We start from the raw sequence: 56,325 nt of genomic DNA on the forward strand, positions 1-56,325 counted from the left end.
ATTGGAGTTGGCTCAAAATGTTCTGCTGCCCAGACTCCTAGCAATGAAATTATCTCCCACTTTCAAGATCGCCCGCATGCGCCTGGCCATCGCTGCGGCCCTCGGCACCCTGCTGGTGGCACCTACCGCCTGGGCCCAGGCGAACGGCTACCCCAACAAGCCCGTCAAGCTGATCGTGCCGTTTCCGCCCGGTGGCTTTGCCGACCTGGTGGGCCGTTCACTGGCACAGGCACTCAACCAGGCCTGGGGCCAACCAGTGATCATCGACAACCGACCCGGTGGCGCCGGCATCCTGGCCAGCGAACTGGCAGCCAAGGCCGTGCCCGACGGCTACACGCTGTACCTGGCCACTGACGGCCCGTTCGTCATTAACCCCTACCTCTACAAGACCCTGCCCTACCACCCCATCAACGACTTCATGAACGCCGCGCTGGTGGCCTACACGCCGCTGGCCCTGGTGGTCAACCCGCAGAAGGCCGACGTCAAGACCGTGGGCGAGTTCGTGGCACTGGCCAAGACACGCGAGATGGAAAAGCGGCCGATGGAGTACGCCTCGGGCGGTTCTGGCGGCCCGCATCACCTGTCGATGGAAGCGCTGCGCATGCTGGCCGGAGTGGACCTCACACACATCCCTTACAAGGGCGGCTCACCAGCGTTGGTTGATGTGGTGGGCGGCCAGGTGACGACCATGTTCTCGGCGATCTCGACGGCTGTGCCGTTCGCCAAGGCGGGCAAAATACGCATCCTGGCCACGGGTGGCGCCAGGCGCTCGCCGATGGCGCCTGAGGTGCCGACTTTCGCCGAAGCCGGCTTCCCCGGCTTCGAGGTCGGCGCCTGGGCCGGCGTGGTCACCCCCAAGGGCACGCCGCAGGCCATCGTTGACAAGATCGAGGCTGACGTGCTGAAGATCGTGCGCGACCCGCAGTTCCAGCAGAAGTTGCCGGGCGTCGGTGCCGAGCCCTACCCTGGCACAGCAGCCGAGTTCCGCAAACTCATCGTCAAGGATCAGGCACGCTACAGCAAGCTCATCCGCGACCTCAACATCAAGGGCGACTGAGAGCCGCCGCCGAAAGAGGCAGGACCTGTGACTAAGACACAGAACCAGCCCACCTTGCCGTCGCTGATGTGGATGAACGCCGGAATCGAGCCAGGTCCAGCAGCGTATGCGGCTTGATGGCCGGCCTGCGAACGGCCGCCGCACTGGCCTCGGGAAGCGCATTCTTGTTAACCTGATACCTCGCTTTCACTAACCTACAACAATCGGAGACAAGCCATGAAGACATCCCTCAATTTCAAAGCCGCGCGCACGCGCCTGGCCATTGCTGCCGCCATCGGCGGCATGCTGCTCGCGCCTACCGCCTGGGCCCAGGCGAACGGCTACCCCAACAAGCCCGTCAAGCTGATCGTGCCGTTTTCGGCCGGTGGTTCTGTGGATGCGGCGGCCCGAATTGTTGGTCAGGGCCTGGCTCAGCAACTCGGTCAGCCAGTCATCATCGACAACAAGCCTGGAGCTGATGGCGCAATCGCGACGAACGAGGTGATCAAGTCGCGACCCGACGGGCACACGCTGCTATTTGCGACAAACACCGCCATTCTTGCGGTACCCACTTTGCGGCTCAAGCCCCCTTATGACCCGCTGTCAGCGCTAACACCGGTAGGCTTTTGGAGTCGTCAATCAGCGTTCTTTCTTTTCATGCACCCCAGCGTACCAGCGAATAATCTCAAAGAATTAATTGGTTTTGCGAAGGCCAACCCAGGCAAGCTGAATTACGCCACTGGCAACTTAACTGGGGAGTTAGCATTTGTACAAATGAGGCGCCTTGCTGCTATGCAGGTGACCAAGATCCCGTACAAAGGGGAAGCGCCTGCAGTGCCGGATCTGCTTTCTGGTCGCGTCCAGATCATGCTGGCCTCGACCATCAGCCTCCTGACCATGGCGAAGGAAGGCAAATTAAAGGTGCTGGCGGTCATAGGCGACAAGCGCAACGCATTGGCTCCTGAGGTGCCTACGTTTGCCGAGGCTGGCTTTAGCGGGATCACGGTAATTCCGTGGGGCGGAGTCTTTGCACCGACGGGAACTCCGCGCGACGTAATAGACCGCCTTTCAAGAGAGATGAGTGTGATCCTGCGACGTCCAGAGGTTGTTAAGCAACTGGAACAACAGGGAGTGTCTGTGCAAGATTCGTATCCTGACCCTGACGAAATGAAAAGTTTCGTGAGCTCGCAACTTGATATCTGGAGGCGCCTGGTGGCTGACGAAGGTATCGAACGCGAGTAACTCATCCCGAGTAAGAACTCAATCCTAAATCCGTGACCGCCAAACCAAGCACCGAATATTCATTGAATATCTCCTAGCGCAAAGCCGCCAAGGTACTTGCGAGCTTGCAGCACGTACACGATGGCCTCGAAGACCATGGGTGGGGGGCTTGGCCGGTCGTGACCCGCTTCCAAAATTCATCCTTCACCGCCCACGAGTCCCCGTGCCTGTTGGACATCCATCGCTTCTACCGCATCGATCTGACAGAGTCCACGCAATTTCAACGAGTTGCTGGAACTCACCGCTCGACAGGTTTATCCATGAAACGCATCGAAAAATCAACCGCAGTGATGTCTTTAATCAACGCACCAACAGATATGCGATCAACCCCTGTCTCCGCATAAGTTCTGAGATTTTCAAAGGTCACTCCGCCTGAAATCTCCAGACTACAAAGCCCTCGCGCAAGGTCAACCGCTCTTCGGATTTGATCCAGCGGCATATTGTCCAGTAACACCATGGCGACACCAGCTTCAAGAGCTTCCTCCAATTGGCTGAGCGTTTCGACTTCGACCTGTATGAATTTCGACTGAGCCGACATCCGTTGTGCGGCCTTGAAAGCAGCCGTCAAGCCACCGGCGGCAGCAATGTGGTTTTCCTTGATCAGGATGGCGTCGTAGAGGCCCATGCGGTGGTTCTTGCCGCCACCGCAACGCACTGCGTACTTTTCGGCCACCCGCAGTCCGGGAATGGTCTTACGCGTGTCCAGGATGGCGGCTTGCGTGCCTTCCACTGCCTTAACGTACTTAGCCGTCTTCGTGGCCACCGCGCTGAGGGTCTGCATGAAGTTCAGACAGGTGCGCTCGGCGGTCAACAAATCACGTGCGGGGCCGACGATTTCCACAACTTTTTGATTCGACCCACACCACTGACGGTCCTCGATCATCCACGTGGCAAGCGATGTGGGTGCGACTTGCTTGAGCACCTCCGTCACCCAAGGCTGACCACAGATGACCGCAGACTCACGGCACAAAATGGTCGCCTGCGCCATCTGCTCCGGCGGCACCAGCGCAGCGGTGAGGTCTCCGCTGCCTACGTCTTCTTGCAGCGCGCGGCGAACGTCTTCTTCAACTTGAACGTGAAATTTCTCTGAGTTCATTTTCGATTCGACTTCAGAAGTTATTCCGTTTTCAGATGAGATGCAGTCATGAGGCCCAAGTCGCGACGCAACACCACCGGTTTGCCACCCAGGCGCTGCTTGCAAATCCAGTGCGCCAGCGCCGAATCGAGGTAATCGGCGTGGCCGGGGAACCAGCGCGCCAACTCGTCGGCCAAGCGCCGGCATTCGGCAATGTTGCCCTGGGCCAGCAGTTGCCGCACCTGCTCCACAGAGGCCATCACGGCGGCGTGCTCTTCGATGTGGCATGCGCGCGCCGGGAAGTCGGTCTCGACCATCCAGAGGTCCTCGGTCTCGAAGTGCGAACGGGCGTGCGCGACGAGCGCCTCTAGGCAGCGTGGTAGATCCGCGTCCTGCGCGGTCTGCAACGCCTGCACGGTGTCGACGAATTCGCGGTGCACCGCGTCCATTGGGCCATAGCCGAGCAGCAGGGCATCGCTCCACTGCAGCGGTGCGACCGTTGAAGAATCCAAGTAAGTTTTCGTTTCCATATGCCTATTTCTTTTCTATTTACACACCAAGAGCAGTGCCAGCAACGTCAGAAAGGCCCGTAACAGAGGGCCAAGCGTGAGCAACCAATCGATTTTCAGATCGGCGGCCTTGCCGGCCTTGGACATCAGCGCGCGCGCGATCACCTTGCCGTATTCGGCCGGGGCCCGCGCCCACCGGATCGATCACGGTAGTGTGGAATGTCTTGATGACTTCGGGCATCTTGACCACTTCGGCGATGGCCGGAATGTCGGGCGCCTGGGTGAAGCGGGTGGGTGCGTTGCTGACCAGCACCTTGAACTGACCGCTCTTCACGAAACCTGAAATGGATGGCAGCGCCGCGACCGAGAACTCGACCTGACCACCCACCAACGCGGGGGTGGACTGACCGGAACTGCGGAAAGGCATGTGGCGCACATCCAGGCTCAACGCCGACTTCAAGGCTGCCATGGTTAGGTGGTGGGTGCTGCCAATGCCCGACGAGCCGTAAGTGAACTCACCCGGTTTCTTCTTGAGAAGCGACACGAACGCCTGCAGGGTGTTCACGCCGGTCTTGGGGTGGACCACGATGAAGCGCTGCGCGCGCGCGATCAGCGACACGGGGAGGATGTCTTTGCTCGATCGGTAGTTGGCGCTCGCTTTGAAATAACTTGAGCAATTCAGAGAAAATTTCACAGCGAAATACCTTTGTAAATTGAACAAATTATTTGTTATTGTTAACAATCCTTTGACGGCCTTGTTGATCTGCGGTGTGTGGACAGCATGGAGCCGTCCGAGACGATGAATGCATGCCCATCGGATGGATTGCTCTTCAGCAGTGCCTGGCAGGCAACCACGCCGTTGCCACCGGACTTGTTGTTCACTACCGCGGCCTGTCCCCGCCGATCCGTCAGGCATTGTGCCACCACGGGGGCCACCGTATCGGGAAGGTCGCCAACAGCGTAGGGCGCGATGAACTTGACAGCCTTTTTGGGGTAGGCGCCCTGGGCCATTGCAGCCAAAGGCGCCAATCCGATTACGAGGGCCATGGCGGCTAGGGTTCTGCGTTGCATGTATTGTCTCCATTCACAAAGGATCGAACCCGGTCGGTCGAGGAAAAGCCCATGGTGCGGGTTGCCCGCCACATGCTACAGAAAGCACGGACTGCGACTTACTGCACAACATGATGACTTGATTTTTTCTTAGCCATCTAAGATAATAATTGTCTCAGACCGCTTAATGCTTGTCAAGGTTGAAAACTCTTGGCCCTGATAATTACTTTTCACATCCACCTGGAGACATCCCCATGTCCACCGATACCGCCATGCTGCGCTTGCAGGTCGTCCGTGCTGAACCCGCCGCGCGCGGCATTCAGTTGTTCGAGTTTCGTCACCCAGCCGGCGAGAAACTGCCGGCCTTCACTGCGGGCGCCCACATCAAGCTCAGGACCCCCAGCGGCGCCACTCGCCAGTATTCCCTGAGCAACGACCCGGCCGAGCGCGACCGCTACGTGATTGCGGTCAAGCGCGAGGGCAACGGCCGTGGCGGCTCGCTGAGCCTGGTCGAGGGCGTGAAGGCGGGCGCAACACTGGAAGTGGGCGCGCCCGAGAACCTGTTCGAGCTCGACACCAAGGCCAGCAGCTTCGTGCTGATTGCGGGTGGTATCGGCATCACGCCCATGATAGCCATGGCGCGTTCGCTCCTGACCGAGGGCACACGCCGCTTCAAACTCTATTACCTGACCCGTGATGCCGAAGGCACGGCCTTCCTGGACGAACTGCGCGCTCCCGAATTTGCGTCGCACGTGGTGCTACACCATGACCAAGGTGACCCGGCGCGTGGCTTTGATCTGTGGCCTGTCCTCGAAAAACCCGGCAGCGCCACCGGCCAGCATGTTTACTGCTGCGGCCCCAAACCGCTGATGGATGCAGTGCGCGACATGACCGGCCACTGGCCCAGCAGCGCTGTTCACTTCGAGAGCTTCGGCGGCGACACCGCGCCCCACGCCGACGACCAGCCGTTTGATGTGCGCCTGGCGCACAGCGGCCTGACCCTCACCGTGCCGGTCGGCAAGTCCATTCTTGATATCGTGCGGGAACACGGCGTGAACGTTCCCAGCTCGTGCGAGAGCGGTACCTGCGGTTCGTGCAAGACACGCTTGATCGAGGGAGAGGCCGATCACCGCGACCTGGTGCTTCTGGATGAGGAAAAGACGGACCACATCATGGTCTGTGTCTCGCGCGCCAAGTCGTCCTGTCTGGTGCTCGATCTATGAGCCCCAGCGCCAATCCCGTTCGCCTGGGCGTGCTGGGCCTGGGCCGCGCCTTCACGCTGATGCTGCCCACATTCATGGCCGATTCGCGCGTAAAATTGGTGGCCGCATTCGATCCACGCCCGGACGCGCGCACCGCATTCGCGCAAACTTTTGGCGGGCGAGTCCACGAATCGGCCGAAGCCGTGTGCGCCGACCCCGATGTGGAGTGGGTTTATGTGGCCACGCCGCACCAGATGCATGCCGAGCAGGTGCAACTGGCTGCACGACACGGCAAACACGTTCTGGTGGAAAAACCCATGGCATTGAGCTTGGCCGACTGCGCCAAAATGATCGATGTCTGCGAAGTCGCCGGTACGCAACTGATCGTGGGTCACAGCCACAGCTTCAATGCACCCGTGCTGCTGGCGCGCCAGCTGATAGACAGCGGCGCGTTCGGCCGGGTCTGCATGGTGCACGCCATGCAATACACTGACTTCCTCTACCGCCCGCGCCGACCTGAGGAGTTGGATACTGCGCAAGGGGGCGGCGTGGTCTTCAGCCAGGCCGCGCACCAAGTGGACATCGTGCGCCTGCTGGCCGGCGGCGAGGTGTCCAGCGTGCGCGCACTCACCGGTCGCTGGGACCCGACCCGGCCCACCGAGGGCGCCTACAGCGCGCTGCTCACGTTTGCCAACGGCGCATTCGCCAGCGCCACCTACAACGGCTACGGCTTCTACGACACCGACCTATTGATGGACGGTGTGGGCGAAATGGGTCGACCCAAGAGCCGCGACGCACACTACCAGACGCGCGTACGCATGAAGACTGTGACCGATGAGGCCCAGGAGGCCGCTGCCAAGACCGAACGCAACTTCGGCGGCAGCCTGTTCACGCTCGCTGCAACCGAAGCGCCCGATGCCTGTCAGCATTTCGGCCCGGTGCTGGTGAGCTGCGAGCACGGCGACCTGCGTTTGACGCCGCGTGGCGTGCAGGTGTTCGATGAAAACGGTTCGCGCTTTGTGCCTGCCGTGGTGCCTGCCGTGCCACGCGCCGAGGTGATCGACGAGTTGTGGACGGTGGCGCGTGAAAGCCGTGTGCCGCTGCATGGCGGGCGCTGGTCGCAAGCGACAGTGGAGGTGTGCCTAGCCTTGCTTGAGTCGCAACGTGCGGGGCAGGATATCATGCTCAAGCACCAAGTGGCACTGCCCCGCCACTGAGCGCCAGGCCCCGATGTCACCTACCGAAAAAACCTACCACTACCTGCTGCGCCATTGGCGTGAAGCCGTCCCGGACGATCGTCTCGCCCACCTCATTCGCGATGTGGCGCGCGCACAGATGCGCGCCCTGCAACTGCGACTGGGCGCACACGGGGTGTCATTCGGTCACTGGACCTTTTTGCGCATCCTGTGGATCAAGGACGGGCTAACCCAGCGCGAACTCAGCGAACTGGCCGGCGTGATGGAGCCCACCACCTTCAGCGCCATGAAGACGATGGAAAAAATGGGATTCATTGAACGTCGGCAGTTGCCCGGCAACCGCAAGAACATGCACGTATTCCTCACGCCCTCGGGCCGCGCACTTGAGGGCGTGCTGGTACCTCTGGCCGAAGAGGTCAACCACATCAGTGTGAGCGGTCTCCACGAGAAAACCGTCGCCACGGTACGCAAGTGCTTGCTGACCATGATAGAGAACCTGGCGGCCGATGAGACGGTCGCAGCTGAGCCAGCGGTTGCTTCAGAGGGTGCGATAGGCCGCAGTATTGACGAGGTAAGAAGCCCGCCTGCTCGAACTGACAGTCCAAGCCAGTGACCCGAAGAATGCAGGCGCTGCCACCTTGCAGGAGGTGGCAGCGTGAAACATGAACTCAGTCAGATCGCGTAAGTTTCGTACGTCGCCGGATGGAATATCTCGTCGACTGACAACCGGCGCGATGACAAGCCCTGTGCATGGTGATGATGCAAGAAAGCCTCCAGCGTGGCGCGGTTTTTTTCGACACCGTAAGACCAGTAATCATGGCCCATGGTCTCTCGCGCAGCTTTCAGTTGCTCTTCCACAAACGGCAGCGTGACTTTGGTGGCCGAGGTATCAGACAAGGCTTCGAGCGCAGCCGCCTTGGACTGGCTGAAGGCCTTGAACACCGCGCCCGGCAACCAGGGGTGCCGTTCTGCCAGCGTTTTGCGCACCCCCAGCACGTGCATGATGGGAAACACGCTGGTGCGGCGGTAGTAGTCCTTGGCCACCGCGGTCGGGTCGTCGAACAGCCACCCCACATTCGGGTTGGTCAGCACGTGGGTGCTGGGCGGGCGGGGCGCCATGAAGCCGTCGATATCGCCCCGGTCGAGCAAATCGGAAATAGTCACCCCCTCGGGTGCGCTTTCCAGCTTCACGTCCGGGGGCAACTGCAGCGCAATCTTCTCGGGGCGACCTGGTGTCTCGATGCCGCCGCGCACCCAGGTCACGTCCTCCGGCGCCACGCCATAGTCGTCCTGCAGGATGGCGCGAGCCCACACGTTGGCACTCAACTGGTACTCGGGCAGGCCGATGCGCTTGCCCTTGAGGTCTTCCGGCTTCTTGATGCGGTCTTTGCGCACGTAGATGGACGTGTGGCGAAATGCACGCGACAGGAATACCGGAACAGCCACGTAGGGGCAATCGCCCTTGGCGGTCTTAACGGCATAGCTCGAAAACGACAGTTCACTGATGTCGAAATCTTGGCTACGCATCGCCCGGAAAAACATTTCCTCCGGGTTGAGGGTCATGTAGACCGGATCGACACCGTCAATCAATACGCGCCCGTCTAGCAGTGCACGAGTACGGTCGTAGTCGCCCATGGCGACGGAGAGTTGGAGCTTGGACATGCGTTTCCTGATGCCTCAGGCTTTGACGTTGTAGGAAGATTCGAACTCGCTGCGATCCATGCCATCTGCCCACACATAGGTGGTTTCGTATTCGCGCCAATCGGTGGTCTTTGGTACCACGCCCTGGAACGAACAGACGTTCTTCGGAATCGCCTGATCTCCGGTGCCGATGGCCGACTTGCCTGCCTGGAAATCGCGCACGGCTTCCACCATCTGCTTGCGGAACTCGACAACAGCCATGTCGCTGGCGCCGAGTCGGTCTTTGGTGCGGTCGGCAATCGGGCCCATGGTCAGCCACATCGCCACATCCTGGTTTGGAAATCCGGTGATCCCTGTGAAATTGCCAGCCTTCATGGCCTGACGGTTTTGCCAAAAGTTGTTTTCTTCGTTTCGCAGAGGGCGGTAGTGCTCGTCCAGATCGACTCCCATGGTCTGATGGAGAAATTTGCGCCAGGTTTCAGTCTCGGGTGTCTGCGATGGGTGGCCCCAGCCGATGAAATAAAACGCCGTGTTGGTGTCATCCATGGGGACGTTCACATTGGCAACGTTGTAAAGATTGTTGGGTGGAATCAACACCGTGTAGGGTGCGACAAACACCGTGGATCGGATGTAATCGTGTGTTGCTGCATTGTTGATAGGGCGGCGAATCGCCGCATATCGAAAGCCGTAGCCATCGCGCTGCACTTGCATACGCGGTGCCTTGTCGGTCGATGGACGCAGCCAGATTTGTCCGGTGGCCTCGGCACCGCTGACACGGGCAGGCACCATATCCGACGAGTGCAGGCTAGAGCTATGGGCCGAGTCGATGGCACCTTCCAGAATTTGTGCATAGTTGCAGGGCAGGTGCACCTTGGCGATGGACACGCGGGTGTTTGCGGTGGGGGCCCAAGGCGGCGGCACAAACTCTGGCACCGCATCAGCCGGGCCAAACCAGGCCCACACAAAACCGCCCCATTCCTTCACCGGGTAGGCCTTGTGCTTGACCTTCTCGGCAAAGCCACTGGCTGCTGGCTCGGACACCATCTCCAGCACATTGCCGGCAACGTCCATCTTCCAGCCGTGATACAGGCAGCGCAGGCCACCTTCTTCGTTACGGCCGTAAACCAGTGAAGGGCCGCGGTGCGGGCATTTCTCGTCAAGTACGCCTACACGGCCTTCCGTGTCGCGGAACACGACCAGCTCTTCACCGAGCACGCGCGCCTTCACCGGAGTTCCATCGGCCTCAGCGACTTCCTCGATCAGGCACACGGGCGTCCAATGACGTCGCATCAACTGCCCCATGGGGGCATTGCCGACGACTCGGCACAACAGATTGTTCTCTTCACTCGTCATCATAAAAGCACTCCTCAGAAATGGATGTAAAAAAATCAATTATTATTAGATACCTAAGCAATTTATATAAGGGGTAACCCTAATGATGGAAGATGAATCCGTGCCGATGCCGGATTCTTAGAGCCACCCATGTCTTTGATCTTTCGCCGCCTTGAGTGTCTGCGTCAATGGCGAATTGACCGTTCAGCATTGCATTTACCAACTTTTTGGTGACCACTTAATCTCCTGGTAGACAGGTTGCTGGCTATGGCCATTCGGAGATTTGGCCTGGTCACTTGGAGATCGGCACCCGATCAATTTTGGCTGTGCTGCAAAGCAAGCGGACATCGATTTCTGAGACGAGTCGAGGTTTCATGCAGATACGGTGCAAGGCAAGACTTGGGGTGTAAAAGGCAAGGCACGCGCGATTGCGCGCTCTGGTCAATGCCAGTCAATATTGGAGGGTGTCTGCGGTCAAAGCCAACGGCGTCGTTGGATTCTCGTCGATGAACTGCGCTGCGCTACCCCCGCATGGGTGTGCGGCGCGGCTCTCTGAAGCCAGACTCACGTAGACGCTGTCGCTGTCGCTGTGGCATGCGCGGACGTGGAATCAACGTACAAATGGAAAGCATGCCTACAGGGATCAGGTTCGGACAGATTGCGGTAGTGCTCGGTGTCACGCTCGGCGGCATCTGGACAGCTACGCAATGGACGGCGGCGGCGCTGGGTTATCCGGCCCGGCTTGGGCTGCCCTGGGTCGACCTGTTCAGCGTCCGGATCTATCACCCGTGGCGGCTGTTCGAGTGGTGGTACTTCTTCGACGCCTATGCACCTGACGTTTTCCTGCGCGGTGGCATCATCGCGGCATCCAGCGGACTGCTCGCAACCGGTGCCGCCATCGCGATGGCCGTCTGGCGATCACGTCTAGCAAAGCGCGTCACAACCTATGGCTCAGCACGGTGGGCCGAGCCTGAAGATGTTCGGGCGGCGGGCCTGACCCAACCGGCGGGCGTGTTCCTTGGGAGGCTGCGGACCAAGGAAGGTGACTACCTTCGCCACGAGGGTCCCGAGCATGTGATGGCCTTCGCACCGACCCGTTCTGGCAAGGGTGTCGGCTTGGTGGTGCCGACGCTGCTTTCGTGGCCCGGCTCGGCCGTGATCCACGACATCAAGGGCGAGAACTGGACTTTGACGGCAGGCTGGCGATCACGTTTCTCGCACTGCCTGCTGTTCAATCCCACAGATGCACGCTCAGCGGCCTACAACCCGCTGCTCGAAGTACGTCGCGGCATGCACGAGGTGCGTGATGTGCAGAACATCGCCGACATCCTGGTCGATCCCGAAGGCGCGCTTGAGAGGCGCAACCACTGGGAGAAGACTTCGCATGCATTGCTGGTCGGTGCGATCCTGCACGTGCTCTACGCCAGTGACGATAAAACCTTGCGTGGCGTCGCCAACTTTCTGTCCGATCCAGCCCACCCGTTCGAGATCACGCTGCATCGGATGATGACGACGCGGCACCTGGGCGCCGTCACCCATCCGGTGGTCGCTTCGGCCGCCCGCGAAGTGCTCAACAAGAGCGATAACGAGCGCTCCGGCGTTCTCTCCACCGCGATGAGTTTCCTCGGCCTCTATCGAGATCCCACGGTGGCCGAAGTCACCTCGCGCTGCGACTGGCGCATCGCGGACCTGATCTCTGCGAAACACCCGGTATCGCTGTACCTGGTCGTGCCGCCGTCGGACATCAGTCGCACCAAGCCGCTGATCCGGCTGATCCTGAACCAGATCGGTCGACGGCTGACTGAATCACTGGACGGCAGCGACGGCATTGCCAGGAAACACAAGCTGCTCTTGATGCTTGATGAGTTCCCGGCGCTGGGTCGCCTGGACTTTTTCGAGTCAGCGCTGGCCTTCATGGCGGGTTACGGCTTGCGTGCCTTCCTGATCGCGCAGTCCCTGAACCAGATCGACAAGGCCTATGGCCAGAACCATTCGATCCTCGACAACTGCCACGTGCGCATTGCGTTCGCGACCAATGACGAACGCACGGCCAAGCGGATCTCTGAAGCCCTGGGCACTGCCACCGAACTGCGGGCGCAGCGCAACTACGCAGGCCACCGGCTGGCCCCGTGGCTCGGGCACCTGATGGTGTCGCGCCAGGAAACCGCACGTCCCTTGCTCACGCCCGGCGAAGTGATGCAGTTGCCGCCTGATGAAGAAGTCGTGATGATCTCCGGCCATCCACCGATCAAAGCCGCAAAGCTGCGCTACTACCAGGACCGGAACTTTATGCTGCGGATGCTGGCGCCGCCGGTGCTGGCACTGGAGGGCTATGCGGACAAACCCACTGCACGAATGGACGACTGGAGTGAACTGGCGATCCCTGCCATGTCTCAGGCCTTGACTGCAAACCAGTCAGGCGGCTTTGCCGACGAAGGCGGTCACCAGCTCAAGCCTGAATTGGACGTTGCGTTTGATGCCCAGCCCTTGATGGACATCGACGACCTGCTGGTGCTCGATGACGAGGACGACTTGCCGCCGCAACCGCACAGCCTGAAGCGGGATAGGCGGGACATTGGGGATACAGACCCAAGAATGCAGCGCAATGCGCGGCTCGCAGCATTGGATCCGGATGACGGGATTGCGCTATGACTCGGACCCGTCTCAATATCTTCATTGAGCCCGATCACGCGAAGCGGCTGGACCAGCTCGCCGCGCACAAGGGCGTGTCCAAGTCGGCGGTGATTGCCGCTGCTTTGGCTTCGTTCCTTTCACCCGATGCGGCCGACCAGCGCGAGGCGGCCATGGGCAAACGGCTGGACCGCCTCTCGCGCCAGTTCGACCGGCTGGAGCGTGACCAAGGCATTCTGATCGAAACGGTGGCGCTTTACATCCGCTACTTCCTCATGGTCTCGGTGCCTGTACCCGAAGGCCAGCAGGATGCGGCCCGTGCGCAGGGCCGCGCCCGTTATGGCCAGTTCATCGAACAGCTCGCCCGTCATATCCAGCGCGGACGCAGCTTGGTCCGGGAAGTCCACGAAGAAGTTGCCCAGGATGACCTGACTTCGCAGGCGACCACACCAGAACAAAAGGAAGGGGAGACATCCAATGAGCCACAAGCCTGACAAAGATATGGGGGCGGCGTGGACCGCGTGGACGGTGGCAGCGCCGCCGTCTCATTGGAGCGCCGCATACGGATGCTGCGCACCGCAATGGGGCCGGAGATTGCAGCGGCACTGGAAGACCCGGAAGTCGTGGAAGTTCTGCTGAACCCGGACGGCTCGCTGTGGCTGGACCGGCTGGGCTCAGGTCGTGCCCCGACTGGAACGACGCTGCCGCCAGCCGTGGCCGAGCGGATCATCCGCCTGGTGGCAGCGCACGTGCGGGCCGAGGTGAATGCCGGGGCGCCCATTCTGTCGGCTGAATTGCCCGAGACCGGGGAGCGCTTCCTGGGGGTTCTGCCCCCAGTGGTACGCGCGCCCTCGTTTGCGATCCGCAAGCGGGCGTTGCGCATCATGACGCTGAACCATTACGTGGTCGACGGCATCCTGACCGAGGCCCAGGCCGGATTTCTCCGTGCTGCCGTGCGTGAGCGGCTCAACATTGTTGTATGTGGCGGCACCAGTACCGGTAAGACCACGCTGGCCAACGCGCTGCTGGACGAGATTGCCGATACTGGCGATCGGGTCATGATTCTCGAAGACACGGTGGAACTGCAATGCCGCTCCGACGACCATGTCTGCATGCGCACTGAACCGGGTGTCAGCACCATGGCCGACCTCGTGCGCGCCACATTGCGATTGCGGCCTGATCGGGTGGTGGTTGGCGAAGTACGCGGGGGAGAGGCGCTGGACCTGATCAAGATATGGGGTACCGGGCATCCGGGCGGCATTGCCACCGTGCACGCCGGTTCAGCCCATGGTGCCTTGGTCCGGCTGGAGCAACTGATCCAGGAGGTCTCCGTCACCGTTCCCCGCGCGCTGATTGCCGAGGCGGTCAATGTCATTGTCTTCATCGCCGGTCGCGGACGTCATCGGCGCGTGCAGGAGATTGCGCGGGTCGTCGGCTTTGACAGCCATGGCTACCAGCTCAGCGCCGATCTGATGCCTTCGTTCCCTTCCATCCCATCGCCCCACTTACCCACCACCGGAGAATCGTCATGACGACTTCACGTATTTCCGTAAAGCCAGTCCTCCAGGCTGCTGCCATCACGGCGCTGCTGCTGGCTATCGCCATGCCCGCCCATGCCGCCGGCTCGAACATGCCGTGGGAGGCACCGCTACAGTCCATCCTCGAATCGGTTCAGGGACCGGTGGCCCGCATTGTGGCGGTGATCATCATCATTACCACCGGTCTGACGCTGGCGTTTGGCGATAGCAGCGGCGGATTTCGGAAGCTGGTGCAGATCGTGTTCGGGCTGTCGATTGCGTTTGCCGCGTCGTCATTCTTCCTGACTTTCTTCAGCTTCTCGGGTGGAGCGGTGCTGACATGAGTGCCATCACGGCCAACACCCCGGGCTTTGAGGTGCCGCTGCACCGGTCGCTGACCGAGCCGATCCTGCTGGGTGGTGCGCCACGCACCGTGGCGATTGCCAACGGTACGTTGGCTGCTGCGGTGGGACTGGGCTTGCAGCTCTGGCTGCCAGGTATCGCGCTGTGGGTCATTGGCCACTCACTGGCGGTCTGGGGCGCACGCCTGGATCCCCAATTCATGCAGGTCTTTGCACGGCACATCAAGCACCGCGTGCTGCTGGACGCATGAGGTCACGACCATGATGCACCTCGCCGAATACCGCAAGCGCCCGGCCTTGCTGGCCGACTGGCTGCCCTGGGCCGGGCTGGTCGCACCGGGTGTCGTGCTGAACAAGGATGGCTCGTTCCAGCGCACGGCGCGTTTCCGGGGGCCGGACCTGGACAGCGCGACGCAGGGCGAGCTGGTCGCGACCTCTGCGCGGCTGAACAATGCGCTTCGCCGCTTGGGGTCGGGCTGGGCCTTGTTCGTGGAGGCCGAGCGACGCGAAGCGGCGGACTATCCCGAATCTTCTTTCCCGGAGCCGCTGTCCTGGTTGATCGATGAAGAGCGCCGGGCGGCTTTCGAGGAGGCTGACAGCCACTTCGAGAGCGCTTACCACCTGACGCTGCTGTATCTGCCACCTGAGGAGTCTCAGGCGCGTGCCGCCAAACTGCTGTACGAGAACACCAAGGCCGAGGGCGTGGACTGGCCGAATTGGAGAGGGCGCCTGGAAGGCTTTGTGTCGGAAACGGAACGCTTCTTTGGTTTGCTCGAAGGGGTGATGCCCGAGGTTGCCTGGCTGGACGACAGCCAGACCTTGACCTATCTGCATGGCTGTGTGTCCACGCGCCGGCATCCGGTGGCCGTGCCCGAGGTGCCGATGCACCTGGACGCGCTATTGGCCGATGAGCCGTTGACGGGCGGGCTTGCGCCCATGCTTGGGAATCAGCACCTGCGTGTGCTGTCGGTGCGCGGCTTTCCGACCTCGACCTGGCCGGGTTTACTGGATGACCTGAACCGTCTGGGTTTTGCCTACCGCTGGAGCACGCGTTTCCTGTGCCTGGACAAGGCAGAAGCCGAGAAAGAACTGACGCGCTTGCGCCGCCAGTGGTTTGCCAAGCGCAAGAACATCGTCGCGCTGCTGCGCGAGACCATCTTCCAGCAGGAAAGCCCGCTGGTCGATTCCGATGCGTCGAACAAGGCGACGGATGCTGATGCGGCGCTACAGGAGCTGGGCAGCGACCAGGTTTCTTTTGGGTATGTCACGGCGACGGTCACGGTGATGGATGCGGATGCCACGGCTGCTGACGAGAAGTTGCGCGCCGTGGAGCGAACCATTCAGGGCCGGGGTTTTGTGACGATCCCGGAAACCCTCAATGCGGTCGATGCCTGGCTGTCTTCGATTCCGGGGCACGCCTACGCCAATGTGCGTCAGCCCATTGTCTCGACCCTGAACCTGGCCCACATGATGCCGGTGTCGGCAGTCTGGGCCGGGCAGGAGCGCAATGCGCATCTGGATGGACCGCCACTGATCGTGACGCGCACCGATGGCGCGACGCCGTTCCGGCTGGTCACGCACATCGGCGACGTGGGCAATACGCTGGTAGTTGGCCCCATCGGCATGGGCAAGTCGGTGCTGTTAGCCACGTTAGCCATGCAGTTCCGTCGTTATGCCGGTTCACGCATTCTGGCCTTCGACATGGGGCGCTCCATTCGCGCCACCATCCTCGGGCTGGGTGGGGAGCATTACGACCTCGGCAATGATGGAGGGGCAGGCGCTGCCATCGCTTTTCAGCCTCTGGCGCATATTGACCAGGACGGCTATCGTGCCTGGGCGGCGGAGTGGATAGCCGGGCGTTTGATTCACGAAGGCGTCCCGGTCAGCCCATCCGAGAAGGACGCGGTGTGGTCGGCTTTGAACAGTTTGGCCAGTGCGCCGGTCAATCAGCGCACCATGACGGGCCTGTCGGTTCTGCTGCAATCCAACGCCTTGCGCCAGGCCCTACAGCCCTATGTGCTGGGCGGCGCGCACGGCAAACTACTCGATGCGGATTCAGACCGGCTTGGCACCGCTGACGTGCAGGGTTTCGAGATGGAAGAGCTGATGCACAGCAAGGCAGCGATGCTGGCCGTGCTGGGTTATTTGTTCGCGCGCTTCGAGGAACGCTTTGATGGGGCTCCGACGCTGTTGATCCTGGACGAAGCCTGGCTGTTCCTGGACGACCCGGTGTTTGCATCGCGCATCCGCCAGTGGCTCAAGACCTTGCGCAAGAAGAATGTGTCGGTGATCTTTGCGACGCAGTCGCTGGCGGACATCAAGGATTCGGCCATCGCCCCGGCCATCATCGAGAGCTGTGCGAGTCGCATTTTTCTGCCAAATCCGCAGGCCACCGAACCGCAGATTCGCGTCATCTACGAAGGTTTTGGACTCAACAGCCGACAGATCGACATCGTCGCGCAGGCGCAGCCCAAACGGGACTACTACTACCAGTCTCGGCTGGGCAACCGGGTCTTTGATTTGGGACTCGGGCCGGTGGCGCTGGCGTTTGCTGGTGCAGCCAAGCCCGAGGACCAGCGCGCCATGGATGCGGTGTCGGCATCCGCTCCGCCTGCGGACTTCGCAAGTGAATGGTTGCGTCATCGGGGTCTGGACTGGGCGGCAGACCTGATTCCGTCGTTTCCTCCGTTTTCGCCCTCACCGTCAATCCCTCAGGAGAAATCACCATGAAGAAGACTTTGCTGGCGGTTGCTACGGCGTTGCTTGTGACCGCCATGCCTGCTGCTCAGGCGCAGTGGGTGGTGTTCGATCCGTCCAACTATTCCCAGAACATCCTGACCGCCGCGCGCACGCTGGAGCAGATCAACAACCAGATCCGGCAGTTGCAGAACGAGGCGCAGATGCTGATGAACCAGACCAAGAACCTGACGGGTCTGAATTTCAGCGCACTGGCCGAGTTGCGGTCTGCGCTGTCCGCGACGAACCAGTTGATCCAGCAGGCGCAGGGGATGGCTTTCAATGTGTCGCAGATGGACGGGGAGTTTTCACGGCTTTATCCGAATGCGTATTCCGCATCTACCTCAGGCGGTCAGATGGCGCTGGATGCACGGCAGCGCTGGCGCAACTCGCTGGAGGCGCTGCGGACTGCGACGCAGGTGCAGTCGCAGGCGGTGCAGAACTTCAGGTCCGACGAGCAGACGCTGACGGACTTGGTGAATCGCAGCCAGTCGGCTGTCGGTGCGCTGCAGGCCACGCAAGCAACCAACCAGCTGTTGGCCTTGCAAGCCCGCCAGGCGATTCAGGCGCAGCAGTTGCAAATCACGCAGGACCGGGCGACCGCCCTGGAGCAGGCGCGGCAGGTGGCGGTGCAGGAGCGGGCGCGCGAGGTACGTCGGCGGTTTCAGGGTGAAGGTACGCCTTACACCCCGTACACGGTCAACTTTTACAGCAACTGAGGGGATCACCATGAAACAACTTCTGATTATTTCCTTCGTGTTGTCGATATCGTTGATAACGGGCTGCGGCAAGTCGGCATCGACCGACACCGTGGAATCACTGGTTGTGAATCCTGAGCGCCTGAAAGAGCTTCGCGCCCAGTGCAAGGCTGACCATGCCAAGGTGGGGGATGCCGTCTGCGCTGCGGTGTCCGAGGCCACGCGGCGGCGCTTCATGGGGGATGGCAAGTCGCCTTACGTGAACGATCCCGTGCCGAAACCGACGCCACCGGCCACCTCGAAGGATTGACCGTTATGAACGATCTGTCGGTCATCGACCGCTTTCTGGACGTCTTCTCGCGCTACATCGATTCGGGCTTCGGACTGCTGCATGGCGAGGTGGCGTTCTTGACGGCCACGCTGGTCGGTATCGACATGACGCTGGCAGGCCTGTTCTGGGCTATGAGCCATGCCAGTGGGGGTGGTGACGACGTGATAGCCAAGCTGGTCAAGAAGGTTCTCTATGTCGGAGCCTTTGCCTTCATCATCGGCAACTTCAATAACCTGGCGGGCATCCTGTTCCGCTCGTTTGCGGGGCTTGGGTTGGTGGCATCTGGTTCCACGATGACCCAGGCGCAGTTGCTGCAGCCGGGACGGCTCGCGCAAGCCGGTGTGGATGCGGGGCGGCCCCTCATGGCGCAGATCAGCGACCTGACCGGTTTCCCCGAGGTGTTCGCCAACCTGGACGTCATCAGCGTGCTGTTCCTGGCTTGGCTGGTGGTGATTGTGAGCTTCTTTGTGCTGGCGGTTCAGCTGTTTGTGACGCTGATCGAGTTCAAGCTGACGACGCTGGCGGGTTTTGTGCTGGTGCCTTTTGCTCTGTGGAACAAGACGGCTTTCCTGGCGGAGCGGGTGCTGGGCAACGTGGTGTCGTCGGGCATCAAGGTGCTGGTGTTGGCCGTGATCGTCGGTATTGGCTCTGGCTTGTTTGCGGAGTTCCAGACGCCACCGGGGACGGAACCATCGATTGACCATGCGCTGGTCATCATGCTGGCTTCGCTCACGCTGCTGGGTTTGGGCATCTTTGGTCCCGGCATCGCGACCGGGCTGGTATCGGGCGCGCCGCAGTTGGGAGCCGGTGCTGCAGCGGGAACCGTGCTGGGTGCTGCGGGTCTGGCTGTGGCCGGTGGCGCGGCGATTGCCACAGGCGGTGCAGCCGTAGCCGCTGGTGCGCGCATGGCACCTGGGGCGGCACGTGCGGTTGTTGGGGGTGGTGCCAGCGCGGCTCGTTTGGCAAGCTCGATGGCTGCTGGCGCGAAGTCGGCCTACCAGGCGGGTGCCTCCGCATCAGGTGGGGGCGGTGTAGGCGCTGCGGGTGCTGGATTTGCCAATGTGGCGAAGAGTGGTGCGAGTGCTGTTGGCCAGCGGGTTGCGGCTGGCGCCAAGGCCGTCAAGGACCGCGTTGCATCGGCTGTATCTGATTCGGCTGCACCGGCTTCAGCCACAATTGCCACAACTGCCACAACTGGCGCCAACGCAACGACCTCCGACACGCCACCGCCTGCACCGGCCTGGGCGAAGCGCCTGCAACGCAATCAGCGTCTCTCACACGGGGTTTCTACCGCTGCGCACACGCTTCGCTCCGGTGACCACGGCGGGGGCGGAGCCAGTCCGAGCCTGCGCGACGACTCCAACCATTAAGGAGATCACTTTATGTTATTCAAACGACCCCAGGTGCGCTACTCGGACACGCCCGAGCCCGTCACCCCCTACCAGGCTGCTGCGCAGGTCTGGGACAACCGCATCGGCAACGCCCGTGTGCAGGCCAAGAACTGGCGGCTGATGGCCTTCGGTTGCCTGTCGCTGGCTTTGCTGATGGCGGGTGGCTTGGTCTGGCGATCCGCACAGTCCATCGTGACACCGTATGTCGTCGAGGTCGACAGCGCGGGGCAGGTGCGGGCCGTCGGTGAAGCGGCCACGCCGTACAAACCGAACGATGCGCAGATCGCCTATCACCTGGCGCGCTTTCTCACCGACGTACGTTCACTGTCAATCGATCCCATCGTGGTGCGGCAGAACTGGCTTGAAGCCTATGAGTACACCACCGACAAAGGTGCGGCCACGCTGAACGACTATGCCCGCGCCAACGACCCGTTTGCCCACATCGGGCAGAACTCTGTTTCGGTGGAAGTCACGAGCGTGGTCCGTGCCAGCGAATCTTCGTTCCAGATGCGCTGGATTGAGCGAAGCTATTCGAATGGTGCGCCCTCGGGCACGGAACGCTGGACGGCAGTGGTGTCGGTGGTGCTGCAACCGCCCCGGACCGAAGAGCGTTTGCGCCGCAATCCACTGGGCATTTATGTCAACGGCCTGTCCTGGAGCCGTGAACTCGAAGCGACACAAGGAGTAAAACCATGAAACCATTGATCCGTATTTACGCTTTGCCGTTGGTGATGGTCGCCACCCTGGCGACCATCACCGGCTGTGCCACACACGGCAAACCGCCGCCCACCATCACACTGGATGAGCCCGTGGCCGCGCACCTGCTGCCTGAGCTGCCCAAACCCATCGAGGTCGTGACGCTGCCTGAACCGCTGCCACTGCCAGCGCAGTTAAAGCCGATATCGGCAGAAGCGGAGACAAAGGGTGTGCCGGAAGCTGCTGACGAGAAGGTTCGCGTCTCACGGGCCAATCTGGAAGCGCGTGTGGCACCGAGCCGCGAGGGCTACGTCAATGCCATCCAGGTCTGGCCCTATGCCGATGGCGCGCTGTACCAGGTCTACACAAGTCCGGGCCGGGTCACGGTCGTCGCGCTGCAGGAGGGCGAGGAGCTGGTGACGGTGTCAGCGGGAGACACGGTGCGTTGGGTTGTTGGCGACACGGCCAGCGGCTCAGGGGCCAGCTTGCGTGTGACGGTACTGGTGAAACCCACCCGTACCGGTCTGAAGACGAACCTGGTCATCACTACGAACCGGCGCATGTACCTGCTGGAGCTGTCTTCGACGCCGCAGGCCTGGATGGCTTCGGTGTCCTGGGATTACCCGAAGGATCGGATGTTGGCCTTGCAGAAGCAGGCGCAGCAGGCTCAGGCAACTGCACCGGTCGATTCTGGTTTGTCGCTGGAGCAGATCAGGTTCCGCTATGCGATCACGGGTGACAGTCCGCCGTGGAAGCCGCTGCGTGCTTTTGACGACGGGCAGCGGGTGTACATCCAGTTTCCTGGGGGTATTGCGCAGGGGGAGTTGCCGCCGCTGTTCGTGATTGGGCCGCAGGGCGATGGACAGTTGGTGAACTATCGCTTCCGTTCACCGTACTACGTGGTAGACCGGTTGTTCGGTGCGGCCGAGCTGCGACTTGGGGCAGACAAGGCCCAGGTGGTGCGCATCGAACGTACTGATGGCGTTGCCAGCGCGGAACGGAGGAATTGAGCATGAGTACGCCCGCCACACCGCAGGCTGACACGCCGGTGCCCCCCAAGGTCGATCCGGACAGCATGACCCTGCGTGCGCCGCCGCGTCCGGTGGTACGGCTGAACCGGCGCATGCTGGCGCTTGGTGCGGGCACGCTGGCCGCTGCCGTGCTCGGAGGCACCTTGTGGTCGCTGCAGACTCACAAGCGTGAGCGTAACCCGGCCACCGAGTTGTACAACGTGGATCGCGTCTCGCGGGCCGAGAGCCTAGACCAGTTGCCCAAAGACTATTCGAAGATTCCGGTGCCGGTTAAACCCACCATACCTGTGTTGGGGGAGCCGCTGCCGGGTGATTTGGGGCCGGCCATCCTCAGTGCCGAGCGCCAGCGCCAAGCGAATGTATCGGCGGCGTATAACGATCCAGCGCATGCGGATCGTTTGACGCGGCTGCGTGATGCGGAGGAGGCAGCGCGCTCTACGGTGTTTTTTAGGAGCAGTGGCAATGGTGCCAAGTCAGCAGCCACTGTGACCACTGCTTCGGCTGGCAGTCCATCCGTATCGGTGTCAGGCAACCAGCCGTTCAATCCAATGACACCGACGTCTGCCACTGCTCAGGCAGTTGACCCGACCGCTGCGCAGAATCGGCAGGAGCAGAAGGCAGCTTTCGTCGCGAATGCGAGCGACACGGCTACGCGCAATCTGGCCAGTCTGCAGATGCCTGCTTCGCCTTACCAGGTGATGGCAGGGACTGTCATTCCGGCTGCGCTGGTGACGGGTATTAATTCTGACTTGCCGGGGCAGGTCATCGCCAATGTGACGGAGGCGGTTTACGACACGGCCACGGGGCGCTATCTGCTGATTCCACAGGGGTCAAGGCTGATTGGGCGCTATGACAGCCAGGTGTCATTTGGGCAGCGGCGGGTGTTGCTGGTGTGGACGCGGTTGATCCTGCCAGATACGTCGTCGATTGCACTGGACCGTTTGCCGGGGATTGACCCTGCGGGTTATGCAGGGCTGGAGGATGGTGTTGATTGGCATTGGGACCGGATTCTTGCGGGTGCGGCGCTGTCCACGCTGCTGGGTGTGGGTGCCGAACTGGCGGCGCCGGATCGCGGTGGTAGCGATGGCAAGGTGATTGTCGCCATACGGCAGGGCGCGCAGGACACGGTGAACCAGGTTGGTCAGGAGATTACCAAGCGGAATATGAGCATTCAACCGACACTGACGATTCGGCCTGGGTTTCCGATGCGTGTGATGGTGAGCAAGGATTTGGTTTTGCGGCCCTATCAGCCTTTGTTCTTTGTGAGAGGGTTTTCGCAATGAGTACGTCTGTCAGCAAGCTGCGGTTGGGGCCGCTGCCCAAGACTGAAACGGTGAAGTTGACCATTGTGCTGACGACGGCATTGAAGGCTGATCTGGAGCGGTACGCCGCGCTGCATGCACAGGCCTATGGTGAGCCGGTCGATGCTGTCACGCTGATTCCGCATATGCTGGAATCGTTCATCATGCGGGATCGAGGATTCAAGAAGCAGCATGCTGCCGGGCCAGACGCCTTGACTCGAAGGCGAGCTGCCAACGGCTCAACTGGCGCAATCAGAGTTGATGCGCTCCCTGAATGAGGTACAAAAAAATAGGCCCTTCCATCGCTGGAAGGGCCTGTGGTGGTGCCCGGGGCCGGAATCGAACCGGCACGCCTTGCGGCGGGGGATTTTCTTACCACTTCGGCTTTCGCCGCCGACGTTCCCAAAGGAACGGCGTTCGTGGTCTGGAGCACGCCTTCACCATAGCGCTTTCGCGCTTTAGGTGCCCGCCGTCTGCTCTCTACACCTTCCGCTTCTTTTTCAAAAAGCGGCTTGGCTCGGTATTAGCTCGGACTTGCGTCCAGGGCCTTCGCCGAGTTTGACGGGCTTCACCTCAAGAATTTCTTCAAGAGGGCTCAAATTTGGTCTGAGTCCCCTGCGTCTACCAATTTCACCACCCGGGCTTTGAATTCTCTGGACTGGGCCAGAATTTTCTGTTCAACCGTGGTTGATCTTCCATCTCGCCGCAGGCTCAATATGTCAGATCAACGTCTCAATTCTACTTGCTGCCTCTTGGCTTTTCGCCGTGGCTCCTATTTGGCTCCTAGGTCTCAACAAGCCCTTTGGGTCTCTATTCGACCAGTCGCCGCAAACCATTATCCCGCCTAGTGTTGCGTGGTGTTCACGAATTTCAAAAAAAGGTACACAAACCTCTTTTTGAGTCCCCTGCGTCTACCAATTTCACCACCCGGGCGGGTAATTTGTGAAGACGCAAATTATGGCACAGTAGGGTGCATGAAATATCCGACGATTGAAGACGCCATTGGCAACACGCCCCTGGCAGCGCTGCAGCGCATTGGGGCACAGGACAACGCCGCGCGCGGCAACGTGGTGCTGGGCAAGCTGGAGGGCAATAACCCCGCGGGCTCGGTGAAAGACAGGCCTGCGCTGTCGATGATTCGCCGGGCCGAAGAGCGCGGCGAGATCCGTCCAGGCGACACGCTTATCGAGGCCACATCCGGCAATACGGGCATTGCGCTGGCCATGGCGGCGGCCATCAAGGGCTACCGCATGGTGCTGGTGATGCCCGAGGATTTGTCGATCGAGCGGGCGCAGACCATGAAGGCCTTTGGGGCCGAGCTGGTGCTCACGCCCAAGAGTGGCGGCATGGAGCACGCGCGTGATTTGGCTGAAGCCATGCAAAAACGCGGTGAGGGCAAGGTGCTGGACCAGTTTGGAAACCCCGACAACCCGCGCATCCACTATGAAACCACCGGCCCCGAGCTGTGGGAGCAGACGGGCGGGCGCATCACCCATTTTGTGAGCGCCATGGGCACCACGGGCACCATCACCGGGGTGTCGCGTTTTCTCAAAGAGAAGAACCCGGCCATCCAGATCATTGGGGCGCAGCCCGAAGAGGGCTCGCGCATTCCGGGCATCCGCAAGTGGCCGCAGGAATACCTGCCCAAGATTTACGACGCGAGCACGGTGGACGAATTGGTTTACGTCAGCCAGGACAACGCAGAGGAAATGTGCCGCCGCCTGGCGCGCGAGGAAGGCATATTTGCGGGCATTTCGGCGGCGGGCGCATGCTGGGTGGCGCAGCAGATCGCGCAGCGTGAGAGCAATGCCACCATCGTGTTCATCGTGTGCGACCGGGGGGACCGCTATCTCTCCACCGGCGTGTTTCCTGCGTGATGCGACCGGGCCGGTCGCTGGCGCCGGATATTAATGAAATCGGCTGCTGGCGCTTGATGGATAAGCGCTAGTAGCTATAAAAATAATAGTAAATGAACTACGAAGCCCGCCACTGCACCCACTGCGGTGCCGCCCTGCTGCCCATTACCCTGGCCGAAGATGGCGGCGACAAGGAGCGGCTGCGTTGCCCGGCCTGCGGCTGGACGCACTGGAACAACCCCACGCCGGTGCTGGCGGCCATTGTCGAGGTGGGCGGCAAGGTGCTGCTGGCCCGCAACGCGGCCTGGCCGGGCAAGATGTTTGCGCTGATCACCGGCTTCATGGAGGCCGGCGAGTCGCCGCAGGACGGCATTGCGCGCGAGGTCAAAGAAGAAACCAACCTCGATGTGCGCGCCACCACGCTGGTGGGCGCCTATGAGTTTTTGCGCATGAACCAGATCATCATTGCCTACCATGTGGTGGCCGAGGGTGAGGTGCGCCTGTCGCCCGAGCTGGTGGACTACCGGCTGTACGATCTGCCAGACCTGAAATGCTGGCCTGCGGGCACCGGTTATGCACTGGCAGACTGGCTGCGTACGCGGGGACACGAGCCGGTGTTTTTTACGGCCGAAGAAAATGCGGAACGGCGGCGCGGACTGGACGAACAACCGCTGTTGCCAAAGGATTGATGACCATGGAAATCAACAAAGAAATCGACACCCGGGGCCTGAACTGCCCTTTGCCCATTCTCAAGGCCAAGAAGGCCCTGGCCGACATGGCCAGTGGCCAGCTGCTCAAGGTGCTGGCCACCGACAGCGGCTCGCTGCGCGACTTCCAGGCGTTTGCCAAGCAGACCGGCAACGAGCTGGTGGAGCAGCAGACGGTGGGGTCAGAATACATCCACGTTCTGCGGCGCCGCTAGTAAAAATAGCTGCCAGCGCTTATCTGGCAAGCGCTGACAGCTATCGAAAGTGAAGCGGTGAGAGTTACGGTGCCAATGCCTTGAGGTATTCGCGGAACGATGCACCCACCTGCGGGTGCTGCAGGGCCAGCTCTACCGTGGCTTCCAGAAAGCCTTCCTTGCTGCCGCAGTCGTAGCGCTTGCCCTGGTATTGAAAGGCGTACACGGCCTCGTTTTGCAAGAGGCGGGCAATGCCGTCGGTCAGCTGGATTTCGCCGCCCACGCCGCGGGGCTGGTTGCGGATTTCGTTGAAGATGCCGGGCGTGAGGATGTAGCGGCCAGCCACGCCCATGCGCGAGGGCGCCACGTCGGCCTTGGGTTTTTCGACGATGCGCTCAATGCGGATCAGCGGCCCGCCGGCGGACTCGCCGGCTACGACGCCATAGCGGTGGACCTGATCGAGTGGCACCTCCTGCACGGCAATCACCGACCGCCCCTGCTGGCGGAACGCCGTGGCCATCTGTGCCAGTACGGGTTCGCCGCCCGGCGGGCCCACCATCAGATCGTCGGCCAGCAGCACGGCAAAGGGCTCGTTCCCCACCAGCGGTTCGGCGCACAGCACGGCATGGCCCAGGCCCAGCGAGCGGGGCTGGCGCACAAAGGCGCAGTCCATGTCGCTGGGCTGGATGGAGCGCACCAGGTCCAGCAGTTCATTCTTGCCGGCGGCCTCCAGTTCGGCCTCCAGTTCGTAGGCGGTGTCGAAATGGTCTTCGATGGCGCGCTTGCTGCGCCCGGTCACGAAGATCATGTGGCGGATGCCGGCGGCGTAGGCTTCTTCCACAGCGTACTGGATCAGCGGCTTGTCCACCACGGGCAGCATTTCCTTGGGCGATGCCTTGGTGGCCGGCAGAAAGCGGGTGCCGAGGCCTGCGACAGGAAACACGGCTTTGCGAACGGGGGTGTTGTTGGGCTGGATCATGGTGCGATTGCAGGGTGGATGGAAGCAGAGGTGGCTCAGCCCAGGCGGGCCAGCTGGTCGCGCAGGCGGGTGAGGGTGGAGCCAAAGTCGGCAATGCGCTTTTTCTCCTGGTCGATCACGGCGGCAGGCGCTTTGGCCACGAAGGCTTCGTTGGACAGCTTGTTGTTGGCCTTGGTGACCTCGCCGTCGATGCGCGCGATTTCCTTGGACAGGCGCACTTTTTCGGCCGCCACGTCGATCTCCATGTAAAGGCACATGCGGGCCTCGCCCACCACGGCCACGGGGGCGGCCTGTGCGGCGGCGGCCCAGGCGGCTTCGTCGTCGAACACCTTGACCTCGCTGAGCTTGGCCAGGGCCTGCAGCACCGGGGCCACGCCGCGCATGAAGTCGGTGTCGCCCACCACATACAGCGGCAGGCGGGTGGAGGGCGACACGTTCATCTCGCCACGCAGGGCGCGGCAGGCGTCCACCAGGGCTTTGACGCGGCCCATGTGGGCGATGGATTCCTCGTCGATTTTTTCGGGCTGGGCCTGGGGGTAGCGGGCAATGCTGACCGAGTCGCCTTTCAAACCTGCCACAGGCGCCACCTTTTGCCACAGTTCTTCGGTGATGAACGGAATGATGGGGTGGGCCAGGCGCAGGATGGCTTCGAGGGTGCGGATCAGCGTGCGGCGCGTGGCGCGTTGCTGGGCGGCGTTTCCAGTCTGGATCTGCACCTTGGCGATTTCCAGGTACCAGTCGCAGAACTCGTTCCAGACGAAGTCATAGACCGTGTTGGCCACATTGTCGAGGCGGTACTCGGCAAAGCCCTTGGCCACTTCGGCCTCGACCTTTTGCAGTTGCGAGCTGATCCAGCGGTCGCACTGGCTGAAGTCCAGGTAGCCCTCGAACGCGCCGCCGCTCTGGCATTGCTCCTTGGTGTGCTCTTGCAGGCCGCAGTCCTGACCCTCGCAGTTCATCAGCACGAATCGGCTGGCGTTCCAGAGCTTGTTACAGAAGTTGCGGTAGCCTTCGCAGCGCTTGCTATCAAAATTGATAGACCTGCCCAGGCTGGCCAAGGCTGCGAAGGTGAAACGCAGCGCATCGGCGCCATAGGCTGGAATGCCGTCTGGGAACTCCTTTTGCGTGTTCTTGCGCACGGTGGGCGCGGTCTCGGGCTTGCGCAGGCCGGTGGTGCGCTTGTCGAGCAGGGGCTCCAGCGCAATGCCGTCGATCAGGTCCACGGGGTCGAGCACGTTGCCCTCACTCTTGCTCATCTTTTTACCCTGCGCGTCGCGCACCAGGCCGTGGATGTAGACATGCCTGAACGGCACGCGGCCGGTGAAGTGCGTGGTCATCATGATCATCCGGGCGACCCAGAAGAAGATGATGTCGTAGCCCGTGACCAGCACGGTGCTGGGCAGGTACAGGTCGAAATCCGAAACACCCGTTCGCGCTGAGCTTGTCGAAGCGTGGGCTCCGGCTTCGACAGGCTCAGCCCGAACGGCTTCAGGCCAGCCCATGGTGCTGAAGGGCACCAGCGCGGACGAATACCAGGTGTCGAGCACGTCCTCGTCGCGGCGCAGCGTCTTGCCCGGCGCCTTGGCCTGGGCCTCGGCTTCGTTGCGGGCCACGATCACGTTGCCGTCTTCGTCGTACCACGCCGGGATCTGGTGGCCCCACCACAGCTGGCGGCTGATGCACCAGTCCTGGATGTTGTTCATCCACTGGTTGTAGGTGTTGACCCAGTTCTCGGGCACGAAGCTCACCTGGCCGGTGGCTACCGCGTCGATGGCCTTTTGCGCGATGCTCTTGCCGGTGGGGTCCTGGTCTGACACCTTGCTCATGGCCACGAACCACTGGTCGGTCAGCATGGGCTCGACCACTTGGCCGGTGCGGGTGCAAATCGGCACCATGAGCTTGTGCTTCTTCACCTCGACCAGCGCGCCGATGGCTTCCAGGTCGGCCACCACGGCCTTGCGGGCCACGAAGCGGTCCATGCCCTGGTACTTGGCGGGGGCGTTCTCGTTGATGGTGGCTTGCAGGGTCAGCACCACGATCATGGGCAGCTTGTGGCGCTGGCCCACGGCATAGTCGTTCTGGTCGTGCGCAGGCGTCACCTTCACCACGCCGGTGCCGAATTCCTTGTCCACGTACTCGTCAGCGATCACCGGAATCTGGCGGTCGCACAGCGGCAGGTTGACCATCTTGCCGATCAGGTGGGTGTAGCGCGTGTCTTCGGGGTGCACCATCAGCGCCACGTCGCCCAGCATGGTTTCAGGCCGGGTGGTGGCCACCGTCAGGCTGCCCGATCCATCGGTCAGGGGGTAGGCGATGTGCCACAGCGAGCCGTCTTTTTCTTCGTTCTCGACTTCCAGGTCGGACACGGCGGACTGCAGCTTCGGGTCCCAGTTCACGAGGCGCTTGCCGCGGTAGATCAGTCCCTGCTCGTACAGGCGCACAAAGGTTTCGGTGACGACCTGGCTGAGCTTGTCGTCCATGGTGAAGTACTCGCGGCTCCAGTCCACGCTGTCGCCCATGCGGCGCATTTGCGTGGTAATGGTGTTGCCCGATTTTTCCTTCCACTCCCACACCTTGGCAACGAAGTTCTTGCGCGCCTCGGGGGGCGTGGGGCCCATGTCGTGGCGGCTGATGCCAAGTTCCTGCAGCTGGCGCTCCACCACGATCTGCGTGGCGATGCCGGCGTGGTCGGTGCCGGGCACCCAGACGGTGTTGAAGCCGCGCATGCGGTGGTAGCGCGTGAGGCTGTCCATGATCGTCTGGTTGAACGCATGGCCCATGTGCAGCGTGCCCGTCACGTTGGGGGGCGGCAGCTGGATGGAAAACGCGGGCTCGCCCGCCACTGGCGCGCCCGTGCCGCGGTGGCCTGCGGTGCCATAGCCGCGTTTCTCCCATTCGGGGCCCCAGTGGGCTTCCAGCGCGGCGGGTTCGAAGGACTTGGAGAGGCTGTCGAGGCCGGGTTGTGCAGTGGTGTCGCTCATGGCGGGATCGCAAATGAAAACGGCATCCCCAAAGGATGCCGTCAGGTTGACTGGGGCGGGATGCGATGATTTTACCGGCCTGCCCGCGCCGACCGACTGTGCTGCGCCATTTTCGGTGTTTTTTGCCGCTAGCGCTTTATCAGCAAGCGCCAGTAGCTATTAAAAACAGAGCGAAAAAATCTTGCCGGTGGCGTGCTTTTGGCGCTGCAGGTGCCGGATCAGAGAATGCTCTCGACAATCCCGCCTTCCACGCGCAGGGCCGCGCCGGTGGTGGCGCTGGCCTGGGGCGAGGCGGTATAGACGCACAGGTTGGCCACTTCTTCGGGGGTGGCAAAGCGGCCAATCAGGCTGGAGGGGCGGTTTTCGCGGAAGAAGCGCACTTCCATCTCGGCCACCGTAATGCCTTGTTCGCGCGCCAGGTTGTCCATGAAGTCCACCACGCCTTCGGTGCGCGTAGGGCCGGGGAGGATGGTGTTGACCGTGACGCCGCTGCCCGCCAGCACCTTGGCCAGCCCGCGCGACAGGCCCTGCACGGCCGACTTGCTGACGCCGTAGTGCACCATGTCGGCCGGGATGTTGACGGCCGATTCGCTGGAGATAAACTGGATGCGGCCCCAGCCGCGTGCCTTCATGCCCTGCGCGTAGTGGCGCGACAGGCGCAGGCCGCTCATCACATTGGTCTGGAAGAAGTTTTCCCAGTCGGCATCGCTGATGGCAAAAAAATCCTGCGTGCCGTAGATGCCCAGGTTGTTGACCAGGATGTCGGTGTCGGGCAGCGCCGCGATCAGGGCCTGGCAGCCCGCTGCCGTGGCCAGATCGGCGGCAATGCCCTGGGCTTGCAGGCCGTCGGCCTGCAAGGCGGTCACGGCGGCGTTCAGGCGCCCGGCATCGCGGGCGCTCAGGGTCACACGGGCACCGGCCTGGGCCAGTCCACGCGCAATGGCCAGGCCAATGCCGGCGCTGGCGCCCGTGACGAGGACGGTTTTTCCGGAAAGATCAATGTGCATGAGAAGTGGCCTTGAAAGTGAAGAAAAAAGGCGCCCGCCCCGGTGGGGTAGGGCGCCTGCATCAGCCCCGCAGGGCCCCGGAGTTTATTGCTTGACGGCTTCGATCTGCAGCACCAGGCGCACGTTCTTGGGGAAGCCCCAGTCGATGCCGTAGTTCACGCCAAAGGCCGTGCGGTCGATGGTGGTTTCAAAGTCGCCACCGCACACTTCGCGCTTGAGCATGGGGTTGTCGTAGCAGGCAAACTGGTTGGCCTTGAGCGTGACGGGCTGGGTTTTGCCCAGCAGCGTCAGCTTGCCGTCCACGGCGGTGACCTTGTCGCCATTGAAGTGGAACTTGTCCGAGGTAAACGTGGCCGTGGGGTGCTTGGCGGCGTCCAGAATTTCGGCGCTCAGCACATGCTTGTCAAAAGCAGCGGTGCCGGTGTTCAGGGAGGCGACGTCGAAGGTGATATCGACCTTGCCGTTCTTGCCGGCCTTGTCGAACTGCACGGTGCCTTCCTTCTTGTCAAAGCGGCCGCGGTTCACGGACGCGCCAAAGTGGCCGATCTCGAAGGTGGCAAAGGTGTGCGTGGGGTCAATGGCGTAGTTGGCGGGTGCTGCGTGGGCGGCAGTGGCCAGAACGGCAGTGGCAGCGAGGACGAAAAGGGATTTGCGCATCAAAGAACTCCTGGATGAAAAGGATGGAAAAAAGGGGGGAGGGAAAAAATCGATCAGAGCTTGCCCACGCCGGTTAGCGCGAGCTTGAATTTCACCTGCACATCATCGGCCACCATGGAGGTGTCGGCCCATTCGTTTTCGCCGATCTTGAATGCCAGGCGCTTGAGCGGCAGCACGCCAGTGGCCGTGGTGGTGGCGCCGGTTTGCACCAGCGTCACGGGCACCACCACATCGCGGGCCACGCCCTTGATGCTGAGCTTGCCGGCCACCTCGAACTTGCCTGCGCCCAGGGCCTTGATGGTGCCAGACTGGAACGTGGCCTGTGGAAACTGTGGCACGTTGAACCAGGTCGGTTTGGGCAGTTCGGCATCGGTTTCGCGTGAGCCCATGGTGGCGCTGCCGGTGTCCACCGTGAAGGCGATCTTGCTCGTGGCCAGCTTGGCGGGGTCGAAGCTGACCTGGGCGTCAAATTTCTTGAAGTGACCTTCCAGCGGCACGCCCATCTGGCGTGCGGTGAATTGCACTTCGCTTTGGGCGGGCACCAGTTTTTGCTGGGCCAGCGCAGGCTGGGCGGCCAGCATGGCGGCGCTGCCAACGACCAGGGCGGAGAAGAAAGAAGCAATCTGCATGGGGAAATATTCCTGATGGGTTGGGCAACGGGGATCAGCGGCGGCCCGGCAGCATGCGCAGCAGCAGCCCGTCGCGGTCAATGAAATGGTGCTTGAGCGCGGCCGCCACATGCACCAGCACAAGGGCTGCCATGGCAAATGCGCTGAGCTTGTGCAGCGGCTTCAGGGCATCGGCCAGTTCTGGGCTGGCAGCAACGAAGTCGGGCAATTGCCAAAGCCCGAAAAGCACGAGGGGAAAGCCCGCCGCCGAGCTGTAGGCCCAGCCCAGCAAGGGCACGGCGAAAAACAGCAGGTACAGCAGGTGGTGCGCGCCGTGGTGCGCCAGTTGTTGCCATCGGGGCATGGCTTTTTCCACCTGTACCGGCAACTGCGGTGGCCGATGCACAAGCCGCCAGACCAGGCGAAGCAGCGACAGTGCCAGGATGCTGACCCCTGCCCACTTGTGCCAGTTGTAGAGCTTCAGGCGCTGGGGCGAAAACGGCAGATCGGCCATGTACAGGCCGACACCAAAAAGGGTGACCAGCGCAATGCCCAGCAACCAATGCAGCAGCATGGCAGTGCGGGTGTAGCGTGGGGCGGCCTGGGCCTGGCTGTGATGGGAAAGCGGCATTTCGGTAAAGCGGTGAAAGCGGCCTGGAACCCCAGGTTGCGGGCGGTGCGCAAGCTGGGCCTTCAAGCTCCGTGAATCGAAGAACCAAGTTTATGAAGCTGCGGCGCCGGCGTGCTTCAGGGGAATTGATGGCTCAGTTCAAAATAACTGAACTGAGTGGGCTGCTGCGCTCAAAGTTCCCCAATGCTCTGCATCCACGCGACACCAAGGAAAAGGCCGACAACCATGGTGTCGGTCTCTGGTGTCAGCGCTGTGTCAATGCGCGAGGGCGGCTTTTTTCCAGGCTGCTGCGGCGGCGTCGCCGTCGTTGCGCCGCTCTGCCAGTTCGGCCAGATGGCGCCAGGCGCTGGCGCGCAGGCTGGCGTCCGGCAACCGCGTGGTGGCCTGCGTCAGCAATTGCTGCGATTTGCCCCACAGTTCGCGTTTCAGGCAGGCCACGCCCGCCAGGTATTGCAGGCGCGCGTCGCGCGGGTTGGCCAGCTGCGCCGATTCAATGCGCGCGAGCCAGGTGGCATCCAGCGTATCCAGACCCGATTCGAGAGCCCGGACCAGTTTGAGCGCCTGGTGGTCCGGCAGATCGTTGGGCAGCTTCATCATGCGTTCCCACACTGGCAGCAGCCAGGCCCTCGCCTGGGCCGGTTCGCCCCCGAGGGCTGTCAGGCGCTGGGCGGCGTGGATGGCCAGTTCCGGCATGGCGCGCTCAGATGGCTCCAGTTGCAGCCAGATCTGCTGTAACTGGGCTGTGTCGTGTGCGCTGCTGATGAGCTCGGTGGCCAGGCCGCGCACGATGCTGTGCGCCGCGTCCGCCGAGAAGGCATGGTGCTTGCCCAGCAGGCGCGCAGTGTCCAGCGCGTCGTTGGTCTGCCGTGCCAGGCGGCTGGCTTTGAGCTTGATGCGCAGCGCCAGCGTGCGCCGTGCGGCGCCTTGGGGCAGGGCGGCCAGCTGTTCGAGCGTTGCGCCGGCATCGCGGTCGTCCAGCGACCAACGCGCGGCGCGCATCTGCACGCCTTCGCGCAGCTCTTGCTCGTGTGCCGTGCCACGCGCCGGGGCCTGATCCAGGGCCTGCTGCAGATGGCGCTCGCGTGTGGGGCGGTCCTGCAGCGCATGGGAGCTTTCGGCGGCCACCATGTGCGCCAGCGCCCTCAGGTGGTGGCCGTGAGGCACTTTTTCGCCGGTGGTGGAGAGTGCTTCTTCCTGGGTCAGTGCGGCCAGGGCCGCTTTGCGCGAGCGGATGAAGCGGCCGGCAAGCATGTGCGTCAAGGCGTCGAGCATGGCGCTGTGCATGGCGCGCTCTTTTTGCTGCACGCGCCACCGGCGGGCCTGGTGGGGCAATTCGAGCAGGGCGGCCAATGCATGCAGCGCCGTGTACACCGTGACAAATCCGCCCACCAGCAGCAGCACGACCATGTTCAGGGACAGGTCGATGCGATAGGGGGGCCAGTACAGCGTAATGGTGCCCTGGTTGTTGCCCGCAAACAGGGCCGCGGCCACGGCCACGCCAAACAACGCCAAAAGCCAAAGTGCAGCACGCATATCAGTAGTCCAAAGCGCTGCGCGCCGGCCGGTGAAACGGGCGCAGCGCAGGCCAGTGCCCCCGCGCAAGGGCCGCCCCGCCGCGCTGGGGGCGTCCCCCTCCCGCCTCGCGCAGCGAAGCGAGAGAGGGGGAAGGCGCGAAGCGACTCAGGGGGAGCTTCATCATCTACCCGCAGCGGCCGTGGCCAGTGCGGAAAGGGTTTCGTCCAGGCGCGGCAGCTCGGCGGCCTTCATGCTGGCCTGGGCGGTTTGCAGCACGGCGGCTGCCGCCTGGGTGCGGCGCGAGGCGGGGTCGAAATATTTGTTGAGCGCCGCCGTGGCGGCGGTGAGGTCGGCGCGGGCCGATTCAAACTGGCGCGCCAGAACGCCCAGTCGGGCATTGAGCAACTTGAGCTTGAGGTTCTCGCGCAGGAAGAAAGTCTGCTCGGGCGCCAGCAAAATGGCCTCGGGCTGGTCGATGCGGCTCACGCGCACCAGGTTGCGGGCCTCGTCGCGCACCACTTCCCAACTGCGCTGCAGCGTGGTCTGCCACCAGGGCTGCTCTGCCGAAACGGTTGCGCCCGGCGCGGGCACGGTGGCGGCCAGGCGGCGCGTTGCCGCAGCCAGTGCCACGGCGTTTTGCACCGGCAGCTCGTCCACCTGGCGCACCAGGTCATCGAGACGGGCCAGCAGGCCGGCGGTGTCGGTCACGGTGGCGCGGGTCAGCCGCTCCAGGTCGCGGTCGATGGCCCGCTGCACAGGGGCCAGGCGGGGCTGGGCGGCGCGCTCGATGCGCTGGTTGGCGCTTTTGAGGGTGGCCACCAGGGGTTCGAGGCTGCCGGTGAGTTGGGCCTGCTGTTGTGCCAGGCGGATGGCCGACTCGATATCGACCACCAGGTTCTCGTCGCGCGAGCGCGACAGGCTTTGCATCAGTTCTTCGAGCTGGCTGCGTTGCAGTGCCACTTCGCTCACACGGGCTTCCGTGACGGACAGGCGGGCGGCGGTGTCGCGCACCAGTTCTTCGGCCTGGCGCGCGATGGTGCGAGCCTCGATGGCCTGGGCACCCGCGTCGGCCGACTGGCGCGCGAGTTGCTCCTGGATGGCGTTCAGCTTTTGCCACAACAGCCCGCTGCTGACCAAGGCGGCAATGGTGGCAAGGGCCACCGCACCCAGCAGGTAAGTGCCGGTGTGCCGTGGCGTTGCGGTGAGGGCGATGCCCGCCGCCGAGCCTGCGCCGGGCACCGGGGTGCCTGGGGCGGCTGTAGCGGACGGATCGGTGTGGGGCTCGGGGCTCATCCCGCCGATTCTATCGAGGCCACCACGTCTTCCAATGCAGGTCGGCATTCCTGCACATGGCCAAATCCGGCGGCGCGTGCGGCTTGCGCAATGCGCGGGTGCGTGGCCAGGGCGCGCGCTGCGTGCAGCGCAAGGCCCGGCGCGGCGCTGGCCAGGTGCGCGAGGGCCTCCGAGCTGCTCAAAAGCCACCATGATCCGTCGCCCGCGGCCGCGTGGGCCAGCGCGGTCTGTTCGGGCGTGAAGTGCGGGGCGCCGCGGGTGTAGGCGACCACGAAATCCACCGTGGCGCCGGCCTGCTCGATCTGGCGCGCCAGCCAGTCCCGGCCTTGGCCGGAGCCGGGCGCCGCCCCTGCGGCGCAGCCGCGCACGATGAGAATGCGGTCGCCCGCGCGTACCTGTGGCGCCACCTGCTGCCACAGCGTTTCCGATTCGAACTGCATGGCGTCGGGCGCCGGGCTGTCGATGCAATCGCGGGAAACCCCCGCGCGCAGCAGCGCCCGCACGGTTCCGGGGCCAGGCGCCCATGCTCTTGTTTCGATAGCTATTGGCGCTTTATTTGTAAGCGCTAGAGCCTCTTTTGACTCATTTTTTGTAAAAAAGCATTCCACGGCGTTGCCGCTGACAAACATGGCGGCACGGTAGCTGTCGAGGTGTGCGCGGGCCTGGGCGAGCGCGGCCTGCGCAGCGGGGTCGGTGCAGGCGCCAATGGCGATCAGGGGCAGCGCCGTGGCGGCATGGCCGCGCGCGCCCAGTTGTTCGACCCAGTGCGCGGCTTCGCGCGCTGGTCGTGTGACGATGATTCGGGCGCTGGCCACCGCAGGCTCAGCCGGCCACCGGGTCCATGCCCCGGGCGCCACCAGCCCGCAGGCGGGCGGCGATGGCGATGCCCAAGGCATCGGCGTCCGCCAGCGTGACCACCGGGGCGCTGGCGCTGGCGCGCACCAGTGGGGCACTGCCGTCGGGGTCGCCCCAGGCGGCATCCAAGTGCAGCGTGCCCTGCACCAGCCGGCCATGCGCCGCCAGCGGCATCGAGCAGCTGCCGCCCATGGCGCGGCTCACGGCGCGTTCGGCCGTGACGGTGAGCCAGGTTTCCTGGTGGGCCAGCGGCGCCAGCGCCTCCAGCAGGTCTTGCCGGTCGCTGCGGATCTCGATGCCCAGGGCGCCCTGGCCTGCGGCGGGCAGCATGTCGGTGGTGGCAAATTCGGTGCGGATGCGTTCTTGCAGGCCCAGGCGCTTGAGGCCCGCCGCCGCCAGCACGATGGCGTCGTAGTTGCCCTCGTCGAGCTTGCGCAGGCGCGTGTCAAGGTTGCCGCGCAGCGGCTCAATGCGCAGATCGGGCCGCAGCGCCTGCAGCAGCACCTGGCGGCGCAGGCTGGACGTGCCCACCACCGCGCCCTGGGGCAGGGCGTCGAGCGACGCATGGCGGGGCGATACAAAGGCGTCGCGCGGGTCTTCGCGCTCCATCACGCAGGCCAGGGCAAAGCCTTTGGGCAGCTCCATGGGCACGTCTTTGAGCGAATGCACGGCGATGTGGGCGCGGCCCTCTTCAAGCGCCACTTCCAGCTCTTTCACGAACAGGCCCTTGCCGCCCACCTTGGAGAGGCTGCGGTCGAGAATCTGGTCGCCCTGGGTGGTCATGCCCAGCAGCGATACGCTGTGGCCGCGCGCGCGCAACAGGGCCTGCACATGCTCGGCTTGCCACAGGGCCAGGCGGCTTTCGCGGGTGGCGATCACCAGGGGAAGTTGTTGTGTCGGGCTCACGTTCGTCACCTATTTGGAGTCATGGGCAGGCGGCGATGCTAGCATCGCGCCCGCACCGGTGGCTGGTGCCTGCAATGGCTTGCGCAGTGGGCCGACGGCGGCCGGCTGCCCACCCCACCACCCGGAGACAGACCCATGAAGCGAGCCGACAAGGACCAACCCCTGATAGACGACATCCGCCTGCTGGGGCGCATTCTGGGCGACGTGATCCGCGAGCAGGAAGGGGTGGATGCCTACGAGCTGGTCGAGCAGGTGCGCAAGCTCTCGGTGGCCTTTCGGCGCGATGCCGACCAGGAGGCCGACCGCGCGCTCAAGAAGCTGCTCAAGTCGCTGTCGGGCGACCAGACGGTGAGCGTGATCCGCGCCTTCACCTATTTCAGTCACCTGGCCAACCTGGCCGAAGACCGCCACCACATCCGCCGCCGCGCCGTGCACGAGCGCGCGGGCGACACGCAAGAGGGCAGCATCGAAGTCGCCCTGTCGCGCCTGCGCTGGGCGGGCATTGCGCCCAAGACCATTGCACAGACGCTGGCCAGCAGCTATGTGGCCCCGGTGCTCACCGCCCACCCCACCGAAGTGCAGCGCAAAAGCATTCTGGACGCCGAGCGCGACATCGCCCAGCTGCTGGCGGTGCGCGACGACATCCAGGTGCGCGCCCAGCTTTACAACAGCGCCAAGGATGCACTCACCCCGCGCGAGCTGGCCGCCAACGAAGCCCTGCTGCGCGCCCGCGTGGCCCAGCTGTGGCAAACGCGCCTGCTGCGCTACAGCAAGCTCACCGTGGCCGACGAGATCGAGAATGCGCTGTCGTATTACGAAGCCACGTTTTTGCGCGAGATTCCCAAGATCTATGCCGATCTGGAGCGCGAGCTGGGCCAGTACCCCGTGCACAGCTTTTTGCGCATGGGCCAGTGGATCGGCGGCGACCGCGATGGCAACCCCAACGTGACGGCGCAAACCCTGCAATACGCGCTGCGCAGCCAGTCCGACATGGTGCTGCGCCACTACCTGACCGAAGTGCACTTTCTGGGCGGCGAGCTGTCGTTGTCGGCGCGCCTGGTGGCCGTGTCGCCCGAGATGCAGGCGCTGGCCCAGCGCTCGCCCGACACCAGCGAGCACCGGCAGGACGAGCCCTATCGCCGCGCGCTGACCGGCATCTACGCACGCCTGGCGGCCACGCTCAAGGACCTGACGGGGGGCGATGCGGCCCGCCATGCCGTGGCGCCGCAAAACGCCTATGCCGGCGCGGACGAATTTCTGGCCGACCTGCGCGTCATCGAGGCATCGCTGCAATCGCACCACGGCAAGGCCCTGGCGGCCGAGCGCCTGCACCCGCTGATCCGCGCCGTCGAGGTGTTTGGCTTTCACCTGGCCACGGTGGACCTGCGCCAAAGCTCCGACAAGCACGAAGAAGTGGTGGCCGAGTTGTTGGCCACGGCGCGCATCGAGCCCAACTACAGCAGCCTGCAAGAGGCCGCCAAGCGCGCGCTGCTCATCAAGCTGCTCAACGACGCGCGCCCGCTGCGCGTGGTGGGCGCCCAGTATTCCGCCCACACCCAGGGCGAGCTGGCCATTTTTGAAACCGCCCGCGTGCTGCGTGAGCGCTTTGGCCACGAGGCGATTCGCCACTACATCATCAGCCACACTGAAACGGTGAGCGATTTGCTTGAAGTGCTGTTGCTGCAAAAAGAAGTGGGCCTGATGAACGGCACGCTCGATGCAGAGTCGAAAAACCACCTCATCGTGGTGCCATTGTTCGAGACCATTGAAGACCTGCGCAACGCCGCGCCCATCATGCGCGAGTTCTATGCCCTGCCGGGTGTGGCCGCGCTCGTGCAGCGCAGCGGTGGCGAGCAGGACATCATGCTGGGCTACTCCGACAGCAACAAGGACGGCGGCATCTTCACCAGCAACTGGGAGCTGTACCGTGCCGAGATCGCACTGGTGGAGCTGTTTGACGAGCTGGCCACCAGCCATGGCATCCAGCTGCGCATGTTCCATGGCCGCGGCGGCACCGTGGGGCGGGGCGGCGGCCCCAGTTACCAGGCCATCCTGGCCCAGCCGCCGGGCACGGTGCGCGGCCAGATCCGCCTGACGGAACAGGGCGAGGTGATTGCCTCGAAGTACGCCAATCCCGAGATCGGTCGGCGCAACCTTGAAACCCTGGTCGCCGCCACGCTCGAAGCCACGCTGCTGCAGCCCACCAAATCGGCCACCAAGGCGTTCCTGGATGCCGCCGCGCAGCTCTCGCAGGCCAGCATGGGCGCCTACCGCGCGCTGGTGTACGAAACCCCGGGCTTTACCGATTACTTCTTCAACTCCACGCCGATCCGCGAGATTGCCGAGCTCAACATTGGCTCGCGCCCGGCATCGCGCAAGGCCAGCCAGAAAATCGAAGACCTGCGCGCCATTCCCTGGGGCTTCAGCTGGGGACAGTGCCGCCTCACGCTGCCCGGCTGGTATGGCTTTGGCGCCGCCGTGGAGGCCTTTGTCAACATGGAAGGCAAGGACCCCAAGACCCAGACGGCCTTGCTGCAGCGGATGTACCGCCAGTGGCCGTTTTTTCGCACGCTGCTGTCCAACATGGACATGGTGCTGGCCAAGAGCGACCTGGCCCTGGCCTCGCGCTACAGCGAACTGGTAACCGACACGCGCCTGCGCAAGAAGGTGTTCAGCGCCATCGAGGCCGAATGGCAGCGCACGGCCGATGCGCTGACCCGCATCACCGGCGACAAGCAGCGCCTGGCGCACAACACGGCGCTGGCCCGCTCCATCAAGCACCGCTTTCCCTACATCGACCCGCTGCACCACCTGCAGGTGGAGCTGGTGCGCCGCTGGCGTGCGGGCCAGGGCGACGAGCGCGTGCAGACGGGTATCCACATCTCCATCAACGGGATTGCCGCAGGGCTGCGCAACACGGGTTGATGCGGATAGGGTTGCTGCGAGCGTGAACACGTTCTGAGGTGTTCAGTCGCCCAGCAACTCCCCCACCGCCTTCAAATCCTCCACCCGGTCACACACCGCCTTCACGGCCATCATCACCGGGATGCCCAGCAGCAGCCCCCACAGGCCCCACAGCCAGCCCCAGGCGAGCACGCTCACGAACACCGCCACGGGGCTCATGCTGCTGGCGCGGCTGGTGAGCCAGGGCGTGATGATCTGGCCCACGATGGTGTGGATGAGCAGTGAGGCGCCGCCGATGGCCAGCGCCATGTCCACCGAGCCAAACTGCAAAAATGCCACCAGCGCCGATGCGCCGGTGACCAGCACCGAGCCGATGTAGGGCGCGAGGTTGAGCACCCCCGCCAGCACCGCCCACACGGCCGCGTTTTCCAGACCCATTGCCCAGAATGCCATCCCGGTGGCGATGCCTACCAGTATGCTGGTGAACACCTGGACCAGCAGGTAGCTTTGGATCTGCGCGGTGATTTCATTGAGCACCTGCATGGTGACCTTCTTGCGCTCCAGGCTGGTGCCCGCGATGCGCACCAGCTTGCGCCGAAACAGGTTGCCCGACGCCAGCGAGAAGAAGGTGAGAAACACCACCACGGTGAGCTGCCCCAGGGCCGACATCAGGCCCATGGTGCCGCTCCAGAGATAGTCGCGAATGTTGAACGAAGGCCGCTCGATCACCACGCGTTGCACGCCCCGGCGCGTGGGCGTGGCGGCGCTGCTTTCGGCGGCCGCCTGCTCAATCTGCGTGGCGGCTTTCTGCACGGTGTCGAGCGCGCTGTCGCCACCGGAGCGCTGGCGCAGGCTGTCCCGCACCTTCTTGGCGGCCACCGGCATGGAGTTGACCAGCTCGACGGCCCCGTCGCTGAGCGACCAGGCCGCGCTGGCCGCACCCGTCAACAGGGCTATCAGCAAAACGCCCGAGCCCAGCCAGCGCGGCACATGCCAGCGCTGCAGGATATCCACCACCGGCCGCAGCGCCGTGGTCAGCAGCAGGCTCAGCATGATGGGAATGAATACCGCGCTGGCCCAGTGCAGCAGTGCCACGCTGGCAAACAGCGCCAGTAGTGCCAGTGACAGATTGCGCACATCCACAGGCGTTTGCAGCATCAGCGGTGCGCGCAGACGCGCTGGGCCAGATGCCGGCTGCACGGGCGCCGCCAGGGTGGCCGTGGGGTCGGCGCTGGCGCTCGCAGCCGCGTTGGCGGAGGCGGACGCAGGAACGGGGGTGGGGGGCTGGAGGGGCTCTGTGGGCTCGGTCATGCGCGGATTGTGCGGCAGCCGATGCCCTTGCCATGTAGGCGACCGTCGCCTGTCTGCGGGTGGGGAGAAACTGCGCCCCAAAACCCGTGTTGTTTGCGGGTTGGCCTGAAGGGCTTGTCGCTAGCATTGCCCGATGCAAGCTGATACATGGCGCTCGACGCGTACCCTCGTGAAATTTTTGGCCCTCGGACTCCATCGAGAGCTGCGGCGGGGTGCGCCTTTCCGCGAGGCCGCACCTGCTGCCCATGTTGTTCATTGCCCGAGTGGCGGTGCCATGCAACGCTGGATGTTTGTGGCCGCCTGCCTGCTGGGTGCTGCCGCCTTGCCTGGCTGCGCAGGCTATTACTACGGCGAAAAATACGGCCCCACGTTGGGCACCACGGTGGACGCCATGCGGCACGGCAATTTGGTGGAGGCCAGCTACCGGGCCACCGATGCGCTGCTCAAGACCGCGGCCCTGGACCCGGCCCAGCCCGTGGTCGTGGCCACGCTGGTGAATGTGGACCGGCCGTCCGAGTCATCGCGCCTGGGGCGCATCGTGGCCGAGCAGATCGCCGGCCGCATGGTGCAGCGCGGTGTGCTGGTCACCCGGATGGCGTTGCGGGACGCGCCGGCGGCGCCGCGAGATCAGGGCGAACTGCTGCTGCCCCGCGCGTTGCGCGAAGCCGTCCGAACCCAGGGGGCACAGGCCGCGGTGGCGGGCACCTATGCGGTGTCGGCTCGCCAGCTGTATATCAGCCTGAAGCTGATCAGCCCGCCGGGCAACGCCGTGCTGGCCGCGCACGACTATGCGGTGCCGCTGGATGAGGATGTGCGCGCCCTGCTGGCAGCGAAGTGAGGTTGCCGGCCTGTGTCTCAATTGCTCACTAATTGATAGCTGCTAGCGCTTTATTCATAAGCGCTATAGGCCAATTTGGCTTGAATTTCAGTGCAGCATCAGTGCGCCAGCGGTTTTGCTCTTGCCGGCGCGGGCGGGTGGGTTGCACAGGCCGCAGGTGAAGTGGCGGTTTTCATACAGCTCGGTGACGAACTGGCCTTTGCATTCGGCGCATTGGGTGCGCGTGAGCATGCCGGCATCCACAAACTTCACCAGGCGCCAGGCACGGGTGAACGACAGCAGGGGCTCGATCTCGGCCGTGGCCACTTGTTCGTTGTAGAGGCGGTAGGCCTTGGTCAGCAGCTCCACCGAATCCAGGTCCACACCCTTGGACAGGTATTCGTAGATGTTGAGGAACAGCGAGCTGTGGATGTTTTCCTGCCAGGTGAGGAACCAGTCGGTGGAAAACGGCAGCTGGCCCTTGGATGGCGACTTGCCGGCGATCTCCTTGTACAGGCGGATCAGGCGTTCATACGACAGCGTGGTTTCCGATTCAAGCACCTGCATGCGCGCGCCCATCTCGATCAGCATCGCAGCGCGTGCGATCTGCCGGGATTCGTTCAGAACGCTCTTGGCGGGGGCTTTTGGGGTGGCGGGCGTGGCGGACATGGTGGGCTTTCGGTGGCGAGCGGCTTGAAGCGGGATGCGAGAGGGCAATGCAGGATCAGAGCACTTCCGACACGCGGCTGGCCATCAGGATGTTGGCGTGCAGCGTGTTGGTGGCTTCGTTGCCCACCTTCTTGGCCGAGTGGTTGGTCAGCAGGCTCCACACCAGGTTGTCGTCCACCCGGAAGCTGCAAAGAAGCGTGTTGCGGGAGGCCAGTTTGAGCACTTGCGCTGCCGACAGCGATGCCAGAATATCGGCAGCGTCTTCGTTCATGCCCAGACGGAACACTGCTTCGGCCTTGTCGTGGCGAATCAGGTTTTGCGCCAGCATCAGGTAAGTGAGGTTGGCTTCGCGAATTTCGGCGAGCAGTTGTTCGTTGGTCATGGCAGCTTTCCTTTTCATGGCCGGTTCTTGCGTTGCCTGCAGACTGCAGGTTGTGCGTGATCCGTTGAAATGGATTGTGAAACTGCCCCAATCAAAAATTAAGTCGGGGTTTGGCTGTGCCGCGCGTCTGGTTTCGGGGTGGGGTTTGTAGGAATTTGCCTTACGCGCGCCGTAGCCCCATCACCCCATTGGCGCAGGCCAGCGGCCTGCTGCACACAGCCGTCGCCACGCGTTAGATCCTGAACACTTTCTTAACCGCGCTCCACGGGGCGTGAAGGGTCGCTGCACCATTCGCTCCAGCTGCCCGCAAAAAGCGTGGTTTTTCCGAGTCCGGCCACTTCCATGGCCAGCATGTTGGGCAGGGCGCTCACGCCGCTGCCGCACTGGTGGACCACGGTGGCCGGGTCGCGGCCGGCCAGCAATGTTTCGAATTCGGCGCGCAACACGGCGGCAGGCTTGAAGTGGCCGTCGGCGCCGATGTTCTCGGTGAACGGCCGGTTGAGTGCGCCCGGAATATGCCCGGCTACCGGGTCCAGGGGCTCGATTTCGCCGCGGTAACGGGGCGCGCCGCGCGCATCGATCAGCGTCTGGCCCGGTTGCCGCAGTGCCGCCAGCACATCGTCTGCGCTGGCCAGTTGGCGCAGGGGGGCGTGCAGCTCGAAGTTGGACTGGAAACGGGCGGGTTCGGCCCCGCTGGCGAGGGCGCCGCCCGCGGCCTGCCAGGCCTGCAGGCCGCCGTCGAGCACCGCCACCGCATCGTGCCCGGCCCACTTGAGCATCCACCACAGGCGGCCACAGTAGTTGGCGCCGTTGCGGTCGTACACCACGGCCTGCATGCCGTTGGCAAAGCCCACGCTCGACAGCCACATGGCAAAGCGCTCGCGGCTGGGTAGCGGGTGGCGGCCGCCCGAGGCGGGGGCGTCGGCCTCTTGCGCGGTGACGGTGCCCGTGGCGCCGGGTGCGCCGTGCGGGGCGCTCAGGTCGGTGTCGAGGTTGGCATAGATGGCGCCGGGGATGTGGGCGTCGGCATAGTGCTGCGCACCGGCGCAAGGCTGGGCCAGGTCAAAGCTGCAGTCAAACACCATCAGCGGCGCACCGCTGGCGATCAGGGATTGCAGGCCGGGGGCGGATAGCAGGGTGGTGCAGGTCATGGGCGGTGGGGTGCGCGCAGGCGCTGGGGCGAAGGTGGAGGCAAAAGGACCGCCGCCATTGTGTCAATGTTCCTCGGCCGGTGCCCCCGGTGCGGCGCGGGTGCGCAGCACGGTGGCCACGATGCCGCTGCCCACGATCAGCACCATGCCGACCCAGCCCATGGGGGAAATCCGGTCGCCAAATAGCGCCACGCTGTAAATGGCCGCGAACACAATGCCCGAATACTGCAGATTGGCCACCACCAGGGTGCCGCGCGGGGTTTTGGCGCTGGCATAGGCGCGTGTCATGCACAGCTGCCCGCCAGCGGCCAGCGCCCCGATGGGCAGCAGCCACAGGGCGGGCCAGCCCGGCCAAGGCGAGGTGCCGGTCAGCAGCAAGGCCAGGCCCCCGGCCACGGCCGAGCCCACCGCAAAATAGAACACCGTGCGTGATTCGGGCTCGCCCAGCCGCGACAGGGCCACCACCTGCATGTAGGCAAAGGCCGATGTCATACCCGACATGAGCCCGATCAAGCCGGCAAAGGCCTGGTTTTGGTCAAGGCTGGGGCGCAGCATCATCACCACGCCGACAAAGCCGGTCAGCACCGTCAGCACCAGCGGGCCCTGGAATGCCGGGCGCGGCGACGCGGCCGAAGGGCGCCAGGCCAGCAGCGCGCCGCCCACCAGAAAGGCGGCAATCCACACACTGCTCATGTAGTTGAGCGTCATGGCGGTGGCCAGTGGCAGGTGGGCAATGGCGTAGAACCAGGCGCCCATCGACGCCACGCCGACCAGGCTGCGCCAGGCGTGCATGCCGGGGTATTGCGTGCCCAGCGTTACGCGCTGGGAGCGCGACAGCAGCCAGAGGATCGCGATGCCGATGAGGCCGCGATAGCAGACCAGCTCGGCTGCGTTGAAGTGGGCCGATGCGATCTTGACGCACACACCCATGCTGGCAAACAGGAACGCGGCCAACACCATCCAGAGGGCTTGCATGGAATCCGATGAATCAATGGGGTTGAGAAGTAAAAAAGCCGCCAGCGCTTGTTTGGCAAGCGTTGGCAGCTATTTTAATCAGAGCATAGAGGCGCTGTCTGGCGGGTTGGGTGCGTTGGGGGGCTGTATTCAGGCCTTTGGCGTTGCCGTGTGCATGGCTTGGCGGTACCACTCGTGAAAGTGCTGCATGCCGTCTTCCATGGGGCTCTGGTAAGGGCCCACTTCGTTGTCACCGCGCGCCAGCAGGGCCTTGCGGCCCGCGTCCATGCGCTCGCCGATCTCGTCGTCCTCGATGCAGGTTTCCATGTAGGCGGCCTTTTGCGCCTCGACAAATTCGCGCTCGAAGGCGGCGATTTCCTCGGGGTAGTAAAACTCCACCATGTTCAGTGTCTTGGTCGGGCTGACCGGGTGCAGCGTGGACACGGTGAGCACATGCGGATACCACTCGACCATGATGTGCGGATACAGCGTGAGCCAAATGGCGCCGTGCTTGGGCGGTTTGCCTTCGCGGTAGGCCAGCAGCGCCTCGTGCCAGCGCTCGTACACGGGGCTGCCCGCCTTGCCCAGGCGATTGGCCACGCCCACGGTCTGCACCGAGTAGTTTTTGCCCAGCTCCCAGCGCAGGTCGTCGCAGGTGACAAAACTGCCCAGGCCGGGATGGAAGGGGCCGACGTGGTAGTCCTCCAGATAGACCTCGATAAAGGTCTTCCAGTTGTAGTTGCACTCGTGCAGCTCGATGTGGTCGAGCACATAACCATCGAAGTCGAGGTCGGAGCGCGGGCCCATCTGGGCCAGGTCGGCGGCCACGTCATAGCCGTTGTCTTCAAACAGCAAGCCGTTCCACTCACGCAGCTTGTAGTTGTTGAGGTTCAGGCAGGGGTCGTGCGCGAAATGCGGTGCGCCCAGCAGCTCGCCCTGGGGGCTGTACGTCCAGCGGTGCAAGGGGCACACAATGTTGCCGCCCGCGCTGCCCTTTTGCTGGGTGTTGAGCGAGCCACGGCCCTTGAGCATCACGGCCTGGCGGTGGCGGCAGACGTTGGAGATCAGCTCCAGGCCGCCCTGGGCGTTGCGCACCAGCGCGCGCCCCTCGCCCTCCTGGGGCAGAGCGTGGTAGTCGCCCGGATTGGGCACGGAAAGCTGGTGCCCCACATAGCGGGGCCCGCGCTGGAAGATGGTTTCCAATTCGCGCTGGAACAGCGCCTCGTCAAAGTAGCTTGAAACTGGTAGTTGGCTTGCGGCCTGCTGCAGTCGAAGACTTAAATCAGACATGGGTGACCTGACCTAAAGACTCCCCACAGGGAGAAAGTGCGGGAGGTGCGCCGGGGCGCATCTGGAAAAAGAAAACCGGCTAGGGTGGGTAGCCGGCTCGAAGGGAATGGGATTATAGGCGGTGTGGTTATTCCCGCATCCCCCATGCGTGTATTGCCCATTACGGTAAGTCATGTGGCCGCTGCACGGCTTGGGGGTGGTTCGCGCGCCGCAGATACTTACCGCCGCAACCCGGGTGCAAAGTCCCCTTGCGGACGGGTGGCTGCGCCGCGCCAGGCGCTGCGCCTAAAATCGCCCGTTTCACCCGCGCAACTTCTGCCCTCCTGCCCATGCCCAAGGCCTCAGCCTCCAACGCCCCGCCCGCCGAACCTGCCAGCTATGAAGCGGCGCTGGAAGAGCTGGAGCAGCTCGTGGGCCGCATCGAGTCGGGCCAGCTGCCGCTGGACCAGATGCTGGCCGGCTACCAGCGTGGGGCCACCCTGCTGGCCTTTTGTCGCCACCGGCTCGACGCGGTGCAGGACCAGATCAAGGTGCTGGACGAAGGCACGCTGCAGCCATGGACGCAGGAATGATGGCCGTGCAGCGCAGTGACCCAAAGGTTTTTGATCTGGTCGGCTGGAGCCGGCATCACCTTGATCGGGTTGAGCAGGCCCTGGGCCAGTGGGTGGGAGAGGGCGCTCCTGCCGGTCTGGGTGAGGCCATGCGCTACGCGGTGCTCGATGGCGGCAAGCGCCTGCGGCCGCTGCTGGCGCTGGCGGCCTTCGAGGCTGTGCATTGCGGCGCTGGCGATGCAGGCCGCGAAGCGGCGCTGCGCGCCGAAATGAACGAAGCGGCCCTGCGGGCCGCGTGCGCCGTCGAGCTGATCCATGCCTATTCGCTGGTGCACGACGACATGCCCTGCATGGACAACGATGTGCTGCGCCGGGGCAAGCCCACGGTGCATGTGCAGTTTGGCGAGGCGCAGGCCTTGCTGGCGGGCGATGCCCTGCAGGCGTTTGCCTTTGAACTGCTCACGCCGGACGACGAGTGCATTCCCCCGGCCGTGCAGGCCACGCTGTGCCGCCAGCTGGCGCGCGCTGCCGGCTCGGCGGGCATGGCGGGCGGGCAGGCGATCGACCTGGCCAGCGTGGGGCTGGCGCTGACGCAGGAGCAGTTGCGCCATATGCACCGCCTGAAAACGGGGGCGCTGCTGCAGGCCAGCGTGATGATGGGCGCGGCCTGTGGCGCGGCCGGCGCCGCAGCGCACAAGGCGCTGGCGGACTACGGCGCGGCGCTCGGTCTGGCGTTTCAGGTGGTGGACGATATCCTGGATGTGGTCGCCGACTCGGCCACGCTGGGCAAGACCGCGGGCAAGGATGCCGCGAGCGACAAGCCCACCTATGTCTCGCTGCTCGGCTTGGCCCCGGCGCAGGCCCATGCGCAGGAGCTGCTGGCACAGGCGCACGCTGCGCTGGCGGCCTCGGGCCTGGCCGACACGCGTGCACTGGCGGCGCTGGCCGACATGGTGGTGAACCGATCGTATTGAAGAATCCCCGTTCTGGTGCGATACCCATGCTTTGAATGTCTAATTGGCCTCTAGCGCTTATGTATAAAGCGCTATTAGCTATCAAAATAATAGTAAATGTCCACGACATCCTTCCCCCTGCTGCAGACCATCAACGACCCTGCTGACCTGCGCCGCCTGTCGCGCGCCGACCTCAAGCAATTGGCCACCGAGTTGCGTGCGTTCGTGATCCAGAGCGTGTCCCAGACGGGGGGGCACCTGAGCTCCAACCTGGGCGCCGTGGAGCTCACCGTGGCGCTGCACCATGTGTTCCACACGCCCGAAGACCGGCTGGTGTGGGATGTGGGTCACCAGACCTATCCGCACAAGATCCTGACCGGCCGGCGCGACCGCATGCACACGCTGCGCCAGCTCGGCGGCATCTCGGGCTTTCCGCAGCGTGCGGAGAGTGTTTACGACACCTTTGGCACGGCGCATTCGAGCACCAGCATCTCGGCCGCACTCGGCATGGCGCTGGCCGCCAAGCGCAAGGGCGAAGACCGGCATGCCGTGGCCATCATTGGCGACGGTGCCATGACGGCGGGCATGGCCTTCGAGGCCTTGAACAACGCCGGTGTGGCCGATGCCAACCTGCTCGTCATCCTGAACGACAACGACATGAGCATCAGCCCGCCCGTGGGCGCGCTCAACCGGTACCTGGCCCAGCTCATGAGCGGGCAGTTTTACGCGGCCGCCAAGAACGTGGGCAAGAGCGTGCTCAAGAACGCGCCGCCGCTGCTCGAGCTGGCCAAGCGCCTGGAGCAGCAGGCCAAGGGCATGGTGGTGCCGGCCACGTTGTTCGAGAAATTCGGCTTCAACTACATCGGCCCGATTGACGGGCATGACCTCGATTCGCTCATCCCCACGCTGGAAAACATCAAGGGCCTCAAAGGCCCGCAGTTCCTGCATGTGGTCACCAAGAAAGGCCAGGGCTACAAGCTGGCCGAGGCCGATCCCGTGGCCTACCACGGCCCCGGCAAGTTTGACCCGGCCGTGGGCCTGGTCAAGAGCACGGCCGCGCCCAAGCAGACCTTCACGCAGGTGTTTGGCGAGTGGCTGTGCGACATGGCGGCGCAAGACAATCGGCTGGTGGGCATCACCCCGGCCATGCGCGAGGGTTCGGGCATGGTCGAGTTTGAAAAGCGTTTTCCCGACCGCTATTACGACGTGGGCATTGCCGAGCAGCATGCCATCACCTTCGCGGCCGGCATGGCCTGCGAGGGCGTCAAGCCCGTGGTGGCGATCTATTCCACCTTTTTGCAGCGCGGCTATGACCAGATGATCCACGACGTGGCGCTGCAGAACCTGCCCGTGGTGTTTGCGCTGGACCGCGCCGGCCTGGTGGGGGCCGATGGCGCCACCCATGCGGGTGCCTACGACATCCCCTTTGTGCGCTGCATTCCCAACATGAGCATGGCCTGCCCGGCCGACGAGCGCGAATGCCGCCAGCTGCTGAGCACCGCGTTCGCGCAGGACCATCCCGTTGCCGTGCGCTACCCGCGCGGCAGCGGTGCGGGCGTGGCAACCCTGCGGGGGCTGGAAGGCCTGCCGTTCGGCAAGGGCGAAATCCGCCGCGAGCGCAAGGCAGGCGGGGCCGATGCAGGGGCGCCGCGCATTGCGATTTTGGCCTTTGGCACCTTGCTGTACCCGGCGCTGCAGGCGGCCGAGGCACTCGATGCCACGGTGGTCAACATGCGCTGGGCCAAGCCGCTCGACCATGATCTGCTGCTCGATGTGGCGGCGCGCCACGACGCGCTCGTTACTCTGGAAGAGGGCGCCATCCTGGGTGGCGCGGGTAGCGCCGTGCTGGAGGCGCTGGCCGCCGCCAAGGTGGTGTTGCCCGTGTTGCAACTGGGGTTACCCGATGTGTTCATCGAGCATGGTGATCCGGTCAAATTGCTGGCGCTGCAGGGGCTGGACGCAACCGGCATCGAGAACGCCATTCGCGGGCATTTCAGCCCCGGCTGACCCGTGCCGCGTGGCGTTGCACCGTAGCTGAATTCAAGCCCCATGGATCGTCGTTCTGCCATTCGGCATGCCGGCATTGCCAGCGTTCTGGCGACGGGCCTGGCCCCCGCTGTGCATGCCCAGGCCGCCGTGCGGTGGCGCCTGGCGTCCAGCTTCCCCAAGTCGCTGGACACCATCTACGGTGGCGCCGAGGTTTTTTCCAAAGCCGTCAAGGCCCTGTCGGCGGGCCGGTTTGAAGTTGCGGTGCATGCCGCCGGAGCGCTGGTTCCCGCGTTCGATGTGCTCGATGCGGTGCAAAGCGGCACGGTGGAAATGGCCCACACGGCACCTTATTACTTCTATGGCCGCAACCAGGCGTTCGCCCTGGGGTCGGCCATCCCGTTCGGGTTCAATGCGCGGCAAATGAATGCCTGGATGCTGCACGGCAACGGACGGCGGCTGATGGACGATTTTTATGCGGGCTACAACCTGCTCAGCTTTGCCGGTGGCAATACTGGTACGCAGATGGGCGGCTGGTACCTCAAGGAGATCCGGGGTGTCGCCGACTTCAAGGGCATGCGGATGCGCTTGGGAGGTGGGCTGGTGGGCGATGTGATGACCCGGATGGGTGCGGTTGCGCTGGACATGCCGGGCGGCGACATTTACCAGGCCTTGCACCAGCGCAGCATTGACGCTGCGGAATGGGTCGGGCCTTATGACGACCAGAAACTGGGGTTCCACAAGGTTGCGCCCTACTATTACTATCCGGGCTGGTGGGAGGGCGGGCTGGAGCTGGATTTCTTCATCCATCGCAAGGCCTACGATGCGCTCCCGGCCGATTTGAAGGCCATTGTCAACGCGGCTGCTTCATTGGCCCATGCCGACATGCTGGCCAAGTACGACGCCTTGAACCCCAATGCACTCAAGCAACTGGTCATGGCCAGAACCAAGGTGCTGCCGTTTCCATTGCCGGTGCTGGACGCTGCGTTTCGGTCGGCGATGGAGGTGTTTGCGCAGAACGATTCCCGCAGCCCTGAGTGGAAAAAGATCTACGCAGACATGCGCAACTTTCAGCGCGATCAGATCTTCTGGTTTCGCTTTGCCGAGGCGCGCTTTGACAGCTTCATGTCAACGCAGCGGATCTGACAGGCCGAGCGCGGCGGCAAGCCCGCGATGCTTGCAAAAGGCTGAAGCCTTGCGCCGCTTGCGGCCCCTGCGGGGGAAAACCCGCAAGAGGCGGGGTGGGCATGTTCTTACAATCGATTTCGGCTCGTTAAACCCTCGGCTGGCAATGCAATCCCTATGCTGGTCGAGTTCTGCAAACAATACTTCGGAGAGAACCTCATGGATCGTCGCTCACTTATCAAGCACACGGGCATTGCCGGTGTGCTGGCCGCTGGCGTTGCGCCTGCTGTTCACGCCCAGGCCGCAGTGCGCTGGCGTCTGGCTTCCAGCTTCCCCAAGTCGCTGGACACCATCTTCGGCAGCGCCGAGTTGCTGTCCAAGAACGTCAAGGCGATGTCCGGCGGCAAGTTTGAAATTTCCGTGCACCCTGCGGGCGAGCTGATGCCCGCTTTCGGCGTGGTTGATGCGCTGCAATCGGACACCATCGACATGGCGCAGTCTGCGGCCTACTACTTCACCGGCAAGGACCCCGTCTTTGCGTTCAGCTGCGCAGTGCCTTTCGGCCTGACGGCGCGCCAGAGCACGTCCTGGAAAAAATACGGCAATGGCGGCAAGCTGCTGGATGCCTTCTTTGAGAAGTACAACTTTCACACCGCCAGTGCGGGCAACACCGGCACGCAGATGGGCGGCTGGTACCGCAAGGAAATCAAGACCGCTGCCGACCTCAAGGGCCTGAAAATGCGCATGGGTGGCGGCGTGTTCGGCGAGGCCATGGCCAAGCTGGGCGTGGTCTCGCAGAACATGCCGGCCGGCGATGTGTACCAGGCGCTTGAAAAAGGCACCCTGGATGCCGCCGAGTTCGTTGGCCCATACGACGATGCCAAGCTGGGCTTCAACAAGGTTGCTCCCTTCTACTACTACCCCGGCTGGTGGGAAGGCGGCGCTGACCTGGAATTCTTTGTCAACAACAAGAAATTCGCCGCGCTGTCCGAAGAAAACAAGGCCATCCTGAAGGCCGCCATGACGGCGTCTGCCACCGACATGACCGCCAAGTACGACGCCTACAACCCGATCGCATTGAAGAAGTTGGTGGCTGAAAAGACCAAGCTCACGGCCTTCCCCAAGGCGGTCATCGACGCCGGCTTCAAGGCCTGCATGGAGGTGTACGCAGAGCACACCGCCAAGTCGCCCGAGTTCAAGAAGATCTACGAAGACATGCGCACCTTCCAGCGCGACCAGATCTTGTGGAACCGCTTCTCCGAGTTCCCTTACAACCAGTACATGAACGGCGTCAAGATCTGACGACCCGTTGCTCTTGACGGCCCGTGAGGGCCGTCAGCTACCCACCAAGCCGCGCATGACGCGGCTTTTTCTTTGGTGTTCCGGCGGCGCACCTGCGGGTCACGCCATAAAAAAATAAGGCCCCGCAGGGCCTTTATGGATGGAGTGGGCTGCCGCCATTTGATGGCGGCCCACTCTGGGTCAGGTGGCTGTGTGCCGACGGGGTTAGTTCGTCGGCTTCTTCAGGGCGTCTTCCATGGCCTTCAGGGGATCGTCGGCGGGGGCTGCGTCCGGTTCTGGCATGGGTGGTGCGGCATCGGGCGCTGGTGTTTCAGCGGCAGGAGCCGGCTCCTCGCTGGCGCCATACGGCTCCTGGCCATAGGGTTCACTCTCGGCCGGCCCGCCCAGGGTGTCGCGCATCTGGTCGCCAATGCTCTCCATGTTGTATTCCACCTTGGCGTCCAGCGCACCCGTGACGATCCCGGGGAACGCAATCAGAAGGCCCACCATGGTCAGCTGGATCAGCAGGAACGGAATGGCGCCCCGGTAGATCTGCATCGTGGTGACGGGCTGCATGGTCTTGCGCGTGACGCGGTCGATGTAGGGCTTGTCGGGGGCCACCGAGCGCAGGAAGAACAGCGCAAAGCCAAACGGCGGGTGCATGAAGGAGGTCTGCATGTTCACCGCCAGCAGCACACCAAACCAGATCAGGTCGATGCCCAGCTTGTCTGCCACGGGCGCGAGCAGGGGCACCACGATGAACGACAGCTCGAAGTAGTCGAGGAAGAACGCCAGGAAGAACACCATCAGGTTCACCGCGATCAGGAAGCCGACCTGGCCGCCAGGCAACGTGGTCAGCAGATGCTCCACCCAGACAGGGCCGTCGGCCGCCTGGAACACCAGGCTGAACGTGGTGGCGCCAATCAGGATGAACATCACGAAGCTCGACAGCTTGGTGGTGGAGGCGAGGGCCTGCTTGAGCAGCTTCATGTCCAGGCGCTTGCGTGCCCAGCCCATGATCAACGCGCCCATGGCACCCATGGCGCCGCCTTCGGTGGGCGTGGCAATGCCCAAAAAGATCGTGCCCAGCACCAGAAAGATCAGCAGCAGCGGCGGGATCAGCACAAAGGTCACGCGTTCTGCCAGGCGCGAGAGCAAGCCCAGCTTGAAACCCTTGTTGAGCAGTGCAATGACCAGCGCCACCGCCGTGCCACCGCACATGGCGACCACGACCTTTTCGTCGGTGGCCACGGATGTGACCAGTTCGCCTTGCCACCAGCTGTGCACGTCGGCCATGTGGCGCGCCAGGAAGATCGACACGGTGGCCGACAGCGCGGCCAGAATGGCCAGCGAGGTGTAGCCGCCACCGCCATTGGGTTCACGGTAGGTGCGGGCTTCCGGCGGCAGGGCGGGCACCTGGTGGGGCTTGAACACCGCCAGGAACAGCACATATGCCACGTATATGCCCATCAGCATAAAGCCGGGGAGGAAGGCGCCCTTGTACATGTCGCCCACGCTCTTGCCCAGCTGGTCGGCCATCAGGATCAGCACCAGTGACGGCGGAATGATCTGGGCCAGCGTGCCGGAGGCGGCAATCACGCCGCTGGTCAGCCGGCGGTCATAGCCGTAGCGCAGCATGATGGGCAGCGAGATCAGGCCCATGGAGATCACCGATGCCGCTACCACGCCGGTGGTGGCAGCCAGCAGGGCGCCCACAAAGATCACGGCCAGAGCCAGACCGCCGCGCATGGGGCCAAAGACCTGGCCCACGGTGTCGAGCAAGTCCTCGGCCATGCCACTGCGCTCCAGTATCAGCCCCATGAGCGTGAAGAAGGGAACGGCCAGCAAGGTGTCGTTGGCCATGATGCCAATGAGGCGCTGGGGCAGCCAGGCCAGCACCGAGCTGGGGAAAATGCCCATCTCGATACCGACAAAACCGAAGAACAGGCCGCAGGCGCCCAGGCTGAAGGCCACCGGGAAGCCCAGCAGCAGGAACAGGATCAGCCCCGCAAACATGAAGGGGGCGAAATTGGTCGCGAAGAATTCCATGATGAAGATGCTCCGTGGGCTCAGCGTGTGGGCGTGGCGGGTGGGGTGGTGCCCGCAGCGGCAGCGGCGGCGGCATCAGCTGCTTCCTGTTGCTGGCGCAGGATTTCGACCAGCTCCTCTTCGGACGATTTCTCGACCAGGCGGCCCATGGGGTCGGGGCCCTGGCCGCGCAGGAAGGCAATGCGCTTGATCAGCTCGGACCAGCCTTGCAGCATCAGCAGCGTGAAGCCCACGGGCAGCGCCACCCACACGGGCCAGCGGATCAGGCCACCGGGGTTGCCCGACATTTCGCCGGTCTGGTACATCTGCACGACCAGAGGCACGCTCAGGTACAGCACCACGATGCACAGCGGCGTCAGAAAAAGCGCAAAGCCCACGATGTCGATCCACACCTGTACGCGCTTCGGTAACCGGCTGTTGACCACATCAATGCGCACATGCTCGCGGTGCAGCAGCGTGAACCCGGCTGCCACCAGGAAAGACCAGGCAAACAGGTACCACTGCGCTTCCAGAAACGCATTGGAGCTGACCCCGAAAATCTTGCGCACCAGCGCGTTGATGGCGCTCACGGCGGTGGCCGCGAAAATGAGCCAGATGACGTACTTGCCGACAAAGGCGTTGAGTGCGTCTATGGCGCGTGAAAGTTTGAGTAAAGCCTGCATGGGCGTCTCCAATCTGAAAGCTGTGCGTGCGACATGCCCGCCCGGTCGCTCAGGGGCGCGCGGGATCGACGAATTTTGACAACCGCGCGATTCTACGGAGCACTGTAGGCGCAGGCTGACGGCAGCGTGACGGTGTTATCCCTTTGCGGTGGCTGATTTAGCAGCTTCTAAAAGCATAGCAATCAGGGTTTATGCCTAGGGTCTGCGCCCCGCTTGCGACTGCTGAATCGCCACCACGGCAGCACCGTGCTCATGGCCAATACTTCGCCGCAGTGCAAGGGGGTGTAGCCCGGCAGCGTCTGCATGTGCGCCAGCCACTCGGGTGTTTGCAGCAGGTGGCGCAATGCCCGCGTGGCGGGTTGGTCCAGCGTGGATTTGAGGCAGGCCAGGTGGTAGCGCTCATGCACCAGGGGCACAAAATCCAGCCCCCGGGCATGGGCCGCCAGGGCAATGCCCATGCCCACGTCGGCCGCACCGGCCGCCACAGCCTGCGCCACGGCGCCGTGCGACGGCTCGTTCAGGTCATAGCCGGTGATGTCTTCGGGGGTGAGCCCGGCCATGGCCAGCAGGTCGCCCAGCAGCACGCGGGTGCCGGTGCCCAGCGGCCGGTTCACAAACCGGGCGCCGGTGCGCGCCACATCGGCCAGGGTGTGCAGCCCCAAGGGATTGCCGCGCGCAACGATCAGCCCCTGGGTGCGCCGCGCAAAGCCAATGATCTTGTGCCGCCCCGGTTGCAGCAGCGGGCGGTAGGTGCGTGCCGCCAGCGAATCGGCCGCGGGGTCTTCGAGTGTGTGAAACCCTGCCAGCGTGCACCGGCCCTCGTTGAGCGCGCGGATGGCGTCCACGCTGCCGGTGAAGCGGATATCGAGGTGCAGCGCGCCACCCTCGCCGGGCATGGCGGCGTGGGCGCGCAGCGCGCCCAGGGCATCGTCGTGGCTGGCATACAGGGTCAGCACATGGGTACTGTCGTCAAACGCCACGGCAAAGGCGCGCTCCAGATCCGCGTGCAGCGCGGCAATCTGCGGTGCCAGACGC

The 56,325-nt window shown here is 63.5% G+C and carries 53 protein-coding genes (1 of these 53 only partly in view); 28 read left to right on the forward strand and 25 right to left on the reverse strand.

The window, feature by feature from the left end; genetic code table 11:
• Nucleotides 1-43 precede the first annotated feature (43 nt).
• Nucleotides 44-1,057 carry a tripartite tricarboxylate transporter substrate binding protein gene (locus tag J8G26_RS09655; protein ID WP_210568785.1) on the forward strand — a complete coding sequence of 338 codons (1,014 nt, stop codon included), beginning with the start codon at nt 44-46 and terminating at the stop codon, nt 1,055-1,057.
• Between the two features lie 216 nt (nt 1,058-1,273).
• Complete coding sequence (locus J8G26_RS09660; protein WP_210568786.1) at nt 1,274-2,278, forward strand: tripartite tricarboxylate transporter substrate binding protein; 1,005 nt, start codon at nt 1,274-1,276, stop codon at nt 2,276-2,278.
• 277 nt (nt 2,279-2,555) lie between these two features.
• Here J8G26_RS09660 and nadC read toward each other — a convergent pair whose 3' ends face one another.
• Genes nadC through J8G26_RS09680 form a run of 4 tightly spaced genes read right to left on the reverse strand, consistent with a single transcriptional unit; the run spans nt 2,556 to nt 4,972 of the window.
• Nucleotides 2,556-3,413 carry a carboxylating nicotinate-nucleotide diphosphorylase gene (nadC, locus tag J8G26_RS09665; protein WP_086911736.1) on the reverse strand — a complete coding sequence of 286 codons (858 nt, stop codon included), beginning with the start codon at nt 3,411-3,413 and terminating at the stop codon, nt 2,556-2,558.
• A gap of 20 nt (nt 3,414-3,433) precedes the next feature.
• Complete coding sequence (locus J8G26_RS09670) at nt 3,434-3,922, reverse strand: hemerythrin domain-containing protein (protein WP_086911737.1); 489 nt, start codon at nt 3,920-3,922, stop codon at nt 3,434-3,436.
• 19 nt (nt 3,923-3,941) lie between these two features.
• A complete protein-coding gene (locus J8G26_RS09675) occupies nt 3,942-4,595 on the reverse strand; it encodes a tripartite tricarboxylate transporter substrate-binding protein (protein WP_157896435.1) in 654 nt (217 codons plus the stop codon).
• Between the two features lie 41 nt (nt 4,596-4,636).
• Nucleotides 4,637-4,972 (reverse strand): tripartite tricarboxylate transporter substrate-binding protein, encoded by a 336-nt coding sequence (locus J8G26_RS09680; protein WP_157896436.1) that lies wholly within the window; start codon nt 4,970-4,972, stop codon nt 4,637-4,639.
• A gap of 233 nt (nt 4,973-5,205) precedes the next feature.
• Between J8G26_RS09680 and J8G26_RS09685 the strand changes: the two genes are divergently transcribed.
• The 3 genes from J8G26_RS09685 to J8G26_RS09695 are packed head-to-tail and all read left to right on the forward strand — an operon-like array spanning nt 5,206 to nt 7,962.
• A complete protein-coding gene (locus J8G26_RS09685) occupies nt 5,206-6,174 on the forward strand; it encodes a PDR/VanB family oxidoreductase (protein WP_086911739.1) in 969 nt (322 codons plus the stop codon).
• A complete protein-coding gene (locus tag J8G26_RS09690; protein ID WP_210568787.1) occupies nt 6,171-7,370 on the forward strand; it encodes a Gfo/Idh/MocA family oxidoreductase in 1,200 nt (399 codons plus the stop codon). The genes J8G26_RS09685 and J8G26_RS09690 overlap by 4 nt, the downstream gene beginning before the upstream one ends.
• 13 nt (nt 7,371-7,383) lie before the next feature.
• A complete protein-coding gene (locus tag J8G26_RS09695) occupies nt 7,384-7,962 on the forward strand; it encodes a MarR family transcriptional regulator (RefSeq protein ID WP_086911741.1) in 579 nt (192 codons plus the stop codon).
• 59 nt (nt 7,963-8,021) lie between these two features.
• Here the strand turns inward: J8G26_RS09695 and J8G26_RS09700 are convergent, their stop codons facing one another.
• Nucleotides 8,022-9,011, reverse strand: coding sequence for a PhnD/SsuA/transferrin family substrate-binding protein (locus J8G26_RS09700; RefSeq protein ID WP_210568788.1), 990 nt, complete (start codon nt 9,009-9,011; stop codon nt 8,022-8,024).
• 15 nt (nt 9,012-9,026) lie between these two features.
• Nucleotides 9,027-10,346 (reverse strand): Rieske 2Fe-2S domain-containing protein, encoded by a 1,320-nt coding sequence (locus J8G26_RS09705; RefSeq protein WP_210568857.1) that lies wholly within the window; start codon nt 10,344-10,346, stop codon nt 9,027-9,029.
• Nucleotides 10,347-10,952: 606 nt separating this feature from the next.
• Between J8G26_RS09705 and J8G26_RS09710 the strand changes: the two genes are divergently transcribed.
• From J8G26_RS09710 to J8G26_RS09785, 16 genes are all read left to right on the forward strand, one after another.
• The gene (locus tag J8G26_RS09710) at nt 10,953-12,974 is read left to right on the forward strand and encodes a conjugal transfer protein TraG (protein ID WP_086928645.1); all 2,022 of its coding nucleotides are present in this window, start codon (nt 10,953-10,955) and stop codon (nt 12,972-12,974) included.
• On the forward strand, nt 12,971-13,447 hold the full coding sequence (locus J8G26_RS09715) for a ribbon-helix-helix protein, CopG family (protein WP_086911745.1): 477 nt from the start codon (nt 12,971-12,973) through the stop codon (nt 13,445-13,447). Before J8G26_RS09710 ends, J8G26_RS09715 begins: the two co-directional genes overlap by 4 nt.
• A gap of 72 nt (nt 13,448-13,519) precedes the next feature.
• On the forward strand, nt 13,520-14,485 hold the full coding sequence (gene trbB, locus J8G26_RS09720) for a P-type conjugative transfer ATPase TrbB (RefSeq protein ID WP_210568858.1): 966 nt from the start codon (nt 13,520-13,522) through the stop codon (nt 14,483-14,485).
• Nucleotides 14,482-14,814, forward strand: a complete 333-nt coding sequence (locus J8G26_RS09725; protein ID WP_086911746.1) for a TrbC/VirB2 family protein — start codon at nt 14,482-14,484, stop codon at nt 14,812-14,814. Before trbB ends, J8G26_RS09725 begins: the two co-directional genes overlap by 4 nt.
• A complete protein-coding gene (locus J8G26_RS09730) occupies nt 14,811-15,083 on the forward strand; it encodes a VirB3 family type IV secretion system protein (RefSeq protein WP_086911747.1) in 273 nt (90 codons plus the stop codon). The genes J8G26_RS09725 and J8G26_RS09730 overlap by 4 nt, the downstream gene beginning before the upstream one ends.
• A 10-nt stretch (nt 15,084-15,093) precedes the next feature.
• Complete coding sequence (trbE, locus tag J8G26_RS09735; protein WP_086911748.1) at nt 15,094-17,562, forward strand: conjugal transfer protein TrbE; 2,469 nt, start codon at nt 15,094-15,096, stop codon at nt 17,560-17,562.
• Complete coding sequence (gene trbJ / locus J8G26_RS09740) at nt 17,559-18,287, forward strand: P-type conjugative transfer protein TrbJ (RefSeq protein ID WP_086911749.1); 729 nt, start codon at nt 17,559-17,561, stop codon at nt 18,285-18,287. The genes trbE and trbJ overlap by 4 nt, the downstream gene beginning before the upstream one ends.
• Before the next feature lie 10 nt (nt 18,288-18,297).
• Nucleotides 18,298-18,576 carry an EexN family lipoprotein gene (locus J8G26_RS09745; protein WP_086911750.1) on the forward strand — a complete coding sequence of 93 codons (279 nt, stop codon included), beginning with the start codon at nt 18,298-18,300 and terminating at the stop codon, nt 18,574-18,576.
• Nucleotides 18,577-18,581: 5 nt separating this feature from the next.
• The gene (trbL, locus tag J8G26_RS09750) at nt 18,582-19,967 is read left to right on the forward strand and encodes a P-type conjugative transfer protein TrbL (protein ID WP_086911751.1); all 1,386 of its coding nucleotides are present in this window, start codon (nt 18,582-18,584) and stop codon (nt 19,965-19,967) included.
• Between the two features lie 12 nt (nt 19,968-19,979).
• Complete coding sequence (gene trbF, locus J8G26_RS09755; RefSeq protein WP_086911752.1) at nt 19,980-20,684, forward strand: conjugal transfer protein TrbF; 705 nt, start codon at nt 19,980-19,982, stop codon at nt 20,682-20,684.
• Entirely contained in the window at nt 20,681-21,694 is a 1,014-nt protein-coding gene (gene trbG, locus J8G26_RS09760) for a P-type conjugative transfer protein TrbG (protein ID WP_086911753.1), read from the forward strand. Before trbF ends, trbG begins: the two co-directional genes overlap by 4 nt.
• 2 nt (nt 21,695-21,696) lie before the next feature.
• A complete protein-coding gene (locus J8G26_RS09765) occupies nt 21,697-22,998 on the forward strand; it encodes a TrbI/VirB10 family protein (protein ID WP_210568789.1) in 1,302 nt (433 codons plus the stop codon).
• Nucleotides 22,995-23,294 (forward strand): DUF2274 domain-containing protein, encoded by a 300-nt coding sequence (locus tag J8G26_RS09770; RefSeq protein ID WP_086911755.1) that lies wholly within the window; start codon nt 22,995-22,997, stop codon nt 23,292-23,294. Before J8G26_RS09765 ends, J8G26_RS09770 begins: the two co-directional genes overlap by 4 nt.
• 696 nt (nt 23,295-23,990) lie before the next feature.
• Nucleotides 23,991-24,893, forward strand: coding sequence for a cysteine synthase CysM (gene cysM / locus J8G26_RS09775; protein ID WP_210568790.1), 903 nt, complete (start codon nt 23,991-23,993; stop codon nt 24,891-24,893).
• 92 nt (nt 24,894-24,985) lie between these two features.
• The gene (locus J8G26_RS09780) at nt 24,986-25,561 is read left to right on the forward strand and encodes an NUDIX domain-containing protein (protein ID WP_210568791.1); all 576 of its coding nucleotides are present in this window, start codon (nt 24,986-24,988) and stop codon (nt 25,559-25,561) included.
• Between the two features lie 5 nt (nt 25,562-25,566).
• On the forward strand, nt 25,567-25,794 hold the full coding sequence (locus J8G26_RS09785) for a sulfurtransferase TusA family protein (RefSeq protein WP_210568792.1): 228 nt from the start codon (nt 25,567-25,569) through the stop codon (nt 25,792-25,794).
• Between the two features lie 64 nt (nt 25,795-25,858).
• On the opposite strand, the gene galU is transcribed toward J8G26_RS09785, so the two are convergent.
• The 10 genes from galU to hemC all read right to left on the reverse strand — a co-directional run bounded on the left by galU (nt 25,859) and on the right by hemC (nt 37,205).
• Complete coding sequence (gene galU, locus J8G26_RS09790; protein WP_210568793.1) at nt 25,859-26,752, reverse strand: UTP--glucose-1-phosphate uridylyltransferase GalU; 894 nt, start codon at nt 26,750-26,752, stop codon at nt 25,859-25,861.
• Nucleotides 26,753-26,787: 35 nt separating this feature from the next.
• Nucleotides 26,788-29,733 carry a valine--tRNA ligase gene (locus J8G26_RS09795; RefSeq protein WP_210568794.1) on the reverse strand — a complete coding sequence of 982 codons (2,946 nt, stop codon included), beginning with the start codon at nt 29,731-29,733 and terminating at the stop codon, nt 26,788-26,790.
• Between the two features lie 218 nt (nt 29,734-29,951).
• Nucleotides 29,952-30,740, reverse strand: coding sequence for an SDR family oxidoreductase (locus tag J8G26_RS09800; RefSeq protein WP_210568795.1), 789 nt, complete (start codon nt 30,738-30,740; stop codon nt 29,952-29,954).
• Between the two features lie 84 nt (nt 30,741-30,824).
• Nucleotides 30,825-31,397, reverse strand: coding sequence for a YceI family protein (locus J8G26_RS09805; protein WP_210568796.1), 573 nt, complete (start codon nt 31,395-31,397; stop codon nt 30,825-30,827).
• Between the two features lie 53 nt (nt 31,398-31,450).
• Nucleotides 31,451-32,026 carry a YceI family protein gene (locus J8G26_RS09810; protein ID WP_210568797.1) on the reverse strand — a complete coding sequence of 192 codons (576 nt, stop codon included), beginning with the start codon at nt 32,024-32,026 and terminating at the stop codon, nt 31,451-31,453.
• Between the two features lie 34 nt (nt 32,027-32,060).
• Nucleotides 32,061-32,636, reverse strand: coding sequence for a cytochrome b (locus J8G26_RS09815; protein WP_210568798.1), 576 nt, complete (start codon nt 32,634-32,636; stop codon nt 32,061-32,063).
• Between the two features lie 255 nt (nt 32,637-32,891).
• Nucleotides 32,892-34,169, reverse strand: a complete 1,278-nt coding sequence (locus J8G26_RS09820; RefSeq protein ID WP_210568799.1) for a heme biosynthesis HemY N-terminal domain-containing protein — start codon at nt 34,167-34,169, stop codon at nt 32,892-32,894.
• A gap of 162 nt (nt 34,170-34,331) precedes the next feature.
• The gene (locus J8G26_RS09825; RefSeq protein ID WP_210568800.1) at nt 34,332-35,444 is read right to left on the reverse strand and encodes a uroporphyrinogen-III C-methyltransferase; all 1,113 of its coding nucleotides are present in this window, start codon (nt 35,442-35,444) and stop codon (nt 34,332-34,334) included.
• Complete coding sequence (locus tag J8G26_RS09830; protein WP_349238315.1) at nt 35,441-36,259, reverse strand: uroporphyrinogen-III synthase; 819 nt, start codon at nt 36,257-36,259, stop codon at nt 35,441-35,443. Before J8G26_RS09830 ends, J8G26_RS09825 begins: the two co-directional genes overlap by 4 nt.
• A gap of 7 nt (nt 36,260-36,266) precedes the next feature.
• Nucleotides 36,267-37,205 carry a hydroxymethylbilane synthase gene (gene hemC, locus J8G26_RS09835; protein ID WP_210568802.1) on the reverse strand — a complete coding sequence of 313 codons (939 nt, stop codon included), beginning with the start codon at nt 37,203-37,205 and terminating at the stop codon, nt 36,267-36,269.
• Nucleotides 37,206-37,340: 135 nt separating this feature from the next.
• Between hemC and ppc the strand changes: the two genes are divergently transcribed.
• Nucleotides 37,341-40,130, forward strand: a complete 2,790-nt coding sequence (gene ppc, locus J8G26_RS09840) for a phosphoenolpyruvate carboxylase (protein ID WP_210568803.1) — start codon at nt 37,341-37,343, stop codon at nt 40,128-40,130.
• Between the two features lie 42 nt (nt 40,131-40,172).
• Here the strand turns inward: ppc and J8G26_RS09845 are convergent, their stop codons facing one another.
• The gene (locus J8G26_RS09845) at nt 40,173-41,420 is read right to left on the reverse strand and encodes an AI-2E family transporter (protein ID WP_246881332.1); all 1,248 of its coding nucleotides are present in this window, start codon (nt 41,418-41,420) and stop codon (nt 40,173-40,175) included.
• 274 nt (nt 41,421-41,694) lie between these two features.
• Between J8G26_RS09845 and J8G26_RS09850 the strand changes: the two genes are divergently transcribed.
• Nucleotides 41,695-42,258: a FlgO family outer membrane protein gene (locus J8G26_RS09850; RefSeq protein ID WP_210568804.1), complete on the forward strand. Its 564-nt coding sequence runs from the start codon at nt 41,695-41,697 to the stop codon at nt 42,256-42,258.
• Nucleotides 42,259-42,345: 87 nt separating this feature from the next.
• Here the strand turns inward: J8G26_RS09850 and flhC are convergent, their stop codons facing one another.
• The 5 genes from flhC to J8G26_RS09875 form a co-directional block, all read right to left on the reverse strand.
• The gene (flhC, locus tag J8G26_RS09855; RefSeq protein ID WP_087746992.1) at nt 42,346-42,906 is read right to left on the reverse strand and encodes a flagellar transcriptional regulator FlhC; all 561 of its coding nucleotides are present in this window, start codon (nt 42,904-42,906) and stop codon (nt 42,346-42,348) included.
• A gap of 55 nt (nt 42,907-42,961) precedes the next feature.
• On the reverse strand, nt 42,962-43,288 hold the full coding sequence (gene flhD / locus J8G26_RS09860; protein ID WP_005800286.1) for a flagellar transcriptional regulator FlhD: 327 nt from the start codon (nt 43,286-43,288) through the stop codon (nt 42,962-42,964).
• A gap of 251 nt (nt 43,289-43,539) precedes the next feature.
• Nucleotides 43,540-44,439, reverse strand: coding sequence for a sulfurtransferase (locus tag J8G26_RS09865; RefSeq protein ID WP_210568805.1), 900 nt, complete (start codon nt 44,437-44,439; stop codon nt 43,540-43,542).
• A gap of 63 nt (nt 44,440-44,502) precedes the next feature.
• Nucleotides 44,503-45,414, reverse strand: a complete 912-nt coding sequence (locus J8G26_RS09870; RefSeq protein ID WP_087746989.1) for a DMT family transporter — start codon at nt 45,412-45,414, stop codon at nt 44,503-44,505.
• A gap of 129 nt (nt 45,415-45,543) precedes the next feature.
• Nucleotides 45,544-46,683 (reverse strand): aromatic ring-hydroxylating dioxygenase subunit alpha, encoded by a 1,140-nt coding sequence (locus J8G26_RS09875; RefSeq protein ID WP_087746987.1) that lies wholly within the window; start codon nt 46,681-46,683, stop codon nt 45,544-45,546.
• Nucleotides 46,684-47,012: 329 nt separating this feature from the next.
• On the opposite strand from J8G26_RS09875, the gene xseB reads away from it, so the two are divergent.
• The 5 genes from xseB (at nt 47,013) to dctP (J8G26_RS09900) (ending at nt 52,600) form a co-directional block, all read left to right on the forward strand.
• Nucleotides 47,013-47,255 carry an exodeoxyribonuclease VII small subunit gene (gene xseB / locus J8G26_RS09880; protein WP_086911775.1) on the forward strand — a complete coding sequence of 81 codons (243 nt, stop codon included), beginning with the start codon at nt 47,013-47,015 and terminating at the stop codon, nt 47,253-47,255.
• Entirely contained in the window at nt 47,240-48,208 is a 969-nt protein-coding gene (locus J8G26_RS09885; protein ID WP_232476399.1) for a polyprenyl synthetase family protein, read from the forward strand. The genes xseB and J8G26_RS09885 overlap by 16 nt, the downstream gene beginning before the upstream one ends.
• Before the next feature lie 96 nt (nt 48,209-48,304).
• Nucleotides 48,305-50,194 (forward strand): 1-deoxy-D-xylulose-5-phosphate synthase, encoded by a 1,890-nt coding sequence (gene dxs, locus J8G26_RS09890; RefSeq protein WP_210568806.1) that lies wholly within the window; start codon nt 48,305-48,307, stop codon nt 50,192-50,194.
• Between the two features lie 42 nt (nt 50,195-50,236).
• The gene (gene dctP, locus J8G26_RS09895; protein ID WP_087746978.1) at nt 50,237-51,319 is read left to right on the forward strand and encodes a TRAP transporter substrate-binding protein DctP; all 1,083 of its coding nucleotides are present in this window, start codon (nt 50,237-50,239) and stop codon (nt 51,317-51,319) included.
• Nucleotides 51,320-51,517: 198 nt separating this feature from the next.
• Nucleotides 51,518-52,600: a TRAP transporter substrate-binding protein DctP gene (gene dctP / locus J8G26_RS09900; RefSeq protein WP_210568807.1), complete on the forward strand. Its 1,083-nt coding sequence runs from the start codon at nt 51,518-51,520 to the stop codon at nt 52,598-52,600.
• A 204-nt stretch (nt 52,601-52,804) separates the two neighbouring features.
• Here dctP (J8G26_RS09900) and J8G26_RS09905 read toward each other — a convergent pair whose 3' ends face one another.
• The 3 genes from J8G26_RS09905 to J8G26_RS09915 form a co-directional block, all read right to left on the reverse strand.
• On the reverse strand, nt 52,805-54,628 hold the full coding sequence (locus tag J8G26_RS09905; RefSeq protein WP_210568808.1) for a TRAP transporter large permease subunit: 1,824 nt from the start codon (nt 54,626-54,628) through the stop codon (nt 52,805-52,807).
• Nucleotides 54,629-54,648: 20 nt separating this feature from the next.
• A complete protein-coding gene (locus J8G26_RS09910; RefSeq protein WP_087746972.1) occupies nt 54,649-55,290 on the reverse strand; it encodes a TRAP transporter small permease subunit in 642 nt (213 codons plus the stop codon).
• A 182-nt stretch (nt 55,291-55,472) separates the two neighbouring features.
• On the reverse strand, nt 55,473-56,325 hold the 3' portion of the coding sequence (locus J8G26_RS09915; RefSeq protein ID WP_087746969.1) for a substrate-binding domain-containing protein. Its footprint extends 275 nt past the window's final position; only the last 853 of its 1,128 coding nucleotides appear in the window; its start codon lies beyond the right edge, outside the window; it ends in the stop codon at nt 55,473-55,475.

Origin of the sequence: Acidovorax sp. JG5, from assembly GCF_017939685.1 — a bacterium.
Taxonomy (GTDB): domain Bacteria; phylum Pseudomonadota; class Gammaproteobacteria; order Burkholderiales; family Burkholderiaceae_C; genus Acidovorax.

Excerpts from the sequence above, each read along its gene's own strand:
- J8G26_RS09655 (WP_210568785.1), top strand. The coding sequence starts at position 44 with ATGAAATTATCTCCCACTTTCAAGATCGCCCGCATGCGCCTGGCCATC.
- J8G26_RS09660 (WP_210568786.1), top strand. The coding sequence starts at position 1,274 with ATGAAGACATCCCTCAATTTCAAAGCCGCGCGCACGCGCCTGGCCATT.
- nadC (WP_086911736.1), bottom strand. The coding sequence starts at position 3,413 with ATGAACTCAGAGAAATTTCACGTTCAAGTTGAAGAAGACGTTCGCCGC.
- J8G26_RS09670 (WP_086911737.1), bottom strand. The coding sequence starts at position 3,922 with ATGGAAACGAAAACTTACTTGGATTCTTCAACGGTCGCACCGCTGCAG.
- J8G26_RS09680 (WP_157896436.1), bottom strand. The coding sequence starts at position 4,972 with ATGCAACGCAGAACCCTAGCCGCCATGGCCCTCGTAATCGGATTGGCG.
- J8G26_RS09685 (WP_086911739.1), top strand. The coding sequence starts at position 5,206 with ATGTCCACCGATACCGCCATGCTGCGCTTGCAGGTCGTCCGTGCTGAA.
- J8G26_RS09690 (WP_210568787.1), top strand. The coding sequence starts at position 6,171 with ATGAGCCCCAGCGCCAATCCCGTTCGCCTGGGCGTGCTGGGCCTGGGC.
- J8G26_RS09695 (WP_086911741.1), top strand. The coding sequence starts at position 7,384 with ATGTCACCTACCGAAAAAACCTACCACTACCTGCTGCGCCATTGGCGT.
- J8G26_RS09700 (WP_210568788.1), bottom strand. The coding sequence starts at position 9,011 with ATGTCCAAGCTCCAACTCTCCGTCGCCATGGGCGACTACGACCGTACT.
- J8G26_RS09705 (WP_210568857.1), bottom strand. The coding sequence starts at position 10,346 with ATGATGACGAGTGAAGAGAACAATCTGTTGTGCCGAGTCGTCGGCAAT.
- J8G26_RS09710 (WP_086928645.1), top strand. The coding sequence starts at position 10,953 with ATGCCTACAGGGATCAGGTTCGGACAGATTGCGGTAGTGCTCGGTGTC.
- J8G26_RS09715 (WP_086911745.1), top strand. The coding sequence starts at position 12,971 with ATGACTCGGACCCGTCTCAATATCTTCATTGAGCCCGATCACGCGAAG.
- trbB (WP_210568858.1), top strand. The coding sequence starts at position 13,520 with ATGCTGCGCACCGCAATGGGGCCGGAGATTGCAGCGGCACTGGAAGAC.
- J8G26_RS09725 (WP_086911746.1), top strand. The coding sequence starts at position 14,482 with ATGACGACTTCACGTATTTCCGTAAAGCCAGTCCTCCAGGCTGCTGCC.
- J8G26_RS09730 (WP_086911747.1), top strand. The coding sequence starts at position 14,811 with ATGAGTGCCATCACGGCCAACACCCCGGGCTTTGAGGTGCCGCTGCAC.
- trbE (WP_086911748.1), top strand. The coding sequence starts at position 15,094 with ATGATGCACCTCGCCGAATACCGCAAGCGCCCGGCCTTGCTGGCCGAC.
- trbJ (WP_086911749.1), top strand. The coding sequence starts at position 17,559 with ATGAAGAAGACTTTGCTGGCGGTTGCTACGGCGTTGCTTGTGACCGCC.
- J8G26_RS09745 (WP_086911750.1), top strand. The coding sequence starts at position 18,298 with ATGAAACAACTTCTGATTATTTCCTTCGTGTTGTCGATATCGTTGATA.
- trbL (WP_086911751.1), top strand. The coding sequence starts at position 18,582 with ATGAACGATCTGTCGGTCATCGACCGCTTTCTGGACGTCTTCTCGCGC.
- trbF (WP_086911752.1), top strand. The coding sequence starts at position 19,980 with ATGTTATTCAAACGACCCCAGGTGCGCTACTCGGACACGCCCGAGCCC.
- trbG (WP_086911753.1), top strand. The coding sequence starts at position 20,681 with ATGAAACCATTGATCCGTATTTACGCTTTGCCGTTGGTGATGGTCGCC.
- J8G26_RS09765 (WP_210568789.1), top strand. The coding sequence starts at position 21,697 with ATGAGTACGCCCGCCACACCGCAGGCTGACACGCCGGTGCCCCCCAAG.
- J8G26_RS09770 (WP_086911755.1), top strand. The coding sequence starts at position 22,995 with ATGAGTACGTCTGTCAGCAAGCTGCGGTTGGGGCCGCTGCCCAAGACT.
- cysM (WP_210568790.1), top strand. The coding sequence starts at position 23,991 with ATGAAATATCCGACGATTGAAGACGCCATTGGCAACACGCCCCTGGCA.
- J8G26_RS09780 (WP_210568791.1), top strand. The coding sequence starts at position 24,986 with ATGAACTACGAAGCCCGCCACTGCACCCACTGCGGTGCCGCCCTGCTG.
- J8G26_RS09785 (WP_210568792.1), top strand. The coding sequence starts at position 25,567 with ATGGAAATCAACAAAGAAATCGACACCCGGGGCCTGAACTGCCCTTTG.
- galU (WP_210568793.1), bottom strand. The coding sequence starts at position 26,752 with ATGATCCAGCCCAACAACACCCCCGTTCGCAAAGCCGTGTTTCCTGTC.
- J8G26_RS09795 (WP_210568794.1), bottom strand. The coding sequence starts at position 29,733 with ATGAGCGACACCACTGCACAACCCGGCCTCGACAGCCTCTCCAAGTCC.
- J8G26_RS09800 (WP_210568795.1), bottom strand. The coding sequence starts at position 30,740 with ATGCACATTGATCTTTCCGGAAAAACCGTCCTCGTCACGGGCGCCAGC.
- J8G26_RS09805 (WP_210568796.1), bottom strand. The coding sequence starts at position 31,397 with ATGCGCAAATCCCTTTTCGTCCTCGCTGCCACTGCCGTTCTGGCCACT.
- J8G26_RS09810 (WP_210568797.1), bottom strand. The coding sequence starts at position 32,026 with ATGCAGATTGCTTCTTTCTTCTCCGCCCTGGTCGTTGGCAGCGCCGCC.
- J8G26_RS09815 (WP_210568798.1), bottom strand. The coding sequence starts at position 32,636 with ATGCCGCTTTCCCATCACAGCCAGGCCCAGGCCGCCCCACGCTACACC.
- J8G26_RS09820 (WP_210568799.1), bottom strand. The coding sequence starts at position 34,169 with ATGCGTGCTGCACTTTGGCTTTTGGCGTTGTTTGGCGTGGCCGTGGCC.
- J8G26_RS09825 (WP_210568800.1), bottom strand. The coding sequence starts at position 35,444 with ATGAGCCCCGAGCCCCACACCGATCCGTCCGCTACAGCCGCCCCAGGC.
- ppc (WP_210568803.1), top strand. The coding sequence starts at position 37,341 with ATGAAGCGAGCCGACAAGGACCAACCCCTGATAGACGACATCCGCCTG.
- J8G26_RS09845 (WP_246881332.1), bottom strand. The coding sequence starts at position 41,420 with ATGACCGAGCCCACAGAGCCCCTCCAGCCCCCCACCCCCGTTCCTGCG.
- J8G26_RS09850 (WP_210568804.1), top strand. The coding sequence starts at position 41,695 with ATGCAACGCTGGATGTTTGTGGCCGCCTGCCTGCTGGGTGCTGCCGCC.
- flhC (WP_087746992.1), bottom strand. The coding sequence starts at position 42,906 with ATGTCCGCCACGCCCGCCACCCCAAAAGCCCCCGCCAAGAGCGTTCTG.
- flhD (WP_005800286.1), bottom strand. The coding sequence starts at position 43,288 with ATGACCAACGAACAACTGCTCGCCGAAATTCGCGAAGCCAACCTCACT.
- J8G26_RS09865 (WP_210568805.1), bottom strand. The coding sequence starts at position 44,439 with ATGACCTGCACCACCCTGCTATCCGCCCCCGGCCTGCAATCCCTGATC.
- J8G26_RS09870 (WP_087746989.1), bottom strand. The coding sequence starts at position 45,414 with ATGCAAGCCCTCTGGATGGTGTTGGCCGCGTTCCTGTTTGCCAGCATG.
- J8G26_RS09875 (WP_087746987.1), bottom strand. The coding sequence starts at position 46,683 with ATGTCTGATTTAAGTCTTCGACTGCAGCAGGCCGCAAGCCAACTACCA.
- xseB (WP_086911775.1), top strand. The coding sequence starts at position 47,013 with ATGCCCAAGGCCTCAGCCTCCAACGCCCCGCCCGCCGAACCTGCCAGC.
- J8G26_RS09885 (WP_232476399.1), top strand. The coding sequence starts at position 47,240 with ATGGACGCAGGAATGATGGCCGTGCAGCGCAGTGACCCAAAGGTTTTT.
- dxs (WP_210568806.1), top strand. The coding sequence starts at position 48,305 with ATGTCCACGACATCCTTCCCCCTGCTGCAGACCATCAACGACCCTGCT.
- dctP (WP_087746978.1), top strand. The coding sequence starts at position 50,237 with ATGGATCGTCGTTCTGCCATTCGGCATGCCGGCATTGCCAGCGTTCTG.
- dctP (WP_210568807.1), top strand. The coding sequence starts at position 51,518 with ATGGATCGTCGCTCACTTATCAAGCACACGGGCATTGCCGGTGTGCTG.
- J8G26_RS09905 (WP_210568808.1), bottom strand. The coding sequence starts at position 54,628 with ATGGAATTCTTCGCGACCAATTTCGCCCCCTTCATGTTTGCGGGGCTG.
- J8G26_RS09910 (WP_087746972.1), bottom strand. The coding sequence starts at position 55,290 with ATGCAGGCTTTACTCAAACTTTCACGCGCCATAGACGCACTCAACGCC.